General features: G+C 71.9%; 54 protein-coding genes (1 of these 54 only partly in view). 24 read left to right on the plus strand and 30 right to left on the minus strand.

Annotated elements, in window-relative coordinates:
- Positions 1 to 75 precede the first annotated feature (75 nt).
- On the minus strand, positions 76 to 636 hold the full coding sequence (locus tag ACKUB9_RS10775) for an ankyrin repeat domain-containing protein (RefSeq protein WP_407521662.1): 561 nt from the start codon (positions 634 to 636) through the stop codon (positions 76 to 78).
- Positions 637 to 774: 138 nt separating this feature from the next.
- Between ACKUB9_RS10775 and ACKUB9_RS10780 the strand changes: the two genes are divergently transcribed.
- Positions 775 to 2,406 (plus strand): alpha-D-glucose phosphate-specific phosphoglucomutase, encoded by a 1,632-nt coding sequence (locus ACKUB9_RS10780; protein ID WP_407521665.1) that lies wholly within the window; start codon positions 775 to 777, stop codon positions 2,404 to 2,406.
- Positions 2,407 to 2,580: 174 nt separating this feature from the next.
- A complete protein-coding gene (locus tag ACKUB9_RS10785; RefSeq protein ID WP_407521668.1) occupies positions 2,581 to 3,378 on the plus strand; it encodes a 2-keto-4-pentenoate hydratase in 798 nt (265 codons plus the stop codon).
- Between the two features lie 30 nt (positions 3,379 to 3,408).
- Here ACKUB9_RS10785 and ACKUB9_RS10790 read toward each other — a convergent pair whose 3' ends face one another.
- The 4 genes from ACKUB9_RS10790 to ACKUB9_RS10805 all read right to left on the minus strand — a co-directional run bounded on the left by ACKUB9_RS10790 (position 3,409) and on the right by ACKUB9_RS10805 (position 6,340).
- Positions 3,409 to 3,891, minus strand: a complete 483-nt coding sequence (locus ACKUB9_RS10790; protein WP_407521670.1) for an arsenate-mycothiol transferase ArsC — start codon at positions 3,889 to 3,891, stop codon at positions 3,409 to 3,411.
- 38 nt (positions 3,892 to 3,929) lie between these two features.
- Positions 3,930 to 4,418, minus strand: a complete 489-nt coding sequence (locus ACKUB9_RS10795) for a UPF0262 family protein (RefSeq protein WP_287740532.1) — start codon at positions 4,416 to 4,418, stop codon at positions 3,930 to 3,932.
- A gap of 122 nt (positions 4,419 to 4,540) precedes the next feature.
- Positions 4,541 to 5,827 carry a histidinol dehydrogenase gene (hisD, locus tag ACKUB9_RS10800; RefSeq protein WP_407521673.1) on the minus strand — a complete coding sequence of 429 codons (1,287 nt, stop codon included), beginning with the start codon at positions 5,825 to 5,827 and terminating at the stop codon, positions 4,541 to 4,543.
- Between the two features lie 72 nt (positions 5,828 to 5,899).
- Positions 5,900 to 6,340 carry a DUF2948 family protein gene (locus tag ACKUB9_RS10805; protein ID WP_407521676.1) on the minus strand — a complete coding sequence of 147 codons (441 nt, stop codon included), beginning with the start codon at positions 6,338 to 6,340 and terminating at the stop codon, positions 5,900 to 5,902.
- Between the two features lie 220 nt (positions 6,341 to 6,560).
- Between ACKUB9_RS10805 and ACKUB9_RS10810 the strand changes: the two genes are divergently transcribed.
- Positions 6,561 to 6,914 (plus strand): hypothetical protein, encoded by a 354-nt coding sequence (locus tag ACKUB9_RS10810; RefSeq protein WP_407521679.1) that lies wholly within the window; start codon positions 6,561 to 6,563, stop codon positions 6,912 to 6,914.
- A gap of 258 nt (positions 6,915 to 7,172) precedes the next feature.
- On the opposite strand, the gene murA is transcribed toward ACKUB9_RS10810, so the two are convergent.
- Both murA and ACKUB9_RS10820 read right to left on the minus strand, forming a co-directional pair.
- The gene (murA, locus tag ACKUB9_RS10815) at positions 7,173 to 8,462 is read right to left on the minus strand and encodes a UDP-N-acetylglucosamine 1-carboxyvinyltransferase (protein WP_407521682.1); all 1,290 of its coding nucleotides are present in this window, start codon (positions 8,460 to 8,462) and stop codon (positions 7,173 to 7,175) included.
- 129 nt (positions 8,463 to 8,591) lie between these two features.
- Positions 8,592 to 8,768 carry a hypothetical protein gene (locus ACKUB9_RS10820; protein ID WP_407521685.1) on the minus strand — a complete coding sequence of 59 codons (177 nt, stop codon included), beginning with the start codon at positions 8,766 to 8,768 and terminating at the stop codon, positions 8,592 to 8,594.
- Between the two features lie 186 nt (positions 8,769 to 8,954).
- Here ACKUB9_RS10820 and hemA point away from each other — a divergent pair, with 186 nt between their 5' ends.
- Positions 8,955 to 10,199 (plus strand): 5-aminolevulinate synthase, encoded by a 1,245-nt coding sequence (gene hemA, locus ACKUB9_RS10825; protein WP_407521687.1) that lies wholly within the window; start codon positions 8,955 to 8,957, stop codon positions 10,197 to 10,199.
- A 9-nt stretch (positions 10,200 to 10,208) separates the two neighbouring features.
- Here the strand turns inward: hemA and ACKUB9_RS10830 are convergent, their stop codons facing one another.
- Positions 10,209 to 11,060, minus strand: coding sequence for a LysR family transcriptional regulator (locus tag ACKUB9_RS10830; RefSeq protein WP_407521690.1), 852 nt, complete (start codon positions 11,058 to 11,060; stop codon positions 10,209 to 10,211).
- Positions 11,061 to 11,187: 127 nt separating this feature from the next.
- Between ACKUB9_RS10830 and ACKUB9_RS10835 the strand changes: the two genes are divergently transcribed.
- From ACKUB9_RS10835 to hisG, 7 genes are all read left to right on the plus strand, one after another.
- Positions 11,188 to 12,186, plus strand: coding sequence for a bile acid:sodium symporter family protein (locus tag ACKUB9_RS10835; RefSeq protein WP_407521693.1), 999 nt, complete (start codon positions 11,188 to 11,190; stop codon positions 12,184 to 12,186).
- Positions 12,187 to 12,477: 291 nt separating this feature from the next.
- The gene (locus ACKUB9_RS10840) at positions 12,478 to 12,705 is read left to right on the plus strand and encodes a BrnT family toxin (protein WP_407522060.1); all 228 of its coding nucleotides are present in this window, start codon (positions 12,478 to 12,480) and stop codon (positions 12,703 to 12,705) included.
- Between the two features lie 40 nt (positions 12,706 to 12,745).
- Positions 12,746 to 12,985 (plus strand): BrnA antitoxin family protein, encoded by a 240-nt coding sequence (locus tag ACKUB9_RS10845; RefSeq protein ID WP_407521696.1) that lies wholly within the window; start codon positions 12,746 to 12,748, stop codon positions 12,983 to 12,985.
- A 162-nt stretch (positions 12,986 to 13,147) separates the two neighbouring features.
- On the plus strand, positions 13,148 to 14,425 hold the full coding sequence (locus ACKUB9_RS10850; RefSeq protein ID WP_407521699.1) for an O-antigen ligase family protein: 1,278 nt from the start codon (positions 13,148 to 13,150) through the stop codon (positions 14,423 to 14,425).
- A gap of 111 nt (positions 14,426 to 14,536) precedes the next feature.
- Positions 14,537 to 16,072, plus strand: a complete 1,536-nt coding sequence (gene hisS / locus ACKUB9_RS10855) for a histidine--tRNA ligase (RefSeq protein ID WP_407521702.1) — start codon at positions 14,537 to 14,539, stop codon at positions 16,070 to 16,072.
- Between the two features lie 147 nt (positions 16,073 to 16,219).
- The gene (locus ACKUB9_RS10860; protein WP_407521704.1) at positions 16,220 to 17,368 is read left to right on the plus strand and encodes an ATP phosphoribosyltransferase regulatory subunit; all 1,149 of its coding nucleotides are present in this window, start codon (positions 16,220 to 16,222) and stop codon (positions 17,366 to 17,368) included.
- Positions 17,365 to 18,375: an ATP phosphoribosyltransferase gene (hisG, locus tag ACKUB9_RS10865; protein WP_407521706.1), complete on the plus strand. Its 1,011-nt coding sequence runs from the start codon at positions 17,365 to 17,367 to the stop codon at positions 18,373 to 18,375. Before ACKUB9_RS10860 ends, hisG begins: the two co-directional genes overlap by 4 nt.
- A gap of 44 nt (positions 18,376 to 18,419) precedes the next feature.
- On the opposite strand, the gene ACKUB9_RS10870 is transcribed toward hisG, so the two are convergent.
- Positions 18,420 to 19,688, minus strand: coding sequence for a thermonuclease family protein (locus ACKUB9_RS10870; protein WP_407521708.1), 1,269 nt, complete (start codon positions 19,686 to 19,688; stop codon positions 18,420 to 18,422).
- A 177-nt stretch (positions 19,689 to 19,865) separates the two neighbouring features.
- On the minus strand, positions 19,866 to 20,678 hold the full coding sequence (locus ACKUB9_RS10875; protein ID WP_407521711.1) for a hypothetical protein: 813 nt from the start codon (positions 20,676 to 20,678) through the stop codon (positions 19,866 to 19,868).
- Between the two features lie 300 nt (positions 20,679 to 20,978).
- Between ACKUB9_RS10875 and ACKUB9_RS10880 the strand changes: the two genes are divergently transcribed.
- Both ACKUB9_RS10880 and ACKUB9_RS10885 read left to right on the plus strand, forming a co-directional pair.
- Positions 20,979 to 21,893 carry a lipid kinase gene (locus tag ACKUB9_RS10880; RefSeq protein ID WP_407521713.1) on the plus strand — a complete coding sequence of 305 codons (915 nt, stop codon included), beginning with the start codon at positions 20,979 to 20,981 and terminating at the stop codon, positions 21,891 to 21,893.
- A 276-nt stretch (positions 21,894 to 22,169) separates the two neighbouring features.
- Positions 22,170 to 22,976 (plus strand): TerC family protein, encoded by an 807-nt coding sequence (locus ACKUB9_RS10885; RefSeq protein ID WP_407521715.1) that lies wholly within the window; start codon positions 22,170 to 22,172, stop codon positions 22,974 to 22,976.
- 20 nt (positions 22,977 to 22,996) lie between these two features.
- Here the strand turns inward: ACKUB9_RS10885 and ACKUB9_RS10890 are convergent, their stop codons facing one another.
- Positions 22,997 to 23,818 carry an acid phosphatase gene (locus ACKUB9_RS10890; protein ID WP_407521717.1) on the minus strand — a complete coding sequence of 274 codons (822 nt, stop codon included), beginning with the start codon at positions 23,816 to 23,818 and terminating at the stop codon, positions 22,997 to 22,999.
- Positions 23,819 to 24,121: 303 nt separating this feature from the next.
- Between ACKUB9_RS10890 and ACKUB9_RS10895 the strand changes: the two genes are divergently transcribed.
- Both ACKUB9_RS10895 and ACKUB9_RS10900 read left to right on the plus strand, forming a co-directional pair.
- Positions 24,122 to 25,375, plus strand: a complete 1,254-nt coding sequence (locus ACKUB9_RS10895; protein WP_407521719.1) for a glycosyltransferase family 4 protein — start codon at positions 24,122 to 24,124, stop codon at positions 25,373 to 25,375.
- Positions 25,376 to 25,449: 74 nt separating this feature from the next.
- Complete coding sequence (locus ACKUB9_RS10900) at positions 25,450 to 26,979, plus strand: undecaprenyl-phosphate glucose phosphotransferase (RefSeq protein ID WP_407521721.1); 1,530 nt, start codon at positions 25,450 to 25,452, stop codon at positions 26,977 to 26,979.
- 11 nt (positions 26,980 to 26,990) lie between these two features.
- Here the strand turns inward: ACKUB9_RS10900 and ACKUB9_RS10905 are convergent, their stop codons facing one another.
- The 6 genes from ACKUB9_RS10905 to lexA all read right to left on the minus strand — a co-directional run bounded on the left by ACKUB9_RS10905 (position 26,991) and on the right by lexA (position 35,003).
- Positions 26,991 to 27,233 (minus strand): hypothetical protein, encoded by a 243-nt coding sequence (locus ACKUB9_RS10905; RefSeq protein ID WP_407521723.1) that lies wholly within the window; start codon positions 27,231 to 27,233, stop codon positions 26,991 to 26,993.
- A 216-nt stretch (positions 27,234 to 27,449) separates the two neighbouring features.
- Entirely contained in the window at positions 27,450 to 30,239 is a 2,790-nt protein-coding gene (gene fdhF / locus ACKUB9_RS10910) for a formate dehydrogenase subunit alpha (protein ID WP_407522063.1), read from the minus strand.
- A gap of 211 nt (positions 30,240 to 30,450) precedes the next feature.
- Positions 30,451 to 32,169 carry an NAD(P)H-dependent oxidoreductase subunit E gene (locus ACKUB9_RS10915; protein WP_407521725.1) on the minus strand — a complete coding sequence of 573 codons (1,719 nt, stop codon included), beginning with the start codon at positions 32,167 to 32,169 and terminating at the stop codon, positions 30,451 to 30,453.
- A 315-nt stretch (positions 32,170 to 32,484) separates the two neighbouring features.
- Complete coding sequence (locus ACKUB9_RS10920) at positions 32,485 to 32,784, minus strand: hypothetical protein (protein WP_407521727.1); 300 nt, start codon at positions 32,782 to 32,784, stop codon at positions 32,485 to 32,487.
- 55 nt (positions 32,785 to 32,839) lie between these two features.
- Positions 32,840 to 33,922 carry an HD-GYP domain-containing protein gene (locus tag ACKUB9_RS10925; RefSeq protein ID WP_407521729.1) on the minus strand — a complete coding sequence of 361 codons (1,083 nt, stop codon included), beginning with the start codon at positions 33,920 to 33,922 and terminating at the stop codon, positions 32,840 to 32,842.
- Between the two features lie 358 nt (positions 33,923 to 34,280).
- Positions 34,281 to 35,003: a transcriptional repressor LexA gene (gene lexA / locus ACKUB9_RS10930; RefSeq protein ID WP_407521731.1), complete on the minus strand. Its 723-nt coding sequence runs from the start codon at positions 35,001 to 35,003 to the stop codon at positions 34,281 to 34,283.
- 281 nt (positions 35,004 to 35,284) lie between these two features.
- Here lexA and ACKUB9_RS10935 point away from each other — a divergent pair, with 281 nt between their 5' ends.
- From ACKUB9_RS10935 to ACKUB9_RS10950, 4 genes are all read left to right on the plus strand, one after another.
- Positions 35,285 to 35,680: a VOC family protein gene (locus ACKUB9_RS10935; RefSeq protein WP_407521733.1), complete on the plus strand. Its 396-nt coding sequence runs from the start codon at positions 35,285 to 35,287 to the stop codon at positions 35,678 to 35,680.
- A gap of 55 nt (positions 35,681 to 35,735) precedes the next feature.
- Complete coding sequence (locus tag ACKUB9_RS10940; RefSeq protein WP_407521735.1) at positions 35,736 to 36,284, plus strand: gluconate 2-dehydrogenase subunit 3 family protein; 549 nt, start codon at positions 35,736 to 35,738, stop codon at positions 36,282 to 36,284.
- Between the two features lie 81 nt (positions 36,285 to 36,365).
- Positions 36,366 to 37,934: a GMC family oxidoreductase gene (locus ACKUB9_RS10945; RefSeq protein ID WP_407521737.1), complete on the plus strand. Its 1,569-nt coding sequence runs from the start codon at positions 36,366 to 36,368 to the stop codon at positions 37,932 to 37,934.
- Positions 37,934 to 38,293, plus strand: a complete 360-nt coding sequence (locus ACKUB9_RS10950; protein ID WP_407521739.1) for a hypothetical protein — start codon at positions 37,934 to 37,936, stop codon at positions 38,291 to 38,293. Before ACKUB9_RS10945 ends, ACKUB9_RS10950 begins: the two co-directional genes overlap by 1 nt.
- A gap of 11 nt (positions 38,294 to 38,304) precedes the next feature.
- Here the strand turns inward: ACKUB9_RS10950 and ACKUB9_RS10955 are convergent, their stop codons facing one another.
- Positions 38,305 to 38,607: a ribbon-helix-helix domain-containing protein gene (locus tag ACKUB9_RS10955; RefSeq protein WP_407521741.1), complete on the minus strand. Its 303-nt coding sequence runs from the start codon at positions 38,605 to 38,607 to the stop codon at positions 38,305 to 38,307.
- Between the two features lie 172 nt (positions 38,608 to 38,779).
- On the opposite strand from ACKUB9_RS10955, the gene ACKUB9_RS10960 reads away from it, so the two are divergent.
- Positions 38,780 to 40,276: an amino acid permease gene (locus tag ACKUB9_RS10960; protein WP_407521743.1), complete on the plus strand. Its 1,497-nt coding sequence runs from the start codon at positions 38,780 to 38,782 to the stop codon at positions 40,274 to 40,276.
- Here ACKUB9_RS10960 and fliP read toward each other — a convergent pair.
- The 11 genes from fliP to ACKUB9_RS11015 form a co-directional block, all read right to left on the minus strand.
- Positions 40,267 to 41,055, minus strand: coding sequence for a flagellar type III secretion system pore protein FliP (gene fliP, locus ACKUB9_RS10965; protein ID WP_407521745.1), 789 nt, complete (start codon positions 41,053 to 41,055; stop codon positions 40,267 to 40,269). The genes ACKUB9_RS10960 and fliP overlap by 10 nt on opposite strands.
- A 20-nt stretch (positions 41,056 to 41,075) precedes the next feature.
- Positions 41,076 to 41,570: a flagellar basal body-associated FliL family protein gene (locus ACKUB9_RS10970; RefSeq protein WP_407521747.1), complete on the minus strand. Its 495-nt coding sequence runs from the start codon at positions 41,568 to 41,570 to the stop codon at positions 41,076 to 41,078.
- A 10-nt stretch (positions 41,571 to 41,580) separates the two neighbouring features.
- Complete coding sequence (flgH, locus tag ACKUB9_RS10975) at positions 41,581 to 42,279, minus strand: flagellar basal body L-ring protein FlgH (protein ID WP_407521749.1); 699 nt, start codon at positions 42,277 to 42,279, stop codon at positions 41,581 to 41,583.
- Positions 42,279 to 42,773, minus strand: a complete 495-nt coding sequence (locus ACKUB9_RS10980) for a MotE family protein (protein ID WP_407521751.1) — start codon at positions 42,771 to 42,773, stop codon at positions 42,279 to 42,281. The genes flgH and ACKUB9_RS10980 overlap by 1 nt, the downstream gene beginning before the upstream one ends.
- Complete coding sequence (flgI, locus tag ACKUB9_RS10985) at positions 42,770 to 43,879, minus strand: flagellar basal body P-ring protein FlgI (protein ID WP_407521753.1); 1,110 nt, start codon at positions 43,877 to 43,879, stop codon at positions 42,770 to 42,772. Before flgI ends, ACKUB9_RS10980 begins: the two co-directional genes overlap by 4 nt.
- Positions 43,879 to 44,352, minus strand: coding sequence for a flagellar basal body P-ring formation chaperone FlgA (gene flgA, locus ACKUB9_RS10990; protein WP_407521755.1), 474 nt, complete (start codon positions 44,350 to 44,352; stop codon positions 43,879 to 43,881). The genes flgI and flgA overlap by 1 nt, the downstream gene beginning before the upstream one ends.
- A 52-nt stretch (positions 44,353 to 44,404) precedes the next feature.
- Positions 44,405 to 45,193: a flagellar basal-body rod protein FlgG gene (gene flgG, locus ACKUB9_RS10995; RefSeq protein WP_407521757.1), complete on the minus strand. Its 789-nt coding sequence runs from the start codon at positions 45,191 to 45,193 to the stop codon at positions 44,405 to 44,407.
- Between the two features lie 9 nt (positions 45,194 to 45,202).
- A complete protein-coding gene (gene fliE / locus ACKUB9_RS11000) occupies positions 45,203 to 45,541 on the minus strand; it encodes a flagellar hook-basal body complex protein FliE (RefSeq protein ID WP_407521759.1) in 339 nt (112 codons plus the stop codon).
- 11 nt (positions 45,542 to 45,552) lie between these two features.
- Complete coding sequence (gene flgC, locus ACKUB9_RS11005; RefSeq protein WP_407522065.1) at positions 45,553 to 45,966, minus strand: flagellar basal body rod protein FlgC; 414 nt, start codon at positions 45,964 to 45,966, stop codon at positions 45,553 to 45,555.
- Complete coding sequence (flgB, locus tag ACKUB9_RS11010; protein WP_407521761.1) at positions 45,966 to 46,349, minus strand: flagellar basal body rod protein FlgB; 384 nt, start codon at positions 46,347 to 46,349, stop codon at positions 45,966 to 45,968. Before flgB ends, flgC begins: the two co-directional genes overlap by 1 nt.
- 88 nt (positions 46,350 to 46,437) lie before the next feature.
- Positions 46,438 to 46,824 (minus strand): DUF2794 domain-containing protein, encoded by a 387-nt coding sequence (locus ACKUB9_RS11015; RefSeq protein WP_407521763.1) that lies wholly within the window; start codon positions 46,822 to 46,824, stop codon positions 46,438 to 46,440.
- Positions 46,825 to 47,346: 522 nt separating this feature from the next.
- On the opposite strand from ACKUB9_RS11015, the gene ACKUB9_RS11020 reads away from it, so the two are divergent.
- Complete coding sequence (locus ACKUB9_RS11020; protein WP_407521765.1) at positions 47,347 to 47,793, plus strand: GIY-YIG nuclease family protein; 447 nt, start codon at positions 47,347 to 47,349, stop codon at positions 47,791 to 47,793.
- On the opposite strand, the gene ACKUB9_RS11025 is transcribed toward ACKUB9_RS11020, so the two are convergent.
- Positions 47,757 to 48,419 carry a peroxidase-related enzyme gene (locus ACKUB9_RS11025; RefSeq protein ID WP_407521767.1) on the minus strand — a complete coding sequence of 221 codons (663 nt, stop codon included), beginning with the start codon at positions 48,417 to 48,419 and terminating at the stop codon, positions 47,757 to 47,759. The genes ACKUB9_RS11020 and ACKUB9_RS11025 overlap by 37 nt on opposite strands.
- A gap of 140 nt (positions 48,420 to 48,559) precedes the next feature.
- On the opposite strand from ACKUB9_RS11025, the gene ACKUB9_RS11030 reads away from it, so the two are divergent.
- The 3 genes in view from ACKUB9_RS11030 to ACKUB9_RS11040 are tightly spaced (each overlapping or abutting the next) and all read left to right on the plus strand, a layout consistent with a single transcriptional unit that may run on beyond the window.
- Entirely contained in the window at positions 48,560 to 53,404 is a 4,845-nt protein-coding gene (locus ACKUB9_RS11030; RefSeq protein ID WP_407521769.1) for an NAD-glutamate dehydrogenase, read from the plus strand.
- Entirely contained in the window at positions 53,401 to 54,048 is a 648-nt protein-coding gene (gene bluB, locus ACKUB9_RS11035) for a 5,6-dimethylbenzimidazole synthase (RefSeq protein WP_407521771.1), read from the plus strand. Before ACKUB9_RS11030 ends, bluB begins: the two co-directional genes overlap by 4 nt.
- Positions 54,048 to 54,912, plus strand: the 5' portion of a protein-coding gene (locus ACKUB9_RS11040; RefSeq protein ID WP_407521773.1) for an MFS transporter. It continues 506 nt past the right edge of the window; the window shows 865 of its 1,371 coding nt (coding positions 1–865); its start codon is at positions 54,048 to 54,050; its stop codon lies off the right edge, out of view. The genes bluB and ACKUB9_RS11040 overlap by 1 nt, the downstream gene beginning before the upstream one ends.

The raw sequence follows: 54,912 nt of genomic DNA on the forward strand, positions 1-54,912 counted from the left end.
CGTATACGGCCGCCTCGCCGACCCGTCAACACCCAACACGAAACTTTTGCGACAGCCCCCTCCCCTCCCCCCCGCTCAGGCCGAGGCCGCGCGGGCGAGCTGGTCGGGCGTGTCGAGGGCGCTCATGGCCCGTGCGATCGTTTCAGCCGTGTGGCCCGCGACGTCGCGCCGGGCCGGGTCGGCGCCGCGCGACAGGAGGAGGTCGACCGCGTCGGTGCGGTTGAACATCGCCGCGGTCATCAGCGCCGTCCGCCCGTCCGGCCCGGCGCCGTCCACCTGCGCGCCGTGGTCGAGGAGCACGGTCATGGCGTCGACCGCTCCCTTGAAGGCCGCGGCGGCGAGCGGCGTCTGCCCGCGGTCGTTGGCGATCTCGGCATCGGCCCCGTGGTCGAGGAGCAGGCGCACCGCCTCGGCATGGCCGTGATAAGCCGCGAGCATCACCAGCGTGTCGCCCTTGTCGTTGCGCAGGTTGGCCGGCAGGCCCATGCGCAGCAGGTCGCCGAGTTCGGCCGCGTAGCCGCTGCGGGCGAGCTGGAAGACGCGGCCCGCGAAGGCGATGGTCTCCTCGTCGAGGGCGGGGGTCTGGGCGTTGTCGTCGGTCTGCATCGCGGCTGCCTTCAGGAAGTGCGCCGTCATATCGGGCGCCGGCCGGCTCCCGGCCAGCGGGCCGGCCGACGGGGATTGGCAGGTACGCGCGCCCAGCGGCATAAGCGGGCGGGGCCGCCACAGGGGCTGAGGGCTCCGCGCGACCACTCGCCCCCGAGACGCTCGTTCATGACCGTTCGCACCGTCCCGACCACGCCGTTCCCCGACCAGAAGCCCGGCACCTCCGGCCTGCGCAAGAAGGTGCCGGTGTTCCAGCAGCCCGCCTACGTGGAAAATTTCGTCCAGGCGATCTTCGACAGCGTCGAAGGGCGGGAGGGCGCGACCCTGGTGGTCGGCGGCGACGGGCGCTTCCTCAACCGCGAGGTGGTGCAGACGACGCTCAAGATCGCGGCGGCGAACGGTTTCGCGCGCATCCTCGTCGGCCAGGGGGGCCTGCTCTCGACCCCGGCCGCGTCCTGCGTGATCCGCAAGCACAAGGCGATCGGCGGCGTCGTCCTGTCGGCGAGCCACAATCCGGGCGGGCCGGAGGGTGATTTCGGCATCAAGTTCAACACCGCCAACGGCGGCCCGGCGCCGGAATCCGTCACCGAGGCGATCTTCGCGCGCACCAAGAGCCTCACGGAATACCGGATCGTCGAGGCGGACGACCTCGATCTCGACCGGCTCGGCGAGGTGCGGCTCGGCGACACGGCCGTGACGATCATCGATCCGGTCGCCGACTATGCGGCCCTGATGGAGACGCTGATCGATTTCCCCGGCGTCGCCGCCCTGTTCGCCTCCGGCTTCCGGATGCGCTTCGACGCGATGAGCGCCGTGACCGGCCCCTACGCCAAGGAGATCCTGGAGCGGCGCCTCGGCGCGCCGGCCGGCACGGTGGTGAATGCCGAGCCGCTGCCGGATTTCGGCGGCCACCATCCCGACCCGAACCCGGTCCATGCGCACGACCTGATGGCGCTGATGGCCGGCCCCGACGCGCCGGATTTCGGCGCCGCCTCGGACGGGGACGGCGACCGCAACATGATCGTGGCCCGGGGCCTGTTCGTCACGCCGAGCGACAGCCTCGCGATCCTGGCCGCGCACGCCCACCTGGCGCCGGGCTACGCGGGCGGCCTCGCCGGCGTCGCCCGCTCGATGCCGACGAGCCGCGCGGTCGACCGGGTCGCCGCCCGGCTCGGCGTCCCGGCCTACGAGACGCCGACGGGCTGGAAGTTCTTCGGCAACCTCCTCGATGCCGGGCGGATCACGCTCTGCGGCGAGGAGAGCGCGGGCACCGGCTCCAACCACGTGCGCGAGAAGGACGGGCTCTGGGCGGTGCTGCTCTGGCTCAACGTGCTGGCGGCGACGGGCCGGCCCGCGGCCGAGATCGTGCGCGATCATTGGGGCCGGTTCGGGCGGGACGTCTACGCCCGGCACGACTACGAGGAGGTGGACGCCGCCGCGGCCGAGGGACTGATGGAGGCGCTGCGCGGCAGCCTCGCCGCCCTGCCGGGCCGACAGTTCGGCCCGCTCACCGTCGAGAGCGCGGACGACTTCGCCTACACGGATCCGGTGGACGGCTCGGTCACCCGGCGCCAGGGCGTGCGGATCCTGTTTCGCGAGGATGCCCGCGTGGTGTTTCGCCTCTCCGGCACCGGCACGGTCGGGGCGACCCTGCGCGTCTACCTGGAGCGGTTCGAGCCGGACCCGGCGCGCCACGACGCCCCGGTGGCCGAGGTGCTGGCGCCGGTCGTCGCCGCCGCCGAGGCGATCGCCGGCATCGCCGCCCGCACCGGAAGGCAGGAGCCGTCCGTCATCACCTGATGCGGGGTCGCGGTGCCCGCCGCCGGGCCGGTGGCCGCGGCGGAGAATGATGCTTAGGCTGTCGCCCAAGGTCCGTGATGGGACCGCCGGGAGGCGAAGCATGCGTGTCTCAACCTCATCGGGCAGGAATCCTGCCCGCCTCGCCGCCGGGCAGCGCGGCGGCCGGGTGCACCCATGAGCGGGCTCTCGGAGGCTGCGGCCGAGGCCGCCGCTGACCGGATCTGGCGCCACTGGCAGGAGGGCACGCGGCTCGACGCCCTGCCTCCGGAGGAGCGCCCGACGACGCGGGCGGAGGGCTACGCCGTCCAGGCGCGGCTGGAGACCCGCAGCCGCGCCCCGCTCGTCGGCTGGAAAATCGCCGCCACCAGCGCGGCCGGCCAAGCGCATATCGGGGTCGATGAACCGCTCGCCGGGCGGCTCCTGGCCGAGCGGGTGCTGGAGCCCGGCGCCGAGATCCCCTACCGCCACAACCTGATGCGCGTGGCCGAGGCCGAGATCGCCTTCCGGATGGGCCGCGACCTGCCCCCGCGCGAGCGACCCTACGCGGCGGAGGAGCTGCGTGCGGCGGTGGCGTGCCTGCATCCCGCGATCGAGTTTCCGGATTCGCGCTTCGCCGACTTCGCCACGGCGGCCGGGCCGCAGCTCATCGCCGACAACGCCTGCACGCATTGGTTCGTGCTCGGGCCCGCGGTGGCGGCGTGGCAGGATCTCGACCTCGCGAATCTCGCCACGGTCGCGCGGGTGGAGGGGCAGCCGGAGCACCGGGGCCGCGGCGCGAACGTGCTCGGCGACCCCTGGACCGCGCTCACGTGGCTCGTCAACGAGGTGACGGGCCTCGGGCTCACGCTCCGGGCCGAAGAGATCGTGACCACCGGCACCACCACCGTGCCGGTGCCGCTGCGGCCGGATGCCGGCATGAGCGCCGATCTCGGGCCGCTCGGGACGCTCACGGCGCGGATCGGCCCGGCCTGAACGGAGCGGCCCCGCGCGGTCCGGCGCCCGCTACTTCAGCCGCTTGCGGATCCGCGCCGCGAGCCCGTCGCGCACGTCCCGGTAGGCGTCGAGCCGCTGCTCGCGCGAACCCTGCATGGCGGTCGGGTCCGGGGTCGGCCAGTACTCGACCTCCGCCGCCACCGTGCGGGTCAGTTCGAGGGCGGCGTGGTGGGCCTCGGGCGAGAGGCTGACGATGAGGTCGAAGTTCAGCCCCTCCCACTCCTCCAGCTGCTCCAGGGTGCGGGGGCGGTGCTTCTGCGCGTCGATGCCGATCTCGTCGAGGGCCGCCACCATGAACGGGTCGGTGGGCTCGCCCGAGCGCACGCCGGCCGACTGGACGTAGACCGACCGGCCGAAATAGTGGCGGGCCAGGGCCTCCGCGGCGGCCGAGCGCACGGCATTGAAGTTGCAGACGAAGAGCACGGACTGGACCCGCCGGCCGGACTTGCCGGCCGGATCGCCCGCAGCCTTCGCGCCCGCGGCCTCGGTCACGGGCCGCCTCCCCTCGCGCCCGCCTCCTCCATCGGGCCTCAGCCCTTCCAGTGCAGGGCGAAGATCAGGGTGAACAGGCGCCGGGCGGTGTCGTGGTCGACCTCGACCTTGCCCTCCAGGCGCTGCTTGAGGAGTTCGGACGCCTCGTTGTGGACGCCCCGCCGGCCCATGTCGATCGCCTCGATCTGGCTCGGCGAGGCGGTGCGGATCGCCTTGAAGTAGCTGTCGCAGATCATCTCGTAGTCGCGGATCACGCTGCGAAACGGGGTCAGCGACAGGAGGTGGGTCATCACCGGCTCACCCCCGGCGGTGGAGATCGCGAAGGCGAGCTTGTTTTCCACGAGGCCGAGCTTGAGCGCGTAGGGACCGCCGTCGTGGTTGGCGACCGCGAAATGGTTGGACTCGAGGATGTCGTAGATCGCGATCGCGCGCTCGTGCTCCTGGTCCGGGTTGCCGCGCCCGATCGAATCCTCGTCGAGCGAGACCGCGGCGAGCCTCCTGCGCGGGTCCGGAGCGTCGCTCGACATGGCTGGAATCCCCCGGGTTCGCGTGTGGGGCGGCCTCTCGGCGGCGCGCCGACGCCTACCTGAGGCAAGAGCGCCCGGCGGCGCAAGCCTGACTCGGGTCGAAGCGCGGCCGGGCGGGCGGCTCAGTTGAGGCGGATCGCCACCGAGCGGGCGTGACCGTCGAGTCCCTCGGCGCGGCCGAGCGTCACCGCGGCGGGGCCGAGCGCCCGCAGCGCCTCGGGGGTGCAGGAGAGGAGCGTGGTGCGCTTCATGAAGTCGAGCACCCCGAGCCCGGAGGAGAAGCGGGCCGAGCGGGCGGTGGGCAGCACGTGGTTGGGGCCGCCGACGTAGTCGCCGATCGCCTCCGGGGTGTGCGCCCCGAGGAAGATCGCCCCGGCGTTGCGCACCCGAGCGGCCAGGGCCTCGGCCTCCGCCGCCTCGATCTCCAAGTGCTCCGGCGCGAGTCGGTCGACGAGCGGGATCGCGTCGGCGAGGCGCGCCACGCGCACGATGGCCCCGTAGTCGCGCCAGCTCGCGCGGGCGATCTCGGCCCGCGGCAGGGTCGCGAGCTGGCCCTCGACCGCGCGCGCCACCGCGTCGGCGAGGGCGTCGTCGTCGGTGATCAGGATCGCCTGCGCGGCGGCGTCGTGCTCGGCCTGGGCCAGGAGGTCGGCCGCCACCCATTCGGGATTGGCGCTCCCGTCCGCCAGGATCAGCACTTCGGAGGGGCCGGCGATCATGTCGATGCCGACCTGCCCGAAGACCCGGCGCTTGGCCGCCGCCACGTAGGCGTTGCCGGGTCCGACGATCTTGGCCACCGGAGCGACCGTCGCGGTGCCGTAGGCGAGCGCGGCCACCGCCTGCGCGCCGCCGATGCGAAACACCTCGTCGACGCCAGCCAAGCGGGCGGCGGCGAGCACCAGCGGATTGGTGACGCCATCAGGCGTCGGCACCACCATGGCGAGGCGCGGCACGCCCGCGACCCGGGCCGGCACGGCGTTCATCAGCACCGAGGAGGGGTAGCTCGCCGTGCCGCCGGGCACGTAGAGGCCGACCGATTCGAGCGCCGTCCAGCGCCAGCCGAGGGTGACGCCGAGCGCGTCGGTCTCCCGGTGGTCGGCGGGCACCTGCGCCCGGTGGAAGGTCTCGATGCGCGCCCGCGCGAGATCGAGGGCGTCGAGCGCCTCGCGCGGGCAGGCCGCCACCGCGGCGTCGATCTCCCGCTCGCTCACCCGCAGGGTCTCAGGATCGACCTCCAGGCGGTCGAAGCGGCGAGTGTAGTCGACGAGGGCATCGTCCCCGCGCGCCGCCACGTCGGCGATGATCGCCCGCACGGTCTCGTCCACGTCCTCGGCCACCTCGCGCTTGACCGCGAGCAGCCGCGCGAAGTGGTCGCCGAAGGCGGGATCGCGGGAATCGAGGCGCTGCATCGCGGTGTCCGTCGCAAGGGGGCCGGTCTGGGGGCCGGTCTGGGGGCCGGGGCCGGCCCGATGGCAGAGAAATCAGGCCGCGTCGAGGGGCACCGCGTGGACGGGCCGGCTCTCCGCCTCCCAGACCGGGCCGAGGTCCTTCATGCCCGCCTCGATGCATTCGAGGTCGAGCCGGATCGCCGCGCCGCCCGCGAAGACCAGGGTGGCGGTGCCGGAGGGCGCCTCGCCCGGCTCGAAGGTGATGGCCAGGAGTTCGAGGGCGGTCTCAGGCTCGCCGCGCGGGATCCCGCGGGCGCGCACATTGAGCACGCGGTCGAAGTGCAGGCCGGCCAGACGCCGCCGGGGCGGCGCGCCATCCGGCGCGGTCCAGTCGAAGCGGCGCGCCACCAGGGCGAAGCGGCGCTCCCGGGGCAGGTAGGCGATGTCTCCGGCCCGCAGGATCGCGTCCTGCAGATGGGCCGAGACAACCGCGAGGTCGTCGGCGTCGAGGGCAGCGAGCTTCAGAAGCTCCATCTCCGCGTCCTTCACTGTCGGCGTCCTTGAGTTGGGCGAAACGGGCGCGGTCCCGAGGGGATCGCTACTCCGGGTAGGTAGCGATGCCTCCCCGCCCGGACAACCGTCGCAGCACCGCGCGGCTCACCGCGCGTTCATCTGCGGCAAGCTAAGGCTTGGTCCTGTCCCCAGGAGAAGGCCTCCTCAGGAGAATGCCTCCCTGGAGCACACTCGGCAGGAGATGGATGTGAAACGCGTGGTTCTGGCGGCGCTGGCCGCCCTGACGCTCGGCCTCGACGCGAGCGCGGCCCTCGCGCAGCCCTCTTACGGCGGCGAGGACTTCGACCGCCCGCGGCGCCGGTACGAGAACCGCTACGACGACGAGCGCCCGCGGTCCCGCTACGACGATCGCCGCTACGGCGAGGAGCGGAGCTACCGGCGCGAACGCGGCTACGGCGAGGGCTATGGGCGGGGCTTCGGTCGCGTCTGCGTGACCGCGCGCGGCAACTGCCCGACCCGTCCGGCCCCGCTCAACGCCTCCTGCGGCTGCGAGATCCCCGGCTTCGGCTTCAAGCGCGGCGCGATCGGGTACTGAGGCGGACAGCGCAGGGGAACCCCTCTCCCATGCGGGAGAGGGGCAGGGGTGAGGGTCCCGGGAGGGAGCCGCAGGAAGGCTGAACAGTGCCCGCTACCAGCACCGACGTGGTCGGCTGATCCGGAAGCGTCCCGCTCCCCTCACCACGCTCCGTGCTTCACCACGGCACCCTCCCGGGCCCTTCATCCCTGCCCTTCTCCCGCACGGGAGAAGGGTTCCCCCCGCCTCATCCTGAAGCCGGAGGGTTCGGCCCGCGGCTCAGGCCCGCTCGCGGCGGATCTGGGCGCCGCAGCGGCCGAGCTTGGCCTCCAGCGCCTCGAAGCCGCGGTCGAGGTGGTAGACGCGGTTGATGACGGTCTCGCCCTCGGCCGCGAGGCCCGCGATCACCAGGGAGACCGAGGCCCGCAGGTCGGTGGCCATCACGGGTGCGCCCTTGAGCCGGTCGACCCCCTCCACCACCGCGACGTCGCCCTCGAGCCGGATGCGGGCGCCGAGCCGCGCCAGCTCCTGCACGTGCATGAAACGGTTCTCGAAGATGGTCTCCCGGATGCGCGACTGGCCCTGGGCCCTCGTCATCAGCGCCATGAACTGCGCCTGGAGGTCGGTGGGGAAGCCCGGGAACGGATCGGTGGTGATGTCCACCGCCGCGACGCCCGCGCCGTTGCGGCGCACCCGGATGCCGTCCGGCAGGGCCGTCACCTCGGTGCCGGTCGTGGCCAGCACGTCCAGCGCGCTGTGCAGGAGGTCGGCGCGGGTGTCGCGCAGGATGACGTCGCCCCCGGTCATCGCCACCGCCATCGCGTAGGTGCCGGTCTCGATCCGGTCGGGCAGCACCTCGTGCCGCGCGCCGCCGAGGCGCGAGACGCCCTCGACCACGATCCGCGGCGTGCCCGCGCCCTCGATGCGCGCGCCCATCTTGGACAGGCAGGCGGCGAGGTCGACCACCTCCGGCTCGCGCGCGGCGTTGTCGATCACCGTGGTGCCGTGGGCGAGCGCGGCGGCCATCAGGGCGACGTGGGTGCCGCCCACCGTCACCTTCGGGAAGCTGATCTCGCCGCCGCGCAGGCCGTTGCGGGTGCGCGCCACCACGTAGCCGCCGTCGATCTCGATCGTGGCGCCGAGCCGCTCCAGCGCCATCAGCAGCAGGTCCACCGGCCGCGTGCCGATGGCGCAGCCCCCCGGCATCGACACCTTCGCCTCGCCGAACCGCGCCACCAGGGGCGCGATCACCCAGAAACTCGCCCGCATGGTCGAGACGAGGTCGTAGGGCGCCGTGGTGTCGATGACGTTGCTGGCGGTGAGCCGGATGGTCTGGCCGGTCTCGGTGGTCTGGCCGGGGCGCTTGCCCACCACCATGTGGTCGACGCCGTGATTGCCCAGGATGCGCAGCAGCGAGGCGATGTCGGCGAGCCGCGGCACGTTGGCGAGTTCCACCGTCTCGCCCGTGAGCAGGCTGGCGATCATCAGCGGCAGGGCCGCGTTCTTGGCCCCGGAGATCGGGATCTCGCCGTGGAGCGGCGCGCCGCCGGTGATGTGGATGCGGTCCATGTGATTCCCCGAACTCGATTCCTGCGACGGCCCGGCCCCGGCTGTCCTGCTGGCAGAGATGTGGCGTGGCGACCGTGCGGCTTTGCACGCGATGATGGCATCCGCGGGGCTATCGGCCACGCTTGGCCCTCAACGCCGCTCGCCCTCCGGCGGATCCGGCCGCGGCTGCGGTTCGGGCGACTCCCCCTCCTCCGCCGCGGCGCCGGCCGCCGCACGGCCGCGCACCTGCGCCTTGCGCCGCCGCAGGTTGTCCCGCAGCGCCGCCTTCAGGCGTTCCGCCCGCGGATCGTTCCTGGTCTCGCTCATCGCTCGCGACCCATCGTCGCCATGACTTATTTCCGGCTTCCGCCCGCCGGCCGGAGGCGGCAGATACGGCGGGCCCCGCCTTTAACCTGATCCAGTTACAAAGCCAGCCGGAGCGAGCGAGATCAAGGCGCGGGCCGGTCGAGACCGGCACAGCCCGCGCGCCCGGCGAGCCAGCGAAGGATCGTGATGCCCGAGACCGACTACCAGGCCCTTTTTCGCTCCGCCCTCGACCGGCTGCACGGGGAGCGGCGCTACCGCGTCTTCGCCGATATCGAGCGCGTCGCCGGCCGCTTCCCGGCCGCCCGCTGGCGCCGTCCGGACGGCGAGACGCGCGACATCACGGTCTGGTGCTCGAACGATTACCTCGGCATGGGCCAGCACCCGGAGGTGGTGGCGGCGCTCACCGAGACGGCGCAGCGCTGCGGCGTCGGCGCGGGCGGCACCCGCAACATCGCGGGCAACAATTCCCCGCTCGTGGACCTGGAGCACGAACTCGCCGACCTGCACCGCAAGGAGGCGGCCCTCGTCTTCACCTCGGGCTACGTCTCGAACCAGACCGGCATCGCCACGATCGCCAAGCTGATCCCGGACTGCCTGATCCTGTCCGACGCGTTCAACCACAACTCGATGATCGAGGGCGTGCGCCAGTCGGGCTGCGACAAGAAGGTGTTTCGCCACAACGACCTCGCGCATCTCGAAGAGTTGCTCCGCGAGGTGGGCGACCGGCCCAAGCTGATCGTGTTCGAGAGCGTCTACTCGATGGACGGCGACGTGGCGCCGATCGGGGCGATCTGCGACCTCGCCACGGCCTACGGCGCCATGACCTACCTCGACGAGGTCCACGCGGTCGGCCTCTACGGACCGCGCGGGGCGGGCATCGCCGAGCGCGACGGGGTGATGCACCGCGTCGACGTGATCGAGGGCACGCTCGCCAAGGGCTTCGGGGTGGTGGGCGGCTACATCACCGGCACGGCCGCCCTGTGCGACGCGGTGCGCAGCCACGCGCCGGGCTTCATCTTCACCACCGCGCTGCCGCCCGCCATCGCGGCCGCCGCCACCGCCTCGATCCGCTACCTGAAGCGCTCGGCGGCCGAGCGCGAGGCGCACCAGCGCCAGGCCGCCCGCACCAAGGTCGTCCTCGCCGAGGCCGGCCTGCCGGTGCTGGAGACCGACACCCACATCGTGCCGGTGATGGTGGGCGATGCGGAGCTGTGCAAGGCGGCGGCCGACCGGCTGCTGGAGCGCCACGGCATCTACATCCAGCCGATCAACTACCCCACGGTGCCGCGCGGCACCGAGCGCCTGCGCATCACGCCCTCCCCGTTCCACGGCGAGGCGCACATCGCGCATCTGGCGAAGGCCCTGGTGGAGGTGTGGGACATTCTCGACCTGCCGCGGGCCGGCACGGTGTTCGTCGAGGCGGCGGAGTAGCGCCGCCGCTCAATCCCACAGGCCGGCGTGCAGGATCTCGTGCGCCAGCGTGCGGCCCGGCTCCCGGTTGAGGCCGGGACCCGCGAGGATGAACTCGACGTCGGCGAGCCGCGGCAGGTCGGCGTCGGGGAGTTCCGTCAAGCCCTCGGGGATCAGGCTGCGGGCCTGCACCATCAGCCCGAGCCCGGCCAGGGCCGCGGCCCGCAGGCCGCTCAGGCTCGCGCAGGTGCAGGTGATCCGCCACGGCCGGCTCTCGCGCGCGAAGGCGTCGAGCACCAGGGTGCGGCTCACGCTCGGCGCCGGGAAGGTGATGAGGGGCACCGGTTCGTCGCGCGCCGGCACGAAGCCCGGCGGCCCGACCCAGACCAGCCGGTCGCGCCGCACCAGCAGCCCCTGCGTCTCGCCGACGAGGCGCTTGCCGAGGAAGAGGTCGAGTTCGCCCCGCTCCGCCTGGCCCGTGAGCAGGCTCGTGAGCGACACGGTGAGTTCGAGGTCGACCGACGGGTAGCTCGCCCGGAAATCGCGCAGCACCTCGGCAAGCCGCGTCTGCACGAAATCCTCCGAGGCGCCGAAGCGCAGCTTGCCCCGCACCGCCCCGCCGGCGAGCGTCCGCTCCAGGCGCTCATGCGCGTCGAGCACCGTGCGGGCGAAGCCCAGCACCGCCTCCCCTTCCGGCGTCGGGGCCACCGAATGGGTGTCGCGCGCGATGAGGCGCCGGCCGAGCTGCGCTTCGAGGCGCTGCACGTGCTGGCTCACGGTGGATTGGCGCAGGCCCAGTTGCTGCGCCGCCCGGCTGAAGCTGCGGCCGCGCGATACCGCGGCAAGCGTGCGGAGAAGGATCGGGTCGATCAGCCGGGTCATGCCTGCGCGATCCTCGATAGCCATCGGATCAGTTATCATGGTTTGCGATGACTGAAATCCCGCGGCGCGGCATACCGTTCCTCGGGCGGCCGATTTAGATCCGGGCCAGACACCCGCCGAGGCCGCCATGCCCGTCCGCTTCCGCCCCGACCCGTTCACCCTGATGCTGCTCGGCTGCCTCGCCCTCGGCACCGTGCTGCCGGCGAGCGGCCAGGCGGCCACGCTGATGAGCGGCGTGGCAGGCGCGGCGATGGCCCTGCTGTTCTTCCTGCACGGGGCCCGCATGGAGCGGCGCACGGTCGTCGCCGGCCTCGTGCACTGGCGTCTGCAGCTCGCGGTGCTCGGCGCGACCTTCGTGCTCTTCCCCCTGCTCGGCCTGACCGCCGGCCTGCTGGCTCCGACCCTGCTCACGCCGGCGCTCGCGGGCGGCGTCCTGTTCCTCTGCCTGCTGCCCTCCACGGTGCAATCCTCCATCGCCTTCACGGCGATGGCCGGCGGCAACGCGCCGGCCGCTATCTGCGCGGCCTCGGCCTCGAACATCCTCGGCATGGTGATCTCGCCGCTCCTCGTCGCCTTGCTGTTCCACGCGCAGGGCGGCGGCTTCGACTGGGGCGGCGTCGGCAGGATCCTGCTGCAGCTCCTCGGCCCCTTCCTGCTGGGACAGGCGCTGCAGCCGCGCCTCGGCTCGTGGCTCGGCCGGCACAAGGCCCTCACGGGCGTCGTGGATCGCGGCTCGATCCTCCTCATCGTCTATCTCGCCTTCGGCCAGGCCGCGGTGAGCGGTCTGTGGGCGCGCACGCCGCCGTCCGCCCTCCTGGTCATGCTCGCGGTGGACGGGATGCTGCTGGCCGCCATGCTGGCCATCACCACCTGGGGCAGCCGCCTGCTCGGCTTCGCGCGCCCGGACGAGATCACCATCATGTTCTGCGGCTCGAAGAAGAGCCTCGCGGCGGGCGTGCCGATCGCCACCGTGATGTTCGCGGGCCAGGACATCGGCAGCCTGCTCCTGCCGGTGATGCTCTTCCACCAGCTGCAGCTCATCGTCTGCGCCGCCCTCGCCCGGCGCTACGCCCAGGGTCCGGAGACCGCCGCGCCGGCAGGAGCGCGGATTCTCGCACCGCGTTGAGGAAGGATTCACCGCTCGCGGCGATCCTCAGGGCGAGCCAGGTTGCGTATCGGCTCCCTTCTCGGAATGACCGGCCCCGCCGCGCCCCCCGCGCGGCGGGGTTGTTGATGTTCGGCCTGCCCGGCTCAGACCACCGGACGGATCGGCCTCGACGAGGGCACGCCATCCTCTCACCCCCGTCCGCTTCCCGTTCTCAACATGTCCATCATGATGTACATGTTGGGCATGGGCGAGAGCGAGCGCACGACATGGGACGACGCTAAGAACGAGAGGAACGTCTGAGATCGCGAAATCGATTTTTCCGACCTCGACGAAGCTTTCGACGGGCGATTTGCCCTCGTGTCCGAAGATAAACGACGCGCTTACGGCGAGCAGCGCTTCAACATGCTGGTTGAAATCGGCGGCCTGATTTTCAGTATCACGTTCACTCCGCGACCGCCCAAGCACCGGATCATTTCGGCCCGCCTCGCGAGCCGGAAGGAAAGGAAGACGTATCCTGCCAAACAGCAAGACGGCTAAGGCTCGGACCGGCCGCACGAACTGGGACGCCCTCCGCGCCATGCCCGAGGAGGAAATCGAGCGGATCGCCGCCGCGGACGAGGACAACCCGGCCACGGATGAGAGTCATTGGGCCAATGCCATCGTCGTCCTGCCGAGCGGGAAGACCTCGATTCACGCCAGCTTCGACCGTGATGTCGTTGACTTCTTCAAGCGCGGCGGGCGGGGCTATCAGACCCGCATGAACGCCGTCCTGCGCCGCTACATGGAGGCGCAGCAAGCCAAGAAGGCTGACCGATAGACGAAGCCGCCGGTATCCCCGGTGGGGATTGCATCGCATCCGGGCCGGTCACGCCTCCACCCGGAATTGCGAGCCAGGTTGAGGCTTTCCTAACCATCTTGCTTCAGCGGGCGCACACCGCTCCCCCGTCACTCTCCGGCCGGACCCGACCGGAGCCGCCCGATGACCAGTGCCGTCCTGCCCCGCCGCGGCCTCGGCGCGATCCCGCTGATGCGGGCGCTGCACGGGCTCGGCCTGTTCCTGTTCGGCGGCTTCGTCTTCTTCGCCTGCTTCGCCTTCTCGGCCGCCTCGCCCTACGACGTGATCGCGATTCCGGCGATCCTGCTCTGGCTCGTGCTCGGCGTGCGGCTTTACCGGGGAGCGCTTCCCTTCGTGCTGCTGCTGCTGGTCTATGCCGGCGCCACCGTGGTGGCGCTGATGCCCTACCTCGACGAGGAGCTGTCCACCCTGTGGACGGTACAGCTCGTCTATCTCGCCGTCACCGGCATCTTCTTCGCCATGTTCTTCTCCGACGAGATCGAGCGGCGGATGGAGCTGGCCCTCAAGGTCTACACCGCGAGCACGCTGTTCTCGGCGATCCTCGGCATCGGCGGCTATCTCGGCATCATCGGCAACGATGAACTGTTCAGACGCTACGGGCGGGCGTCGGGCACCTTCCAGGACCCGAACGTGTTCGGCTCGTTCCTGATCCTCGGTGCCCTCTACCTGATGCACAACCTGCTCACCCTGCGCGCCCGCCGCCCGGTCCTGTCGGCGATCGGGCTGATGGTGCTGGTGGCGGGGATCTTCCTCTCCTTCTCGCGCGGCTCCTGGGGCAGCTTCGTGCTGGCCACCGCGCTGATGATCGGCACGCTCTTCGTCACCAGCCGGTCGCCGGCCCTGCGGCGGCGCATCGCGGCGATGAGTGTGGTCACCGCGCTGCTCGGCACGCTGGCACTCGGCGCCCTCCTGTCGCTGGGCACCGTGGCGGAGACCTTCGAGAAGCGGGCGGCGGTGACCCAGGACTACGACGAGGGCGAGACCGGCCGCTTCGGCGCCCAACTGCGCGGCATGGCCATGCTGGTCGAGGAGCCGATGGGCTTCGGCCCCGTGCGCTGGCGCCTGATCTTCACGCTCGATCCGCACAATTCCTATCTGGGCGCCTTCGCCAACGGCGGCTGGGTGGCGGGCGTGGCCTTCCTCCTCCTCGTCGTCACCACGACCTGGGTGGGCTTGCGGCTGATGATCGTGGAATGGCCCTGCCGGCGCCTCGCGCAGATCGTGGTGCCGGCGCTGTTGATGTACTTCCTCCAGGCGGTGCAGATCGATGTCGAGAAGTGGCGCCACGTCTACATGATGCTCGGCATGGTCTGGGGGATGGAGGCGGCGCGGCTGGTCTGGCTGGATCGCGGGGCCGCTCCGCAGCGGGGCGCGGTTTCCAGCGCGCGCCAAATGGTCTAGAGCCCGACCGGCTCGCCGCGGGCCGCCCGGCCCGCCCGCATCCCGGACCTCCCCCGTCGTCGCGACCGGTCCGGACAGGCCGCCCGACGACGCCCGGATCCGCGCACGCCCATGTCCAAGATCGCGAAAACCGCCGCGAAGGCCCAGACCCTCAAGCCGCGCCTGCCGCGCGGACTGGTCGACCGGGGCCCCGCCGAGATCGCGGCCACGCAGGCGATGCTCCAGACCATCCGCGAGAGCTTCGAACTCTACGGGTTCGAGGCGGTCGAGACCCCGTTCATCGAGTACACCGAGGCACTGGGAAAATTCCTGCCCGACCTCGACCGGCCGAACGAGGGCGTTTTCTCCTTCCAGGACGACGACGAGGCGTGGCTGTCGCTGCGCTACGACCTCACGGCGCCGCTCGCCCGCTACGTGGCCGAGCATTTCGACGCCCTGCCCAAGCCCTATCGCAGCTACCGGGCGGGCTACGTCTTCCGCAACGAAAAGCCGGGTCCGGGCCGCTTCCGCCAGTTCATGCAGTTCGACGCCGACATCGTCGGCGCGCCGAGCGTCGCGGCCGACGCCGAGATCTGCATGATGGCGGCCGACACCCTGGAGCGCGTCGGCATCGCGCGGGGCGACTATGTGGTGAAGGTCAACAACCGCAAGGTGCTCGACGGCGTCATGGAGGCGATCGGCCTCGGGGCCGACGATCAGGCGGGACGCCGCCTCACGGTGCTGCGCGCCATCGACAAGCTCGACCGGCTCGGCGTCGAGGGCGTGCGCCTGCTCCTGGGCCCCGGCCGCAAGGACGAGAGCGGCGACGTCACCAAGGGGGCGGGGCTGCCCGACGCGGCGATCGACCGGATCATCCGCTACGTCTCGTTCCAGGCCGCCCCCACCGAGGGCGGCGACCGCCTCGCCTTCTGGGAAAACTTCTTCGGCGGCTGGACGGACGTCGTCGGCTCGTCCGAGACCGGCCGGCAGGGCATCGCGGAACTCCACGCCATCCTGCGGCTGTGCGAGGCGGCGGGCTACGGCCACGACCGCGTCCGGGCCGACCCCTCAGTGGTGCGCGGCCTCGAATACTACACCGGCCCCGTCTACGAGGCCGAACTGACCTTCCCGGTCGTGGACGAGGACGGCCAGACCGTGCGCTTCGGCTCGGTGGCGGGCGGGGGGCGCTACGACGGGCTCGTTGGGCGCTTCCGCTCCGAGCCCGTGCCGGCGACCGGCTTCTCGATCGGCGTCTCACGGCTGTTCTCGGCCCTGCAGATCGTCAGGAGTCCCATCGTCACGCGTGCGGCCGGACCCGGCCCGGTCGTGGTGCTGGTCCTCGACCGCGAGGAGGTCGCCGCCTACCAGGCCCTCGTTGCGGGCCTGCGCGGCGCCGGCATCCGCGCCGAGATGTATCTCGGGGCCGCGGGCCTGAAGGCGCAGATGAAGTATGCCGACCGCCGCGGCGCCCCGGTGGCGATCATCCAGGGCAGCGACGAGCGCGCCCGCGGCGAGGTGCAGATCAAGGACCTGATCGAGGGCGCCAAGGCCGCCGAGGCCATCGCCAGCAACGCGGAGTGGAAGGCCGCCCGGCCCGCGCAGTTCTCGGTGCCGGAGGCCGAGATGGTGGCGCGGGTGCAGGAGGTGCTGGGGCGGCATTTCTCGTGAGAGCGCGGGCAGCGCGACGCGGAACTCCTCTCCCGTGCGGGAGAGGGGATCCCGCGCCTGCTGCGAACGGCGCGCGGTACGCATTCCACGGCCGTCGCCACGGCGACCGGCGGTTGATACAGGACGGCGGCAACGGAAGATGACACCATGACGGGCAACGGAGCCGCGCCACTCAGCCCGGCCGCGCAGGAGCGGCTGCTCGCCCTGTTCGAGGGGCAGGGCTACGCGCGCGTCGAGCCGCCGGTGCTGCAGCCGGTCGAACCCTTCCTCGAACTCTCGGGCGAGGACATCCGGCGGCGCATCTTCATCACGCAGGATGCGGGCGGGACCGAACTCTGCCTGCGGCCCGAATACACCATCCCGGTCGGGCGCCATCACCGCGCAGCCGCCGGGTCGCGGCCGGCCGATTACTGCTATCTCGGCCCGGTCTTCCGCCTGCGCGCGGGCGAGCCCGGGGAGTTCCACCAAGCGGGCATCGAATCAATCGGCCGCACCGACGTGCCGGCGGCCGATGCCGAGATCCTGGGCCTCGCGGTCGAGGGGCTGGCGCGGCTCGACCAGGAGGACCTGCGGGTGCGGCTCGGCGACATGGGCCTCATCACCGCGCTCCTCGACGCGCTCGGCGTGCCGCCCGCCGCCAAGCGGCGCTGCCTGCGCGCCGTGGCGGCCGGGCGCTCGCTCGACGACCTCGTGACGCCCGCCCCCGTGGGCGAGGCCCATGCGGGGCTCCTCAGCGCCATCCAGGGCCAGGACCCGCGGGGCGTGCGCGCCTTCGTGGAGGACGTGCTCGCCATCGCGGGCATCAGCCGGGTCGGCGGGCGCAGCGCGGGCGAGATCGCCGAGCGCTTCCTCGCCAAGGCCGCGGCGCATGCGGGCGGCGGCACGGGCCTGAGCGCGCGGGCGCGGGAGGTGATTGAGGCCTATCTCGCCGTGACGGGCGATCCCGACGGCGCCGCGGCGGCGGTGCGCGACCTCGTGCGCCATGCCGGCCTCGACGCCCCGGCCCTGCGCGACGCGCTGGCCCTGTTCGAGGAGCGCAACGGCTTCATCGCGGCGGGCGGCCTGCCGCTCGACCGCTTCACCTTCACGGGGCGGTTCGCCCGCAACCTCGACTATTATACCGGCTTCATCTTCGAGGTGGCGCAGGCGGACGGCGAGAAACCGCTGGTGGGCGGCGGGCGCTACGACGGCCTGCTCCAGCACCTCGGCAGCCCGGAGCCCCTGCCGGCCGTGGGCTGCGCCTTCTGGCTCGACCGCATGAGCACCGGGATTCGCGCCGGGGAGATCGCCCGATGAATGCCGACGCACCCCTCGTCCTCGCGGTGCCCTCCAAGGGCCGCCTGCAGGAGAATGCCGCCGCCTTCTTCGGCCGCGCCGGCCTGACGCTCGCCCAGACGAGCGGCGCGCGCGACTACCGCGGGCGCCTGAAGGGCGTGGCGGACGTGGAGGTCCGCTACCTCTCGGCCTCCGAGATCGCCGGCCAGCTCGCCAGCGGCGCGGCGCATCTCGGCGTCACGGGGGAGGACCTGATCCGCGAGACGCTCCCCGATTCGGGGGCGGGGGTCGAACTCCTCACGCCGCTCGGCTTCGGACAGGCCACCGTGGTGGTGGCGGTGCCCCAGGCCTGGATCGACGTGCGCACGATGAGCGACCTCGACGAGGTCGCCACCGACATGCGGCTGCGCCACGGGCGGCGCCTGCGCATCGCCACCAAGTACGTCAACCTCACCCGGCGCTTCTTCGCCGATCACGGGGTCGCCGATTACCGGATCGTCGAGAGCCTGGGCGCCACCGAGGGCGCGCCGGCCGCCGGCAGCGCCGAGATCGTCGTGGACATCACCACCACCGGCGCGACGCTCGCCGCCAACGCCCTCAAGGTGCTCGACGACGGCGTCATCCTGCGCTCGGAGGCGAACCTCGTCGCCTCGCTCAGCGCGCCCTGGGGCGCGACCGCCCGGGCCGCCGTGGAGGCGGTGCTCGGCCGCATCAGCGCGGAGGAACGGGCACGGACGAGCCGCGAGGTGCGGGCCGGGCTGCCGGCGTCCGGCGGGATCGACCTCGCGGCGATCGCCGCCGCCCACCAGGCGGACCTCCCCTACGGGGTGCCGGACGGCCAGTCCCCGGATGGCCAATCCCCACGAGGCGGCGAGATCGTGCTGCGCTGCCCTGCCGACGCGGTGTTCGACCTCGCCGATGCCCTCGCCCGGGCCGGCGCCCAGGGCGTGAGCGTGCGGCGCATCGATTACGCCTTCGCCACCGGCAATCCCCTGATCGAGCGGCTGAGCGCCCGACTGCGCGGCTGAGCCGCCGACGGTTTCGCCGCCGCGCGACCGCCTCAGGCGGCGGCCTACTTGCGCCAGATCCCGAGTTTCTCGGTGCGCGCGTGCCGCTCGGCCTCGACGAGGTCGGTCGTGGCCTCGGGCGTGGCTCGGCCGCCGCCGTTGTAGAGCACCACCTCGGAGAGGTCGTGCCCGTCGACCGTGCAGGTGTAGCCGGTGCCCTTGGCGGCGGGCTGGCAGGCGACCGGGCGGCCCGCGAGGTAGTTGGCGAGGTCGGCGCCCTGCGCGCCCTTGCTCCACTCCACGCCGAAGAGCCGCACGGTCCGGCCGCCGAGCTTCAGCGTCGCGGTGTCGATCACCTCGGCCACGCCCGCGAGCGAGGCCGCGGGCGGCTGCGGCGCGGCCGGGGTCGCGGGCACCAGGGTGCCGGTCTCGCCGACCTCACCGCGCGGCGCCGGAGCGCCGGACTTCGCCTCCTCGGAGGAGGGGCGTCCGCTCTTGGGCTCGATCACCGTCACCGCCCGGTTCGTGGCGGATTGATCGCCGCCGGCCAGGCTCCAGTAACCGGCGCCGACGACCAGCAGCCCGGCGAGCGCGGCGTAGACCGGCCGACGGCGCCCGCCCTGACGGACCGGACGGGCGACCGCCGGCCTCAACCCCTCGGCGGCCGGTGCCGCGGGGGCGGCGGGGGGCGGCACGGGACCGGAGGGCGGTGCTACGGCGGCGGGCGGTGCTGCGGCCGGCGTGGCCGGGCGAGGCCGCGCCTTGATCGGTCGCCCCAGCCGGGAGACGATCGCGACCGCGGCATCCCGCCACGCGGGCCGGCGCGAGGGCGGCACCTGCGCGCCGGCCGTGGCCGCGGCGGGGCCGAGCGTGATCCAATCCCGGTCCGAGATGGCGGGCTCCGGGACCGCCGCCGGACTCTCGGAGATCGAAGCGACCGGGGCCGGTGCCGCCTCCCGCGGCGCCTGGGACGCGGGGGCCTCATGGAGCGCCGGGGACTCTTGGAGCGCAAGGGACTCTTGGAGCGCAGGGGACTCCCGGGCCGGGAAGGGTTCCCGGGGCGGCGCCGCGGCCTCGGGCGGCAGGAAGAGGCGTGGATGCTGGTGGCGCAGCTCGCCGATCAGATCGGCGAGCGTGAACGGAACCGTCGCCCCGTCCTGCTGGCGCGTGCGGGGCGTCCCGTCGCGGCCGACCACCTGATAGCCCGGCGGCGCATCGATCGCCCGCACGGCGGATGCGGCCAGCAATTCGAGGGTGCGCCGCGCCACCTCGACCGGCCGCTGCCGGTCGATCTCGGCCCGAATGGAGGCCTGCACGGTCTCACGTGAGGTCATGTCCGCTCGTCTGTCCGTCTTCTCGTCGCGGCCCCATGGACCCTACCCCAGATGACGCTCGGATGCAGCGTCCCGCCGATCGCCGAGCGCGAACGGCCCGGGACAACGCCGCTCGATTCAACGTTCCCCCGCACCGGCCCTCCGGCTGAGGACGCCGCGGCGAGACGCGGGCCCCGGTCAATCCTGATGGGCCACACGGTCGCGGCTCAGCACCCGACTCGATTCCGACACGATCACCGGCCGCCCGCCGGCGAAGCTCAGCGCGAGGCGAACCGCCACCGTGCCCTCCGAGCGAACCCCCCGGTCGGGATTGGCGGCCATGAAGTCGACCGTGCTGTCGACCTGGCAGGTGGCGAGGCCGGCGTTGCAGGCGGTGCGGATCGAGTCGGGCCGGGCCCGGTAGCGCCGCTCGGGCCAGCGCGCCAGGAAGCGCCGCTTCTCGGAGAGGAGAGCGGCGAGGCTCATCGGCCGGCCGTGAAACACCACCCGGTCGCCGTAGAAGCGCGGGGTCGTGCCGAGCACGACGCCGTTGGGCTCCGAGAAGCTGGCGAAATAGGCGCGGGCGAGATCCTGGGACGCCACCGCCCAGTCCTGCATCCGGTCGTCCGAGGCGGGCATCGGCTCGGGGGCGCGGCGTGGCGGCCGGGCGGCGAGGCGCTCGGCCCGCCGCGCGGCCCGGCGCTCCTCGGCCTGCGCGGCCCGGCGGGCCGCCGCCGCCCGGGCGGCCGATTCCGCCTCGCGTCTGTCGGCGCTCCGCGTCGTCCGCCCCTCGGCCCGCTCGGACACGGGCGCGCGCTCGGCGCCGCGCCGGGCCGGCCTCGGCTCGGCCGAGAAGGACGGGGCCGGCTCGCGCGGCTTCGCGGCGGGCTCGGAGGCCGGCTTGGCCGGTGGATCGACCCAACTCGGCTGCGCCCGGGCCGGGCCGGCGGCGAGGAGCGCGCCGGAGACGAGGCAGATCAGGGCGGCCAACGGGCGGGGGCGAGCAGGCATGGCGGCACCGGAGCGGGAGGGGCTGTGTGAGAACGTTCATGGCTACCGCGACGGTTCCACCCCGTCGATGGGTGCGAAGCGAGGCCGCAGGACTTGTCAACGCCCGGAGCGACCCCACCTCTGGGTCAACCCGGGTCCGGGCCCCTCTCGCGGTCGAGGCGTCGATCGTGATGTCGGACCCCTTCTCTGCCGTTGTGCTGACGCGGCACGATCGCACTGGAGGGTTCGCCATGTCCGGCACATGGTCCGGCACATGGGCGTCGTCGCCGTCACGTTCGCCCGGCCACCCCGGAGGTGCCGATGGCCGACGTTGAGCGTCCGCGTCGAGGCCTCCTCGTCGTCAACCGGCGCGCGCGCAGCGGCGAGCTCGATCTCGACGAGATCAGGGCGGTGCTGCGCCGCGGCGGCATCGAGCCGGTCGACCCGGCCGCGCCGGACCGGGATTGCAAGGACCTGATCCGCGAGGCGCAAAAGACCTGCGACCTCGTCATCCTGGGCGGCGGCGACGGCACGCTGAACGCGGCCGCACAGGCGCTGGCCGAGGGCACCCTCCCGCTCGGGATCCTGCCGCTCGGCACAGCCAACGACCTCGCCCGCAGCCTCGGCCTGCCCAGCGATCCGGTCGCGGCCGCGGAGGTGATCACCCAGATGCCGGCGCGGCCCGTCGACCTCGGCTGCGTCAACGGCCACTACTTCTTCAACGTCGCCAGCGTCGGCTTCTCGGCCGATCTCGCCGGGGAGCTGACATCGGACCTCAAGCGGCGCTTCGGCACCGTCGGCTACGCGGTGGCGGCCGTGCGGCTGCTGCGCCGCTCGCGCCCCTTCACGGTCTACATCGAGCACGACGGCACCGTGGAGACGGTGCGCACCATCCAGGTCTCGGTCGGCAACGGGCGCCACTACGGCGGCGGGATGACGGTGCAGGAGGACGCGTCCGTGGACGACGGCCTGCTGCACTTCTACAGCCTGGAGGTCGCCCATTGGTGGCGCCTGCTCGCGCTGCTGCCGGCCCTGCGCCGCGGCACGCAGGGGAAGGCCGCGGACGTGCGCGCCTTCGAGACCACCGAGGTCGTGCTGCGCACCCGGAAACCGCGCCCGGTCAACACCGACGGCGAGCTCACCACCTACACGCCGGCCCATATCCGGGTCGTGCCGAGGGCGGTCCGGGTTCACGCGCCGCCGCTCGGGGCGCCGGCCTCCGGCGGAACCGCCTGAGACCGGGCGGCATTGAGGGCGGCCCTCGTCGGCTGCTCTTGGGTCACCCGTCGATTTTCATCAGGTCACAGTTCTGGCATCGACGATGATGTACCTGGTCGGCGCGCGAAGGCAGCGGCATCACGGGCCTTCCGCCTGACTGGCCGGGCAGGACACTCAGGGCAAGACACTCAGGGCAAGACACTCAGGGCAAGACACTCAGGGCAAGACACTCAGGGCAAGACACTCAGGGCAAGACACTCAGGGCAAGACACTTAGGGACAGAGCGAGGGGAGCGTGGACAGCATCATGCAGTTGGCCGCCGATCCGGCGGCGTGGGCGGCCCTGGCGACGCTGATCGTCATGGAGGTCGTGCTGGGGATCGACAACCTGATCTTCATCTCGATCCTGACGAACAAGCTGCCGGATTCCCGGCAGACCTCGGCCCGCCGCATCGGCATCGGGCTCGCGCTGATCCTGCGCCTCGCGCTGCTGGGGACGGTCGCCTACATCGTCCACCTCACCCAGCCGGTCATCGAGGTGTTCGGCCGCGGCTTCTCCTGGCGCGACATCATCCTGATCGCCGGCGGCCTGTTTCTGCTCTGGAAGGCCACCAAGGAGATCCACCACAACGTCGACCCGGATACCGACGAGGAGGGGGAGGCCAAGCCGGCGAGCATCGGCTACAGCGCGGCGATCGCGCAGATCCTGCTCCTCGACCTCGTCTTCTCCATCGACAGCATCATCACGGCGGTGGGCATGACCGACCACGTGGAGATCATGGTGGTGGCGGTGGTGGTCGCCGTGGCCGTGATGCTGCTCGCGGCCGACCCGCTCTCGCGCTTCATCGCCGCCAACCCGACCGTGGTGATGCTGGCGCTGGGCTTCCTGATCATGATCGGCATGACGCTGATCGCGGAGGGCTTCGGGGCGCACGTGCCGAAGGGCTACGTCTACACCGCGATGGCCTTCTCGGCCGGCATCGAGGTGCTGAACATCTTCGGGCGCCGGGCCCGCAAGGCCAAGAACGCGGCCCAGAGAGCGGGCACAGGCACCGGCAAGGGCGCGGCCGGGCACGGGACGGCGGGCAGGCCCGCCGCCTGACCGGGCGTTCGGGCGGCGCGTCAGGGCAGCGGGTTCGCCGCCGCCTCCGCCTCGGCGGCGCAGGTCGCCGGGTCGGGCGCCACCGCCGGCTCCGCCAGCGCCCGGGCGAGCTCCGCCCGGGCTTTCTCCAGATCGGCACGGAAGGCGTCGCTGCCGAGAAGCCCAGCGAACAGGGCCGCGCCGTTGGTGCGGCCGGCCTCCACGTCGCTGCGCCAGTGGACGCCGCAGACCATCCGGCTCTCGCCGTAGAGGCGCCCGCGCTGCAGCACCGCCGTGGCCTGCGCGGGCGCGGCGGCGGCCAGGATCAGCGCGTAGGTCCAGCCCTCGGTGGCGTGGCCGGACGGGTAGGACCAGCTGGCCGCGAGCCGCTCGCTGCGCGGCACGCAGATCGGCAGGTCGTTGCCGAGATGCGGGCGCGGGCGCCGGTAGAGGCCCTTGGGCGCGTCCACGGCCGCGATGACGTCGAGGCGGGTCCGCTCCAGAAGGGCCAGCAGGGCGGGCACGCGCGCGGGGGTCAGACGCGTGCCGAGCGCGCAGGAGAAAGCCGCCAGGAGATGCTGCGCCCCGCCCTGCACGTCCGCGGTGGCGAGCGCCCAGCGGCCCGTGTCCTTGAAGGCGCGGGTCCCCGCGTAGGTGAGCCGGTCGCCCGCCTCCGCCTCCGTGCCGGGCTTGGGCGGCGGCGGCAGGATCGCGCGGGTGTCGAGCGTCCCGGCCGCCAGGTAGGGGACGCGGGCGGGGGCCTGCGGCAGGACGGGATCGGCCGAGACCGGCGGCGCGGCCTCGCGGGCGAGAGCCGGGACGGCCAGAACCAGGGCGGCGAGGGTGGGCAGACGACGGCGCATGGCGATCCGGGTGCGGAGGGGCGGCGGCTCGCGAGACCTGTCGCGTCCTCGTCCGGCGGCAAGCCGCGACATCCTGGCCCGCCAGGCGGGCGGCGGGCCGCCGCCGGATCGCGCGCAAATCGCGCGATCGCATTGAGCACCGCTTAACCACGGCCTCATCCGGGCGGCGAAGAAGGACGCCGCTTAACCCCCCGTCGACGCCGCCGCCGTCACAAGACGAGATGCGGGGTTCGATGGACGAACCCGTCCCTTCCTCGATGGAAGCCTGGCCCCGCATCTCGGTCCTGCGTTGCGGAGAGTCCCGTGGCCCTGCCTCACCTTCGCCCTCTCGATACGGTTTCGGATCCGGGCGCGGACGAGCAGGCCCCCCGCCCGGCGCCGGCCCGGCGCCAGCGCATCCTGCACGTCTTCCGGGCGCCGGTGGGCGGGCTCTTCCGCCACGTCCTCGACGTCGCCCGGCTGCAGATCGCGGCGGGCCACGAGGTCGGCGTCTTCTGCGATGCGAGCACCGGGGGCGAGCGCGCCGCGGCGGTGCTGGCCGAGTTGGCGCCCAGGCTCGCGCTCGGCCTCACCCGGGTGCCGATGCGGCGCAACCCGCACCCGCTCGACCTCTCGGCGATCGCCGGCCTGTACCGCCTGGCGGGCCGCATCCGCCCGACCGTCCTGCACGGGCACGGCTCGAAGGGCGGCCTGTTCGCCCGGATCGCCGTCATGCCCCGCGGGCTGGCCGATCCGGTGCGCGCCTACACGCCCCACGGCGGCAGCTTCAACTACCGGCCGGGCACGCCCCTGCACCGGGTCTACATGGCGGCCGAGGCGGCGCTCACCCGGCGCACCGACATCTTCCTGTTCGAGAGCGAGTACATCGCCGGCCGCTACCGCACCTACGTGGGCGAGACCGACCGGCTGGTGCGGATCGTTCACAACGGCATCGACGCCTCCGAATTCGCGCCGATCCAGCGCGCGCCGGACCCCTTCGACCTCGTGTATATCGGCGAGCTGCGCGACGCGAAGGGCGTGCCGGTGCTGTTCGACGCGCTGGCGCGCCTGCGCAACGCCTTCGGCCGCCGCCTGACCCTGCTGGTGGTGGGATCCGGGCCGGACGAGGCCACCCTGAAGGCCCGGGCCGACAGCCTCGGCCTCGGTGCCGCGATCCGCTTCGAACCGCCCCAGCCGATCCGCGCGGCCCTCTGCCGCGGCCGGGTGATGGTGGTGCCCTCCTTCGCCGAATCCCTCCCCTACGTCGTGCTGGAGGCTGCCGCCGCGGCCCAGCCGCTCGTCGCCACCACGGTCGGCGGCATCCCGGAGATCTTCGGGCCGGCCGCGGGCGCGCTGGTGCCGCCGCGCGACGTGGAGGCCCTGGCTCTCGCGGTGCTGCGCAAGCTCGATCAGCCCGAGGAGGCGTGCCGGGACGAGGCGGCGGGTCTCAGCGCCTTCATCCGCGCCCGCTTCTCCATGCAGCGCATGGCGGACGGCGTGCTCGCCGGCTACGCCGCCGCCCACGAGCAGCGCGGCGACATACAGCCCGTTCCGGGCGCGCCCGCGCCGTCGCGCTGAGGCGCGGCCGTCCCGCCTCCGCCGCCATCCCCCGCCCGCGCGGGCCGCCCCGCCAGCCAGCCGGATCAACCGTCATGAGTGCCTTCGACGTCCGCGACATCCTGAAGACGGCCGCGGCCCAGCAGGCGGAGGCCGGGCCGGCTCCCGCGCGCGGGCGGATGCCGCCGGCCGAGAACGTCGTCGCGCCCCGCGCAGACGCGCCGCTCTCGCCGGTCGTCGTCGCGGGCTGCGTGCGCCTCGTCGAACTGGTCCTGGTGGCGGCCACCGGGCTCGCGGCCCACGCGGCCGTCCTGGGCGGCGTGGTGCCGCTCAACCTCGTCTACATCGCCGCGATCGCAGCGCTCGCGGTGCTCACCATCGCGGTGCTGCAGGCCGCCGGCACCTACGGCATCCGGGCCTTCCGGGCGTTCTTCACGGCCGGCACGCGCGTCGTGGTCGCCTGGTCGCTGGTCTTCCTGATGGCCGGCACCGTGCTGTTCTTCGCCAAGCTCGGCGACCACTACTCGCGGCTGTGGCTCGGCACCTTCTACCTCGCGGGCCTGAGCGTGCTCCTCACCGAGCGGCTCATCCTGTCCCTGGTGATCGGCGCGCAGATGCGCCGGGGCCGCTTCGACCGGCGCACCGCCATCGTGGGCGGCGGCGAGCCGGCCGAGGCGCTGATCCGCTCCCTGGAGCACCAGAGCGATTCCGGCATTCGCATCGTCGGCGTGTTCGACGACCGCAACGACGGGCGCTCCGCCGACGTGGTGGCGGGCTACCCGAAGCTCGGCACGGTGAGCGACCTCGTGACCTATGCCCGCCACACCCGGCTCGATCTCGTCGTGTTCACCCTGCCCATCTCCGCCGAGGGCCGCATCCTGGCGATGCTGTCCAAGCTGTGGGTGCTGCCGATCGACATCCGCCTCTCGGCCCACGCGAGCAAGCTGCGCCTGCGTCCGCGCTCCTACTCGTATCTCGGCTCCGTGCCGGTGCTCGACGTGTTCGACAAGCCCATCGCCGACTGGGACGTGGTGGTGAAGAGCCTATTCGACCGCGTGGTCGGCGGCCTGATGCTGATCGGCTTCGCGCCCGTCATGATCGCGGTGGCGCTCGCCGTGAAGCTGACCTCGCGCGGGCCGGTGTTCTTCCGCCAGAAGCGCTACGGCTTCAACAACGAGCTGATCGAGGTCTACAAGTTCCGCTCGATGTACGTCGACCAGAGCGATTCGGGTGCCGCGAAGCTCGTCACCCGGGGCGACCCGCGGGTGACCCCGGTCGGACGCTTCATCCGCAAGACCTCGCTCGACGAGCTGCCGCAGCTCTTCAACGTGCTGAAGGGCGACCTCTCCCTCGTCGGCCCGCGACCGCACGCGCTCCAGGCCAAGGCCGCCAACACGCTCTACGATCAGGTGGTCGACGGCTACTTCGCCCGCCACAAGGTCAAGCCGGGGCTGACCGGCTGGGCCCAGATCAACGGCTGGCGCGGCGAGACCGACACCAGCGAGAAGATCCAGCGCCGGGTCGAGCACGACCTCTACTACATCGAGAACTGGTCGGTGCTGTTCGACCTGCGCATCCTGGTGAAGACACCCTTCGCGCTGCTCAAGGCCGAGAACGCCTACTGACCGCCGCCCCCTCACCCCGCGAGCGGCGCGAAGAAGCAGAACACGTAGTCGCCGCGGTGGCACCAGTGGAAGTTGCCGTCCTTGCTCGGGCGGACCTTGGCCAGGGGCACGAAGATGCCGTGGGTGCGGTAGCCGCCCGGCACCTCCACGGCGTCCTGCACCGGCTCGCAATCGTGGTCGGAGCAGCACTCGTAGGGATACCACGAGTGTGCCGGCTGGATGAGCGCGAGCGCGACGAGCAGCGCAGCTTTCATGGGTGGCTGACCCTCCCCCTGTGCCGATCGGCCGAGCCCGATCGGTGCCGATCGGACAAGCCGGGTCGGTGCCGACCGGTCATGCCGGAGCGACCGCGGCCCGGCGCGAGGCCGAATCGTCAGCCGATACGGCATTCCTCGTGCCAGTTCGGGGGATCTGCCATTCACAAAGGTTAGAGCGGAGCGCGCCGCCGCCGGGGCGGCGCCGCGCTCGGCCTATTCGGCGGCGATCGAGGCCGCGGCCGGGGGCACGGGCACGACCCGGGCCGCGCAGAACTTGAATTCCGGGATCTTGCCCATCGGGTCCAGCGCCGGGTTGGTGAGGAGGTTGGCGGCGGCCTCGGCGTAGCAGAACGGCATGAACACCATGCCGTCCGGCACGTCGCGGTCGGAGCGCACCTTCACCTCCACGGCACCGCGCCGGGTCTCCAGCCGCACCCGGTCGCCGGGCACGAGGCCGAGGCGGCCGAGTTCCCGCGGCCCCATCAGCGCCATCGCCTCGGGCTCGATCGCATCGAGGATCCCGGCCCGCCGGGTCATGGAGCCGGTGTGCCAGTGCTCCAGCACCCGGCCCGTCGAGAGCACCATCGGGAACTCGGTGTCGGGCACCTCGTCCGGGGGCACGATCGCGGCGGGCACGATCTTCGCCCGGCCGCTCTCGGTGGGGAAGCCGGCGTAGAAGATGATCTCATGGCCGGGCTCGTCGGGCGCGTCCACCGGGTAGGTCACCGCGCCCTCGCGCTCCAGGCGATCCCAGGTGATGTTCTTGAGGGAGGGCATCACCTGCGCCATCTCGGTGAAGACGTCGGCGGGGCCGCGATAGGACCACGACAGGCCGAGGCCCCGGGCGATCTCCTGGATGATCCACCAATCCTGGCGCGCATCCCCGGGCGGGGGCACCACCGGGCGGGCCATCTGCACCCGCCGGTCGGTGTTGGTGAAGGTGCCGGCCTTCTCGGCGAAGGCCGAGGCCGGCAGCACCACGTCGGCGTGGAAGGCGGTCTCGGTGAGGAAGAGGTCCTGCACCACGAGGTGGTCGAGCATCGCCAGCGCCCCGCGGGCGTGGTTGAGGTCGGGATCCGACATCGCCGGGTTCTCGCCCTCGACGTACATGCCCCGGATCTGCCCGGCGTGGATCGCCTTCATGATCTCGACGACGGTGAGGCCCTGCTTGGGATCGAGCGACTGGCCCCAGAAGGTCTCGAACAGCTCCCGCACCGCCGGCTTCTCGACGGATTGGTAGTCGGGATAGACCATCGGGATCAGGCCGGCGTCGGAGGCGCCCTGCACGTTGTTCTGGCCGCGCAGCGGGTGGAGGCCCGTGCCCGGACGGCCGATCTGGCCGGTGGTGAGCGCGAGCGCGATGAGGCAGCGGGAATTGTCCGTGCCGTGGACGTGCTGGCTCACCCCCATGCCCCAGAAGATGATCGAGGCGCGCGAGCGGGCGTAGAGGCGGGCCACCTCCCGCAGGGTCTCGGCCGGGATGCCGCAGACCTTTTCCATCCGCTCGGGGGTGAACTCGCGGATCCGCTCCTTGAGCGCGTCGAAGTTCTCGGTGTAGCCGGCAATGTACTGCTGATCGGTGAGGCCCTCCTCCACGATCACGTTGAGCATCGCGTTCAGCATCGCCACGTCGGAGCCCGGCTTGAAGGCGAGGTGCCGGTAGGCGTGGCGCGACAGGACCTGACGCCGCGGATCCATGATGATCAGCTTGGCGCCGCGCTCCTTGACGGCGTTCTTGATGAAGGTGGCGGCGACCGGGTGGTTCACGGTCGGGTTGGCGCCGATGATCACGATCACCTCGGCGTCGAGGGCCGCCGAGAACGGCGCGCTCACCGCGCCCGAGTTCAGCCCCTCCATCAGCGCCGCCACCGACGAGGCGTGGCAGAGCCGCGTGCAATGGTCGACGTTGTTGGTGCCGAAGCCGAGCCGCACCAGCTTCTGGAACAGATAGGCCTCTTCGTTCGAGCCCTTGGCCGAGCCGAAGCCCGCCAGGGCACTGCGCCCGTGCGTGTCGCGGACCGCCTTGAGGCCGCCGGCGGCGCGCTCCAGCGCCTCCTCCCAGGTCGCCTCGCGGAAATGCGTCCAGGGATTGGCCGGATCGACCTGATCGTTGACGTGCTTGGGCACGTTGTCGAGGCGGATCAGCGGCTTCGTCAGCCGGTGGGGATGGTGGACGTAGTCGAAGCCGAAGCGGCCCTTCACGCAGAGCCGGTTGCGATTGGCCGGGCCGTCCTTGCCCTCGGCGTAGACGATGCGGTCGTCCTTGACCTTGTAGGAGACCTGGCAGCCGACGCCGCAATACGGGCAGAGCGAGTCGACCGAGCGGTCGGGATAGACGACGCGCTCCTGCTCGTCGTTGAGGTAGGCGGACGGCATCAGGGCGCCGGTCGGGCAGGCCTGGACGCACTCGCCGCAAGCGACGCAGGTCGACTGGCCCATCGGGTCGTCGAAGTCGAACACCACCTTGGCGTCGGCATTGCGGTAGGCCATGCCGATCACGTCGTTGACCTGGACCTCGCGGCAGGCCCGGACGCAGAGGTTGCACTGGATGCAGGCGTCGAGGTTGACCCGCATGGCCGGGTGGCTCGAATCCGGGTGCCAGCGCTCCTCGGTGGGGAAGCGGCTCTCGGTCACGCCCGCGAAATCGGCCTGCGCCCAGAAATGCGAGTCCGGGTCGTGGGCGGTCGCGCGTTCCGGCTGGTCGGCGACCAGAAGCTCCATGACCATGGCGCGGGACTTCACCGCCCGGTCGCTCTGGGTCTTCACCTTCATGCCGACGGCCGGCACGCGCTTGCAGGAGGCGGCGAGCACGCGCTCGCCCTCGATCTCGACCATGCAGGCGCGGCAATTGCCGTCCGGCCGGTAGCCCGGGGCGGGCTTGTGGCAGAGATGCGGGATGTGCGTGCCGAGGCGGCGGGAGATCTCCCAGAGGGTCTCGCCGGGCCGCGCCTCGACGGTCTGCCCGTCGAGTTCGAACACCACGCCCGGGATGCCGGCCGGCATCTCGCGCAGGCCCGCCGTGCCGCTCGGCGCAGGTCCCGCCTGCCCGCCCGACTTCGGACCCTGCGAGTAGGCGCCGCCTTGCGCCCCCCTGCCCTCTCCGCCCGCGTCCTGCGGGCCGGCGGGGCCGGTGACGAGGGGATCGCCGCCGGCGGGCTTGCTGGTCTGGGTGCCGCTGCTCATGGTCGTGCTTTCGCTTGTCGGGCCTGCCGCGCTACTCGGCCGCCATGGGCCGCGGCGTCGGAAACAGGTCCGGGAAATACTTGATGACGCTGGTGAGCGGGTTCGAGGCCGCCTGCCCCAGGCCGCAGATCGAGGCGTCGCGCATGCAGTCCGAGAGCTCGCCGAGGAGGTCGGTGTCCCAGACGCCGTGCTCCATCAGCATGCGGGCCTTCTGGGTGCCGACCCGGCAGGGCGTGCACTGGCCGCAGGACTCGTCCTCGAAGAAGCGCATCAGGTTGAGCGCCGCCCCGCGCACGTCGTCCTGGTCCGAGAGCACCACGACGGCGGCCGAGCCGATGAAGCAGCCGTACTTCTCGAGCGTGCCGAAATCGAGCGGGATGTCGTCCATCGAGGCCGGCAGGATGCCGCCCGAGGCGCCGCCCGGCAGGTAGGCCGCGAAGCCGTGCCCCTCGGCCATGCCGCCGCAGAACTCCTCGATGAGTTCGCGGATGGTGACGCCGGCCGGGGCGAGCTTGACGCCGGGCTCCTTCACCCGGCCCGAGACCGAGTAGGAGCGCAGGCCCGTGCGGCCGTTGCGACCGAAGCTCTTCCACCAGCCCGCACCCTTCTCGATCAGGTCGCGCACCCAGTAGAGCGTCTCGACGTTGTTGATCAGCGTCGGGCGGCCGAACAGGCCGACTTGGAACGGGAAGGGCGGCTTGTGGCGCGGCAGGCCGCGCTTGCCCTCCAGGCTCTCGATCAGCGAGGATTCCTCGCCGCAGATATAGGCCCCGGCCCCGCGCCGCAGGTGGAGGCGCGGCCCGCCCGGAGGCAGCTTGGCGATCTCGCGCGCCAGGATCTCGCGGGCGATCGGATACTCGTCGCGGATGTAGAGGTAGACGTCCTCCGCCTCGACCACGTGGGCGCCGATCAGCGTCCCTTCGAGGAAGCGGTGGGGGTCCGTGTTGAGGTAGAGCTGGTCCTTGAAGGTGCCGGGCTCGCCCTCGTCGCCGTTGACCGCCATCAGGCGCGGCCCGGGCTCGCCGCGCACCGAGCGCCACTTGCGCCCCGTGGGGAAGCCCGCCCCGCCGAGGCCCCGCAGCGAGCCGTCGTCGAGGATCGCCAGCACCTGATCGACCGTGAGATCGCCGGAGCGCAGACGCTCCAGGCTCGCGTAGCCGCCGCCCGCCCGGTAGGCGTCGTAATCGACGTAGTCCGGGAGATGCGCGTGGGTGTCGCCCGCGGCGACCGCCGCCTTGACGCTCTCGGGCGTGGCCCGGTGCAGGAAGTTGTGGCCGACCTCCGCGGCGGGCGCGTGGTCGCACAGGCCCACGCAGGGCGCGCGCACCACCCGCACCTGACCGCCGATCTCGGCCTGGAGCGCCGCCAGCAGGTCCTCGGCGCCGTGCATCGCGCAGGTGATGCTGTCGCAGACCCGCACGGTGAGCGCCGGCACCGGGTTCTCGCCCTCCTTCACCACGTCGAAATGGGCGTAGAAGGTCGCGGTCTCGAACACCTCCGCGAAGGCGAGATCCATCTCGTCGGCCAGCGCCGCGAGGTGTGGAGCGCTGATCTGGCCGTAGGTGTCCTGGATCAGGTGCAGGTGCTCGATCAGGAGATCTCGCTGCCGGGACGCGTCGCCGAGCAGGCCGGCGATCTCGGTCTTGGCGCGGGGATCCACCTGGCGGCCCTTCGGAACGGGCCTCGCCCGCTCGCGTCCGCGTCCCGGATGATCGAAGCGCTGAACGCGCGTAACGTCGTGCTGGCTCATGGCCTCACCGTACCATCTGGCATACAAAATACAAGCAGCGGTGCGAGCCTACGCTCGGGGAGTGATCGACCCGGGCTTGAGGGGCGGCGGTGGAGGCGGGGAACCCGGGGCCAGCGCCCGATTCCGATCGCCGCGCCCGACGCGACGAACCGTCCCTCTCACGGGGCCGGAGAATAAGGGTCCGGCCCGCCGCAGTCAGGGTAGGCCGTCTTCGACCTAGGTCCAAGCCTTCTGCAGAGGACAGGCATTCAGGACGGCTGGAGGCTTCCCCGGGTGCTCCTCTCCAGGGGATTCGTCCGCCGCGGCCGGCCCGGCTCACTGGCCACCGAACGTCCGCAGCGGACGGCCGGCCTCCGAGCGGTGACCCATCGTGACGCCGGCGGCATCGAGTTCCACGACCCGCGGCCCGGCCACCGCGTTGAGGTCGGCCTCGAAGGCATCGAGGGCGGCGTTGGCGGCCTCCCGGGGCGCCTCGCCGCCATGCTGGGCCGCCGAGAGGCGTTCGAGCAGATCCTCGGCCATGCGCGGCGTCAGCGGCGGGCGCGCCTCGGCCAGATAGGCTTGCGCCACGCGGCGCGGCCAGTCGGGATGCGGGGTTTGGTGTTCGATCGGCATCAGCGTTCCTCCGTGCGGGGAAACGCGTCGCGGCGGCTTTCGTCCCCTGGGCCGCTCAGGCGGCGGAAGCGGTCTGGAGTCCGCCCACGGTGGACCGGAAGGCGTTGAGAAGCGCGGTGTCGAGCTTGCCGCCCATCCCTTCCATCACCACCCAGGCGTCGGCCGCGTTCAGCGGGGCGCGGTAAGGGCGGCGCTCGGTCAGGGCCGAGTAGATGTCGCAGATGGTGACGAGGCGGACGAGGTCGGGGATCTCTCCGCCCCGAAGCCCGTCCGGATAGCCGGAGCCGTCGAGCAGTTCGTGGTGATGGCGCACGACGCCGAGGGTCTCGGCGTCGAAGCCCGGCTGGGCCGCGAGGAGGTCCGCGCCGATCGCGGGGTGCGTGCGCATGATCGCGAGTTCGTCCGGCGTCAGGCTGCTCGGCTTGGCCAGGATGGCGCGCGGGATCTTCGCCTTGCCGACGTCGTGCAGCAGGGCCGCCCGGGCGAGGCGGTGCTGGTCGCTGCGGCGGAAGCCGAGGACGCTCGCGAAGACCGCCGCATGACCGGCCACGCTGAGGGAGTGCTGGTAGACCTCGCTCTGGTGCGACCAGATCGTCTCCAGCCACGCCTGGATCCCAGCCTCGGAGATCGCGTCGAGGACGATCTCGGTGCCGGCCTCGACATCCTCGTGGGACAGCGCCCGGCCGGATTCCGCGGCATCGAACAGGCCGGTCACGAGCGCGCAGGCCTCGACGGCTTGAGCGCGGATCTGCACCCGCGGCTCGCGCGCGCGCTCGGCCGCGGACACCTGCACGAGATCGAGAAGGGCGGCGGACAGGGCGGCGCGGGAGGTGAAGGGCGGCAGGATCCGGGAGGCCCCGAGCGCCCGCGCCTTGGCGAGCGTGGCCGGCGTCAGGTCCCGCGCCAGGCACAGGCAGGGTCTCATGCGGGCGCGCAGATGGCTCATCAGGCCGCGCAGGCTCGCCAGGAGGGATGGATCGTCGAGGGCGACGTCGAGCAACACGGCGAGCACGGTGCCGGGCGGTTGGCGCTGCCCGGGTTCGATCACCCGGCAGGGCAGGTGGCAGGTGACGCTGTGGGCGAGCGAGTGGGCTTTCTTGGGATCGTCCGAGACCAGGAGAATGAAGCCGTCGGTCATCGTCGCGTTCCGCAGGCCTTCATCGGCACAGGAGGAGATCTGCCGGCGGGCCCACGGCCCACCGCGATCATCCCGGCACTTTGCCGGATTGATGGTTAAGCTTTCCTCTAGCTTCGGCGATCCCGCGAAGGGCCGTGCTCGCAGGCCGTTGGGACGGACGCAAGGTCAGATACTACGACGCCGTTGTGCCGCTTCTTTGGATTCCTTCGAGCGAGCGCCTGCCCTCGAGGCAGGATGGGTTACGACCCGACGATGTCCCGGAACGCCGAAGGCCCGCGCGGGGAGTCGCGCGGGCCTTCGATGATCGCCACGATGCCTCCGGGCACGATGTCCCGGAGGATGATCCGGAACCAGGCCGTCAGTACTTGCGGATCAGGCTGACGAGCCGGCCCTGGATGCGCACGCGGTCCGGGCCGAGCACGCGGGTCTCGTAGGCCGGGTTGGCGGCCTCGAGGGCGATCGACGAGCCGCGGCGGCGCAGGCGCTTGAGCGTGGCCTCCTCGTCGTCGATCAGCGCCACCACGATGTCGCCGGTATTGGCCGTCTCCTGCCGGCGGATCACCACGAGGTCGCCGTCGAGGATGCCCGCCTCGATCATCGAGTCGCCGCGCACTTCGAGCGCGTAATGCTCGCCGCCGGCCAGGAAGTCGGGCGACATCGCCACGCTGCGGCTCTGGGACTGGATCGCCGAGATCGGCGTACCGGCGGCGATGCGGCCCATCACCGGGATGGCCACCGAGCCCGACCGGTGATCGTCCACCGCCACCCCGGCGGGCATGGCGGGCTTGGCGACCGGCTCCTTGGCGCGCCCGCCCTCGACCACGCTCGGGTTGAAGCGCACCACCTCGGCGGAGGGCGCGCTCACCGTCTCGGGCAGGCGGATCACCTCGATCGCCCGGGCGCGATTCGGCAGCCGGCGCAGGAAGCCCCGCTCCTCCAGCGCCGTGATCAGTCGGTGGATGCCCGACTTGGACTTGAGGTCGAGGGCGTCCTTCATCTCGTCGAAGGACGGGGGGACGCCCGTCTCGCGCATCCGCTGCTGGATGAAGCGGAGCAGGTCCAACTGCTTACGGGTGAGCATGGGTCACTCTCATCGCCTGCGCGGGCACGCTGATCGAAACAAATCGCGAACATGGTAAGCGTTCCTCAAGTGTTCCGCAAGCGGCTTGGCGTCGTGCCGCGGATGAAGCGGCCTCGTCCACACGTCTGCACCGATTCTCGACCTGCGCCGACTCCGCCCTGACGGCCGGCGGGATCGGCCCCGCAACAGCCCGCTACCACCTGCGGCCCCGGCCGCCGGCTACGATCGGGGCGTGCAGACACACCGGCACCGGCCGCAAGTCCAGGAGAAGTCGTTTCCCGATGGCCAAGCCCGTTCATTCCATGATCCGCGTCCGCGACGAGGCCCGCTCGTGCGAGTACTATGCCCGCGCCTTCGGCCTGGAGGTCGCCGACCGCTTCGCGTTCGACACCTTCGCGCTCGTCTACCTGCGCGACCCCGCCTCGCCCTTCGAGCTCGAACTCACGGTCAACTTCGACCGGCAGGAGCCCTACGAGATCGGCAACGGCTACGGCCACCTCGCGGTGGTGGTGGACGATGTCGAGGCCGAGCACGCGCGCTTCGAGCGCGAGGGCCTGCCCGCGACGCCCGTGAAGGACTTCCAGCACCAGGGCCGCACGCTCGCCCGGTTCTTCTTCGCCACCGATCCCGACGGCTACAAGATCGAGGTCATCCAGAAGGGCGGCCGCTTCGGCTGAGCCGTCCCCAGGCAACAGCATGACGACAAGCAAGAACGTCACGAGGAGACGCCCGATGAGAGAAGTCGATCCGCGCCGGCGGGTGAGCCGGCGCAGCTTCCTGCAGAGCGCCGCCGCGGCGGCCCCGGCGGCGGCCATCGCCACGGGCGCCGGCCTGGCGGTGGAGGAGGCCTGGGCGGAGGGCGGCGCCGCCCTGTCGCCCTCCGACCTGAAGACCCTGGTGAAGGTGGCGCGGGACATCTACCCGCACGACTTCCTGGCCGACACCTACTACATCGCCGCCGTGAAGCCGTGGGACGGCAAGGCGGCGGGCGATCCGGCCACGAAGCAGCTCCTCTCCGAGGGCATCCGCCGCCTCGACGAGGATGCGCGCACCCGGCACAAGGTCGCCTATGCGCAGGTCGGCTGGGAGGCCGACCGCGTCGTCCTGCTCCAGGCGATCGAGCACACGCCCTTCTTCAAGGCGCTGCGGGCCGACCTCGTGGTCTCGCTCTACAACCAGCCCGAGCTGTGGCCGAAGTTCGGCTACGAGGGTCCCTCCGCCGACAAGGGCGGCTACATCCAGCGCGGCTTCAACGACATCGACTGGCTGCCGAAGGTCTGAACCAGCCGCCAGACCTGAGTGATCTCACGCGCGGCAGGAGGGCGCGCACGGCGCGGACCCCCGGCGCGACCGGAGGACAGCATGGCCACTTTCGACCTCAACGACGACGGGCTCGTCGTCATCGTGGGCTCGGGCGCGGGCGGGGGCACGCTCGGCACCGAACTGGCGCTCAAGGGGATCAAGACCGTGATCCTGGAGGCGGGCGCCCGTCACAACACGGAGGATTTCGTCAACGACGAGTGGGCGAGCTTCGCGCAGCTCGCTTGGACCGACATGCGCACCACCTCGGGCTCCTGGCGGGTGGCGCGGGACTTCCCCAACCTGCCGGCCTGGATCGTGAAGGCGGTGGGCGGCTCCACCGTGCACTGGGCCGGCGCCTCCTTGCGCTTCGAGGAGCACGAATTCCGCATCCGCGACCATTACGGCGTGATGCCGGGCGCCAACCTCCTCGACTGGCCGATCACCCTGGCCGACCTCGACCCCTGGTACGCGAAGGCCGAGGACCGGATGGGCGTGACGCGCACCAACGGCATCAAGGGCCTGCCCGGCAACAACAACTTCAAGGTGCTGGAGGCCGGGGCGCGCCGCGTCGGCTACAAGGAGGTCCATACCGGCCGGATGGCGATCAACAGCGAGGAGCGCCACGACCGCGGCGCCTGCCAGCAGATCGGCTTCTGCTTCCAGGGCTGCAAGTCGGGAGCGAAGTGGTCGACGCTGATCGCCGAGATCCCCCGCGGCGAAGAGACCGGCAACCTCGAAGTGCGGCCGAACTGCATGGTGATCCGCATCGAGCACGACGCGGCCGGCAAGGTCACGGGCGTCGTCTACGCGGATGAGAAGGGCCAGCTCCAGCGCCAGAAGGCCCGCATCGTGGCGGTGGCGGGCAACTCCATCGAGAGCCCGCGCCTGCTCCTCAACAGTGCCTCGACCCTCTTCCCGGACGGGCTCGCGAACTCGTCGGGGCAGGTCGGCCGCAACTACATGCGGCACATGACCGGCAGCATCTACGGCGTGTTCGAGAAGTCGGTGCACATGTACCGCGGCACGACCATGGCCGGCATCATCCGGGACGAGGCGCACCACGACCCCAAGCGCGGCTTCGCGGGCGGCTACGAGATGGAGACGCTCTCGCTCGGCGTGCCCTTCATGGCCGCCTTCCTCAACCCGGGCGGCTGGGGGCGCACCTTCACGAGCGCGATGGAGCAGTACCCGCGCATGGCCGGGATGTGGCTCGTCGGCGAGGACATGCCGCAGGAGACGAACCGCATCACGCTCGATCCCGCCGTCAAGGACAAGCACGGGATGCCGGTCGCGCACGTGCACTTCGACGACCACCCCAACGACGTCGCCATGCGCAACCACGCCTACCGGCAGGGCGCGGCGGTCTACGAGGCGGTGGGCGCCACCGTCACCTACCCGACCCCGCCCTACCCGAGCACCCACAACATGGGCACGAACCGCATGAGTGCGAAGCCGCGGGACGGCGTGGTGAACGGGTTCGGCCAGACCCACGACGTGAAGAACCTGTTCGTCTCGGACGGCAGCCAGTTCACGAGCGGCGCCGCCTGCAACCCGACGCTCACCATCGTGGCGCTGGCGCTGCGGCAGGCCGACCACATCGCGGGCGCGATGCAGCGGCGGGAGATCTGATGACCCGTCCCCTCCTCACCGCTCTCGTCCTGGCGGGCCTCTCCGCGGCGCCGGCCGCGGCCGGCCCCCGCCTCGCCCAGGGCTCCCCCGCCCCGGCACCGGGCGGGGGCGCGGCGGCCTACCCGAACAACCCGGCCGGAACCCCGGCCGCGGAGCGGGAGGCCCGCCCGGTCACAGCCCCCTGCCCGCCGGGCAGCCCCTGTCCGGGCCGGCCCGAGCCCTCCGGCGCCGCCGATACGAGCCGCACCGGGACGCCCAGCACCTCGGCCGGGCGCACCGACCGCGTGCCGAGCACCGCCTATCCGGACGCGCCGGGCGGGATGCCCTCCAGCCGGCCGGACGGCACCGCGCCGCGCTGAGCCGCGCGGGCCTACTCCGCCGCCATCAGGGCGGGCCGAAATAGCCGGCCCGTCTCGCCCTTGGCGAGGTAGATCAGGCAGCAGCAGCGCAGGAGCGAGGCGAAGTTGCGCACCTCGCCCTGCCGCTCCAGCACCTCGTCGTGCAGCTTGGTGGCGAACTTGGCGACGCTCAGGTTCTCCTGACGGGCGATGTCTTCCAGGATGGTCCAGAAGGCGGATTCCAGCCGCAGCGACGTGCAGTGGCCGCCGATGCGCAAGGACCGGGTCTCGCAGGCGTAGTTCTCCGGCGGCTGCTCCGCGAAGATGCGGCACATGGGGCGTCCTCCATACTTTGGAACGAGCCTAGACAAAGCCGCACGGCTCCCGCAACCGGACGTTGGGCGATCGGCCTTTCTGCCGCAGCGGAAGATTTTTGCCGTTCCCCTTGCGACCGTGGCCGTGCTGGCGCGTTGAGCCGACCAAGGATGCCAGTGGGAGGCGCGGCCGATGGCGGCGGGAGCGGAGGCGGGCGGCCTGTGGCGCAGGAAGCCGATCGAGCGGTTGACCCGGGATGCGGAGGCGGGCGAGCACGCGCTCCACCGCACGCTCGGGCCCCTGAGTCTCATCGGGCTCGGCATCGGGGCGATCATCGGGGCGGGCCTCTTCTCGCTCACCGGCATCGCGGCGGCCGAGCATGCCGGTCCGGCGGTGGTGATCTCCTTCGCCATCGCGGCGCTCGGGTGCGCCTTCGCGGGCATGTGCTACAGCGAACTCGCCAGCATGATCCCGGTCTCGGGCAGCGCCTACACCTACGCGTACGCCACGATGGGCGAGTTCATCGCCTGGATCATCGGCTGGGACCTCGTGCTCGAATACGCGGTCGGCGCGGCCACGGTCTCGGTGAGCTGGTCGAAATACGTCGTCACCCTGCTGCAGGACTGGGGCATCACGCTGCCGGCCCGGCTCGTCCACTCGCCCTTCGAGACCGTGCAGCTCGCCGACGGCACCACCGTGCACGGGCTCGTCAACCTCCCGGCCGCTCTGATCCTCGTGCTGATCTCGCTGCTGCTCGTGCGCGGCGTGCGCGAATCCGCCCGCGTCAACGCGGTGATCGTCGTCGTCAAGGTCGCGGTGGTGCTCACGGTGATCGGCGTCGGCGCCTTCTACGTGAAGGGGCAGAACTACGTGCCGTTCATCCCTGCGAACACCGGCACCTTCGGCGAGTACGGCTGGAGCGGGATCATGCGCGCGGCCGGCGTGGTGTTCTTCGCCTATATCGGCTTCGACGCGGTCTCGACGGCGGCCCAGGAGGTGAAGAATCCCCAGCGCAACATGATGATCGGCATCCTCGGCTCACTGGCGATCTGCACCGTGCTCTACATCGCCTTCGCGGCGGTGCTCACCGGGCTGGTGCCCTACGCCACCATGAAGGGCGACGCCGCGCCGGTCGCCACCGCGATCCAGCAGACACCCTTCCCCTGGCTGCAGACGCTGGTGACGCTCGGCGTCATCGGGGGATTCACCACCGTGATGCTGGTGCTGCTCTACGGCCAGTCGCGGGTCTTCTACGCCATGGCGCAGGACCGGCTGCTGCCGCGATTCTTCGCGACCCTGCACCCGACGTGGCGCACCCCCTACCGCTCGCACCTGTTCTTCATGGTGCTGGCCGCCCTGCTCGGCGGATTCCTGCCCATCAGCGAGCTCGGCCACATGACCAGCATCGGCACGCTGCTCGCCTTCGTGATCGTCTGCGCGGGCGTCATCATCATGCGGCGCACCCACCCCGAGGTGGAGCGGGGCTACCGCACGCCCCTGGTGCCCTTCGTGCCCATCGCCGGCATCGTGGTCTGCCTCGCCATGATGGTCTCCCTCGACGGCGAGACGTGGCTGCGGCTGGTGATCTGGCTCGCCATCGGGCTCGCCATCTACTTCGGCTACAGCCGCAGCCACAGCCGCGTCGGCCGCGACGAGGCGCTCGGCGCGGCGACCGCGCGTCAGAAGTAGGAGCGCACCAGCCCGCTCACCAGCATGTTCCAGCCGTCGATCAGGACGAAGAACAGCACCTTGAAGGGCAGCGAGATCACGGTGGGCGGCAGCATCATCATGCCCATCGACATCACCACCGTGGCGACGATCATGTCGATGACGAGGAAGGGCAGCGCGATCAGGAAGCCGATCTCGAAGCCGCGGCGCAGCTCGGAGATCATGAAGGCCGGGATCAGGATGCGCAGGTCCACCTTCTGCCCGGCCTCGGCCCGGGGGAAGTTGCGGCTGGCGAGGTCCGTGAAGGTCTGGAGGTCCTTCTCGCGCACATGCGCCTGCATGAACTCGCGGAACGGATCGGTGATCTTGCCGAACGCCTCCTCCTCGCTGATCCGGTTCTCGGTGAGGGGCTTCACCCCGTCCTGCCACGCCCGGTCGAAGGTCGGGGCCATGACGTAGAAGGTCATGAACAGCGACAGGCTGACGAGGAAGAGGTTGGCGGGCGTGCTCTGGAGGCCGAGGCCGGAGCGCAGGAAGGACAGGGCCACCACGAAGCGGGTGAAGCTCGTCACCATCACGAGCAGGCCCGGCGCCACCGACAGCACGGTGAGGAGGGCGACGATCTGGAGGATGCGCCCGCTCGCCGCGCCGTTGCCGGGCGGCAGGAGCTGGTCGAGGCCCGGCAGGCCGGCCGCCGGGGCCTGCTGCGCGGCGGCGTCCCCCGCCAGGAGGAGCGGCAGGCCGGCGAGGAGGAGCGGCGCCCCCGCGAGGAGGAGCCGCGTCGCTGAACTGTGTCGCATGGGGATCCGGTCCGACGCCGCTACTGGACGATCAGCGTCTCGATGATGAACTCGCGCACCTGCCCCTTCGTGCGCAGGCCGACGCGCTCGGTCAGGTCTTCGCGCAGGTGCTGGAGGCCGCTCGCGCCCTCGATCTGGGCGAGCGACATGGTGCGCAGGTAGGCCAGCACGTCCTGGCGGATCTCCGCCACCGTCACGTCGGGGTTCGCCAGGACGCCGGTCTTGAAGATGATCGCCCCCTCCAGCCGCACCCAGGCGTCGCCGGAATCGACGAGGTTGGTGACGAGCGGGCCGACGCTGCGCAGGCTGAGGTCGCCCGTGTAGGTCAGTACCTTCCGGGCCTTGCCCTCCTCGTCTTTCTTCTTGAGGTCGACCGCCTTCTCGACCTTGGAGACGAGGTAGGTCCCGAGTCCGCCGCCGGTGCCGATCGCCACCAGCGTCATCAGGGCGAGCGCGCCGATCCAGCCCTTCGCCTTGCCGGAGCCCGCCTTGTCGTCGGTCTTGGTCGCCGCCATCGCCCGGTCCTCAGAACGGTGCCACGGTCTCGAAGACGCGCTGGCCGAAGGTCGGGTCCTGCACGTCGGTGATGCGCCCGCGCCCGCCATAGGACACGCGGGCCTCGGCGATCTTGTCGTAGTCGATGGTGTTGCGCCGCGAGATGTCGCGCGGGCGCACGATGCCGGCGACGGTCAGCACGCGCACCTCGCTGTTGACGCGGACCTCCTGCGAGCCGCTGATCACCACGTTGCCGTTGGGCAGCACCTCGGTGACGACCGCCGCGACGGAGAGCCGAAGATTTTCCGACCGGTCGATGGTGCCCTCGCCCTTAGTCTCGGTGCCCGAGCGGATGCCGACATCGGCGGTAGCGGAATCCTTGAGGCCCGAGACGCCGTAGCCGAAATCGAAGCCGAGGCTCGACTTCTGGCTGCGCGAGCGCTCGGTGGCGTTGTCGAACTGCGCCTTGTCGTTGATCAGGATGCTCACCGTGACCACGTCGCCGATGGTCCGGGCGCGGGGGTCCTGAAACAGGTCGGCGCTGCCGGGCGACCACGTGGAATGGTAGGTGTGGCGCGCCCGGGTCCCGAAGCCCGAGGGCAGCGCCTCGCGCGGCACCGACAGCCCCGTGCCGATCGGGGTGAGGAGCGGCGGCTTGCCGATCGGGTCGAGGGAGTTGCAGGCGCCGAGCGCGGCCAGCAGCGGCAGGGCGAGGAGACGGGGGCTCATCAGGACTTCTCGTCTCCCTTCGGCCTGCGGCCGGCATCGGTCATCATGCGGGCGAGCTGGGCGGCGCGGGACGCCTCCATCTCGCTCAGGATCGCGCTCGCGGTGCGGGCGTTGAGCTTGGTGAGCAGGGCCGCGGCGGATTCCTCGGGCATGTTGGCGAGCTGCAGCGCCGCCGCGTCGGGCCGCATCTTGGTGTAGATCGCCACCACCGACTCGTCGGCCTTGGCCAGGAAGGCGTTGCGGCGCGCGAGCCATTCCTCGTACTCGGCGCGCTTGGCCTCGAGGCGGCGGATGCGCTCCTCCACCTGCTTCTCCAAGTCGGCGAGGGTCTCCTTCTGCCACGCGAAGCGGGCGTCGGCCGCCGCGTCGGCGATGCCCGCGCAGTAGGCCGGAGCCTTGGCCGATTCGGCCGAAGGCTTGGTCGCCTCCTGCGCGGCGGCGGGGCCGGCGAGCCCGAGGAGCAGGGCGGGCAGGAAGAGACGGGCGTACCTCACTGCACCACGAGCTCCGCCTGGAGGGCGCCGGCGGTCTTCACCGCCTGTAGGATCGAGATGATGTCGCTCGGCTTGAGGCCGACTTGGTTGAGGCCCCGGACCAGGGTCTGGAGATCGGAGCCGCCCAGGATCGCGAGCTGGCCCTTCTGCTCGGTCGCCGTCACCTCGGTGCGGGGCACCACCACGGTCTTTCCGCGGGAGAACGGCTCGGGCTGCGACACCTCCGGCGTCTCGGTCACCCGCACGGTCAGGTTGCCGTGCGTCACCGCCACCGTGGAGATCTGGACGTTGCGCCCGATCACCACCGTGCCGGTGCGCTGATCGACCACCACCCGGGCCGGCGTGTCCGGCGAGATGGTGAGGTCGCCGATCTCGGCGATGAAGCGGGTCTGGGCGATGTCGCGGGGGCGGAGCAGCACCACCGAGCGCTGGTCGCGCGGCACCGCCACCCGGCGGCCGAAGCGCTGCAGCCCATAGGCGTTGATCGCGTCGGTGACGAGGGTCGCGGTCTTGAAGTCGGGGTTCTTCAGTTCGAGCACGAGCTGCGGCAGGTCCCGGAAGGCGCCCGGCACCTCGCGCTCGATCAGGGCGCCGTTGGGGATGCGCCCGGCGGTGGGCACGCCCTGCGTCACCGTCTCGGCCTGCCCGCCCACCGCGAAGCCCGACACCGCCATCGGCCCCTGCGCGGCCGCGTAGACCATGCCGTCGCCGCCCGAGAGCGCCGTCATCAGCAGCGTGCCGCCCTTGAGCGAGGTGGCGTCGCCGAGCGAGGTCACGGTGACGTCGATGCGCGAGCCCACGGTGGCGTAGGGCGGCAGGTCCGCCGTCACCATCACGGCGGCGACGTTGCGGGTGCGCAGGCGCGCGTCGCGGACGTTCACGCCCATGCGGTCGAGCATGGATTGCAGCGACTGCTCGGTGAACTGCGCGTTGCGCAGGGTGTCGCCGGTGCCCTGCAGGCCGGTGACGAGGCCGTAGCCGACGAGCTGGTTGTCGCGCACGCCCTGGAGGGCCGCGATGTCCTTGATGCGCGTGCCCGCGTCGGCGGGCGCCGCCAGGATGAGGCCGAGCGCCAGCGCGTGCAGGCAGGCGAGGAGGCGGCGCATCAGTGGACCGCTCCGATGCGGATGCGCCCGTCCGCCTGCACGGTGCCGGTGACGATGCGGCCGGTATCGGCGTTGCGCACCCGGATCACCTCGCCGAGGCCGCCGTTCTGGAGTGGCGCGCCCAGCGTGGTGATGACGAGGCCATTCTCCTCGAAGATCATCGTGGTGAGCGCCCCGCGGCTGACGAGGCGGGGATCGTCGACGGCGTTCACCGGCACCGGCTCGCCCGGCAGCAGCGTGCGCCGGGCGACGCGCCCGACGATGGCGAGCGGCGCGTCGATCACCGCCGCGCGCGCCCGGTAGGTCGGCGGAAAGACCTGCTGGCGCAGCATCGTCTCCTTGACGAGGTCGCCCGGATAGATCGTGACGGTGGGCACCGGCAGCACCAGCTCCTCGGCCCGCGCCGGCCCGGCAAGGCCGCCCGCGACGAGGAGGAGGGCGCAGGCGCGCCGGACACCGCTGCTCTGGACCATGGTGTTCGCAACCCTCAAGACGCATCAGGACCGGGACGGCGCGGAAGCGCGCTCAGCGGATGCCCTTCGAGACCGTGGAGGCCATCTCGTCGGCCGCCTGGATCACCTTCGAGTTCATCTCGAAGGCGCGCTGGGCGGTGATGAGGTTCGTGATCTCCTTGACGGGATCGACGTTCGAGCTCTCGAGGTAGCCCTGGTGGATCCGGCCGAAGCCGGGATCGCCCGCGACGCCGACCACCGGCGCGCCCGAGGCGGCGGTCTCGCGGTAGAGGCCGTTGCCGAGTGGCTCCAGGCCGGATTCGTTGGCGAAGTTCGAGATCGTGAGCTGGCCGAGGTTCTGCGGCTGGGCCTGGCCGTCGACCTTGGCGAACACTTGGCCCGACTGGTTGATCACCACCTCGACCGTGTTCGGCGGGATCAGGATCGCCGGCTCGACGTTGTAGCCTTCCAGGGTGACGAGCTGCCCGTTGTTGCCCTTGTTGAAGGAGCCGGCGCGCGTGTAGTTCGTCTCGCCGTTCGGGTTCGTGATCTGGAAGTAGCCGCGCCCGTTGATGGCGAGGTCGAACTGGTTCGAGGTCTGGGCGAGCGGCCCCTGGCGGTGCAGGTTGCGGATCGCGGCGGCGCGCACGCCGAGGCCGAGCATCGCGCCCTCGGGCACCGGCTCCTGGCCGGACTGGTTGGGCACGCCCTGCTGCCGCTCGGCCTGGTAGAGCAGGTCGGTGAACTCGGCCCGTGCGCCCTTGAACCCCGTGGTGTTCAGGTTCGCGACGTTGTTGGCGATGACTTCGAGGTTGAGCTGCTGGGCGTTCATGCCCGTGGCGGCGATCCCGAGCGCTCTCATGATGACACCTCAGATCGCCATGCGGCTGATTTCGAGATAGGCGGCCACGACCTTGTCGCGGATGGCGATGGCGGTCTGCAGGCTCTGCTCGGCGCTCATCACCGCCTCGACCACCTGCTGGGCCGAGGCCTTGCCCTGGATGCCCGAGATGGCCGCGGCCTCGCCCGCCCGCAGGGAGTCGCGCATGCCGGCGGCCACCTGGGCCATGACGTCGCCGAAGGCGGGACCGGCGGGGGCGGCCGCGGCGGCGGGGGCGAACGCACCCGCCAGGGGACCGGCCGCAAGCGCGCCGGAGACCGGGCCGGTCCGGTCGATCAGCGCGTTCAGGGAGGCGACGGCCTCGATCATCGCTCAGTGCCTCACGTCTTCAGAAGGTCGATGACACTCGCCACGAGGGCACGGGCCTGCTTGATCACCTGCAGGTTGGCCTCGTAGGAGCGGTTGGCCTCGCGCATGTCGGCCATCTCGACGAGCACGTTGACGTTCGGGTACTTCACCTCGCCGTTCTCGTCGGCGGCGGGGTTGCCCGGGTCCTGCTCGACGCGGAACGGCGCGGCGTCGGTGCCTACCTCGCGCACCCGGATCCCGGCCACGCCTGCGGCCCGGTCGAGTTCGGTGCGGAAGGTGACGGTCTTGCGCTGGTAGGGATCGGCGCCCGGCGTCGCGCCGGTGGATTGCGCGTTGGCGATGTTCTCGGCGACGACGCGCAGGCGCACCGACTGCGCCGCCATGCCGGCGCTGGCGATCCGCGTCGAGAGCTGCAGCGGGTCGATCACGCGCCGCTCCTCAGGCTCGCGATCAGCATGCGGTGGAAGCTCTTCACCACCGCCGTGTTGAGGCTGTGCTCGCGCGCGACCTCGTTCGACTTCAGCAGTTCCTGCTCGAGGCTGACCGTGCGGCCGGTGTCGAGCGCGTCCCAGGTCTCGGAGGGACGCACCTTGACGGTCGCCGCCGGCGGACCGCCCGCCATGTGCCGGCCGCTGGTCGCGGCCATATCGAGGCCGGTGCGCGCCAGCACCTCCGCGAAGGGCGCCACGTCCCGCGCCTTGTAGTCCGGCGTGTCGGCGTTCGCGACGTTGCCGGCGATCGTCGCCTGCCGCACCGCCAGATACTGGGCGTGGCGCGAAGCGAGGCCGAAGAGATAGACGCCGCTCACTGAAGGAGACCTCCGGAACCTGACGGCCCGAGGTCTAGGGAGGCTACCTTGCCTGAGGCTGGCGCTCAGGCTTGCGCTGCAGCATGCCTCACGACACCACGCGCAGCGGCGTCTCCAGCACCTTCAGCACCTGTGCGAGGTCGTGGCCGCGCTTGAGGATGCGGCCGGTCTCGGCCACCACCGCGTAGGCGCCCTGCCGCCGGGCGAGCCGGGGGTCCTTCTCGATGCGGAAGAGCGGGCGCTCGGAGGTGCGCCGGTGGATGGCGAAGACCGCCTTCTCGCGCGTGAAGTCGATGGTGTAGTCGCGCCACTCGCCGGCCGCGACCATGCGGCCGTAGAGGTTCAGGATGACCCGCAACTCGTCGCGGTGGAACGACACCTGCGGTGGCGGCGCGGGCTTGTGGGCGGCCGGGAAGGGGACGACGCGGGCGCCCACGCCCGAGAACGGACTATCCGCGCTCTCTCCCTCGCTCATCGCTCCTCCTGCGTCGGCCGGGTGCGGGCGCCCTGACCGGGCCGACCGCCTGACCGGCATGATGGGATCGACCCTGCGGCCCCGCAAGGGTGGTGGCCGGGTAACACGTTGCCGGCTTCGCAGCGCGGCCCGCCGGATACCGCATTCGCGCCACGCTATCGCCAACATTTCGCCATTTTGGCGCCTTCCGCCAGCCGCGAAGCAGGACTATCCCTGAGGTGACCTCTAGGCTCGGCCGCCCGTCCCAGTCGGTCCGTCCAAGTCGGATCCAGTCCCCCTTGGCCGCCGGCCGCGTCGGCCGGCCCAGCTCCTCCAGAGGTTTCGAGACCCTACCTTCGAGGCCGCCTCTCCGGAGCGCGGTCTCCTTTTTTGGCAGGGTCCGGTGACCCCTTCCTTGCCAACGGGCGCCCCCTTTCCCGGACGACTGCAGCGTCACCGGAAGGAGATCCGTGAACCAGCGCAAAGAGTTGCGAAGCTCATGAGCCTTGCTACGGTTGGGTCATCGAAGGGACCATCGCGATCATGGCCGCCTTCGTCTACATGCTGGCGAGCGGACGCAACGGCACGCTCTACCTGGGATCGACGATCGATCTGTCCCGCCGCGTGCGCGAACACCAACTCGCGCTCACTCCGGGTTTCACGAGCCGCTACGGCGTGACCGTGCTGGTCTGGTACGAGGCGTACGACCGCGTCGTCGAGGCGCGGCAGCGGGAATATGCGTTGAAGAAGTGGCGACGGGCATGGAAGATCGCACTCATCGAGATTGACAATCCGAATTGGTGCGATCTGTCCATCGACCTGATCTGGGCAATCGGCGCGAATGCGTGCGGAGCCGCTTCGCGGCGAGTCGTCGTGCTGGTTCCCGGATCTCCTTCCGCTTCGCTTCAGTCGTCCGGGAAAGGGGATTGGAGGCCTAAGCGTGAGAACCCCGCCTACACCTCCGGCAGCGCCCGCGCATCGCCGTGGTAGGAGCGGTTCGGCCGCATGTCGACGGCCGAGGCCATGCGGTTCGACATGTTGAAGAAGCTCGCCACCGCGGCGATGTCCCAGATGTCGCGGTCGGAGAACCCCGCGTCGCGCAGCGCCTCGCGGTCCTCCTCCTCGATCGTCCAGGGCGCCTCGCTGAGCGCCACCGCGAAGTCGAGCATGGCCCGGTGCCGGGGCGAGAGGTCGGCGGCCCGGTAGTTCATCGCCATCATCTCGCCGAGCACCGGGTCGCCCGATAACCCGCGCACCGCCGCCCCGTGCGCGGTGAGGCAGTAGTAGCAGCGGTTCACGCTCGACACCGCCACGGCGATCATCTCGCGCTCCAGCTTCGACAGGCCCGAGGGCGCCAGCATCAGGTCGTTGTAGAGGCCCGCGAAGGCCGAGAGCTTGGCCGCGTCGTGCGCGTAGGCCAGGAGCACGTTGGGCACGAAGCCGATCTTCTCGCGGCACTTGTCGAAATACGCCGCGAGCTCGGGCGGCAGCTCCGCCAGCGGCGGCAGGTCGAGGGCCATCACGGCCCCGTCCGCCTCCTGGGGCCGCGGGGTCTCCCCGCTCTCGGGCTTGCCCGCCCGCTGTCCCGACTTCCCTGCGGGCTTCGTTCCGGCCATGCTTCGTCTCCCTGTCGCAGGATCCGAGCTATAGGGCGTGGAGCGGAGCCAGACGAGTGGGCCGGGCGATGAGCCGGGGTTGCGACCGGCCGAGGTCTGTGCCACCGCTCCGCCACCTCAACCTCGGCGGAGGACGAGCCGTGGATACGTCGACCGCGACACCGGAAGCGCAGGCGAGCCGGACCGATCTGATCGCCGCGGCCGTCTCGGCGGCGGAGGGGCGCCAAGCGCCGGGCGGCTTCGTCCGCGACCTGTTCGGGCGCGTGCCGCCCGAGGACCTCACCGCCTACGCGCCCGAGACCCTGGCCGACCTCGCGCTCGCCGCCCGCCAGCACCTCGCCGCCCTTCGTGCGCCCGGCACCATCTCGGACATCCGCCTCAACGACGTGGAGGTGGAGCGCGACGGGCGCCGCCGCGACGTCACCGTGCTGGAGGCGGTGAACGCCAACCGGCCCTTCCTGCTCGACTCGACCCTCGCCGAACTGGTCGGGCGGGGCTACGAGCCGCGCCTCGTCGCCCACCCGATCCTGGCGGTGGAGCGCGACGCCGAGGGCGCCCTCGTGCGGCTCGCCGGCGAGACCACGGCGGCGGGCGCGGGCGAGCGCAGCCGCGAGAGCTTCATCCACATCCATCTCGACCGCATCGACGACGAGGAGGAGCGCAGCAATCTCGTCGCGGCTCTGACGCAGGTCTACGCCGACGTCGCGGTGGCGACCGAGGATCACGCCGCCATGCTGGCGCGCCTCGACGCCGCCACGGCCGCCTATCGCGACGCGCCCCCTCCCCTGCCCGAGGCTGAGGTCGCGGAAGCGCGCGCCTTCCTCGACTGGCTGGCGGATGACCAGTTCACCCTGCTCGGTCTGCGCGAGTACCGGCTGGGGCCGGATGGCGGGCACGAGGCGGTGTCCGGGAGCGGCCTCGGCCTGCTGCGCGACCCCGCGGTCGAGGTGCTGCGCCGCGGCCGGAGCATGGTGGCGGTGACGCCCGAGATCCGCGCCTTCCTCGAGCGGCCCGAGGCGCTGATCATCACCAAGGCGAGCCTGATCTCGCGGGTCCACCGGCGCACCCACCTCGACATGGTGGGCATCAAGCTTTTCTCGCCCGCCGGCAAGGTCGCCGGGGAACTGCGCCTCGTCGGCCTCTTCGCGGGCAGCGCCTATACGAGCCGGGCCGAGGAGGTGCCGGTCCTGCGCCGCAAGGTGGCCGAGGTGGTCTCGGCGGCCGGTCTCGACCCGACGAGCCATGCCGGCCGCTCGCTGCTGCACGTGCTGGAGACCTATCCGCGCGACGACCTCTTTCAGATCGACGCCGACCAGCTGCGCACCTTCGCGCTCGCCATCGTGTCGCTCGCCGAGCGGCCCCGGGTGCGGGTGCTGGCACGGCCCGACAAGTTCGGCCGCTTCGTCTCGCTCCTCGTCTACGTGCCGAAGGACCGCACGGACGCCGCCCTGCAGAAACGGGTGAGCGCCCATCTGGCGGCGGCACTCGGCGGGCACGTCTCGGCGGTCTATCCCGATTACCCGGAGGGGCCGCTCGCGCGCCTCCACATCGTCATCGGACGGCGCGAGGAGACGCTGCCGGAGATCGATCCGGCCGCCCTGGAGGCCGCCGTGACGGCGCTGAGCCGGAACTGGGCCGATGGGTTGCGCGAGGCGCTGGCCGACACGATGGACGGCACCCGCGCCCGGGCGCTCGGCAGCTACTACGCCGAGGCGTTCCCGGCGGGCTACCGGGAGGTCTACGCCAGCGCGCAGGCCCTGTCCGACATCGCCATCTTGGAGCGGATCAGTGACGAGCGGCCCCGCGCCGTGGACCTGCACCGCCGGCCGGGCGACCCCGAGACGCGCATCGGCCTCAAGCTGTTCTCGAAGGGGACGTCGCTGCCTCTCTCGGAACGCGTGCCCGTGCTGGAGAATCTCGGCTTCCACGTCATCGACGAGCGCACCTTCGAGATCGGCCGCCCCGGCTCCGCGCAGGCGGACGGGATCTGGCTGCACGACATGCTGCTGGAGCGGGCGGGCGGCGGGGCGGTCGCGCTCGACGCCGTCGAGGGGCCGGTCGAGGCGGCCCTGCTGGCGATCGCGCGCGGCCTCGCGGAATCCGACGCCTACAACCGGCTTGTGCTGGAGGCTCCGCTCGGCTGGCGCGACGTGGCGCTGCTGCGCGCGCTCGGCCGCTATCTGCGCCAGCTGCGCGTGCGCTACGGGCAGGACTACCTCGCGGCCACGCTGAGCCGCCACGCCGGCCTCGCGCGTCAGATCGTGGCCCTGTTCTACGCCCGCTTCGACCCGCGGGCCGAGGGCGACCGGACGGCGCGCCAGGAGGCGATCCGGGCCGAGATCGAGGCCGGCCTCTCGGCCGTGACCAGCCTCGACGAGGACCGCATCCTGCGCCGCTTCGTCAACCTCGTGGAGGCGGCCCAGCGCACCAACTTCTTCCAGGTCGCGGAGCACGGCCTGCCGCCCGAGACCATCGCCTTCAAGTTCCGCTGCGCGAAGGTCGACGGGATGCCGCTGCCGCGGCCGCTGTTCGAGATCTTCGTCTACTCGCCGCGGGTCGAGGGCGTGCACCTGCGCTTCGGCTACATCGCCCGCGGCGGCCTGCGCTGGTCGGACCGGCCGGAGGATTTCCGCACCGAGATCCTCGGCCTCGTGAAGGCGCAGCAGGTCAAGAACGCCGTGATCGTGCCGGTGGGCGCCAAGGGCGGCTTCTTTCCCAAGCGCCTGCCCTCCGCCTCCGACCGGCAGGCGTGGCTCGCCGAGGGCACCGAGAGCTACCGGATCTTCATCCGCACCCTGCTCTCCGTCACCGACAACATCCTCGACGGCGCCATCGTGCCGCCCGCCGACACGGTGCGCCACGACGGCGACGATGCCTACCTCGTGGTCGCCGCCGACAAGGGCACCGCCACCTTCTCGGACATCGCCAACGCGATCTCGCTCGACACCAGGCACTGGCTCGGCGACGCCTTCGCGTCCGGCGGCAGCCAGGGCTACGACCACAAGCAGATGGGCATCACCGCCCGCGGCGCCTGGGAGGCGGTCAAGCGCCACTTCCGCGAGATCGACATCGATATCCAGAGCGAGCCCGTCACGGTGGTGGGCGTCGGCGACATGTCGGGCGACGTCTTCGGCAACGGCATGCTGCTGTCGCGCTGCCTCAAGCTCGTGGCGGCCTTCGACCACCGCGACATCTTCCTCGATCCCGACCCCGACCCGGCCACCGCCTACGCGGAGCGCCGCCGCCTGTACGACCTGCCCCGCTCCTCCTGGGCCGATTACGACCGCGCCAAGATCTCGGCGGGCGGCGGCATCCATTCGCGCTCCGCCAAGACGGTGCCGCTCTCTCCCCAGATCCGGGCGCGCCTCGGCTTCGACCGGGCCGAGGCCACCCCCGCCGAGGTAATGCAGGCGATCCTCAAGGCGCCCGCCGACCTCCTCTGGTTCGGCGGCATCGGCACCTACGTGCGCGCGGCCGGCGAGAGCGACGACGAGGCGGGCGACCGCGCCAACGACGCCATCCGCATCACCGGCGCCGACCTGCGGGCGCGGGTCGTCGGCGAGGGGGCGAATCTCGGCCTCACGCAGCGCGGGCGGATCGAGGCGGCACGCCGGGGCGTCCGGCTCAACACCGACGCCATCGACAACTCGGCCGGCGTGAACACCTCCGACGTCGAGGTGAACATCAAGATCGCCCTGACCACGCCCGAGCGCGACGGGCGGCTCGGCGCGGAAGCCCGCAACGCGCTGCTCGCCGGCATGACCGGTCAGGTCGCCGACCTCGTCCTGCGCAACAACCAGCTCCAGACGCTGGCCCTCTCGCTCGCCCAGCGCGGCGGGGCGGGCGAGAGCGGCTTCGCGACCCGCCTGATGCAGATGCTGGAGGCCGAGAACCGCCTCGACCGCGGCGTCGAGTTCCTGCCCTCGGACGCCGCCCTCGCCGAGCGGGCGCAGGACGACGAGGGGCTGACGCGGCCCGAACTCGCGGTGCTGCTCGCCTACGCCAAGCTCTCGCTCAAGGACGCGCTCCTCGACAGCCCGGTCCCGGACGATCCCTACCTGTCGCGCGAGCTGGACCGCTACTTCCCGCCCGTGCTGCTGGCGCGCTACCCGGATGCGGTGGCGAGCCACCGCCTGCGCCGGGAGATCATCGCCACGGGGCTCGCCAACGCCATCGTCAACCGCGGCGGGCCGACCATCGTCAGCCGCCTCTCCGACGAGACCGGCGCCGAGGCCCCGACCGTCGCGGCGGCCTACGCGGTGACGCGCGACGCCTTCGGGCTGCTCGACCTCAACCGCGCGGTGGAGGGGCTCGACGGGGTGGTGGCGGGCGGGCCGCAGCTCGCGCTCTACGCCGAGCTGCAGGACCTGCTGCGCCAGCAGATGGTCTGGTTCATCCGCAACACCGATCTCGGCGGCGGCGCGGGCGGGATCGACGCGGTGGTGGCGCGATACCGCGACGGCATCGCCGCGGTGGCCGCCTCCCTGGCCGAGGTGCTGCCGCCCGCCGCCCGCGAGGCGCTGGCCAAGCGCACCCGCGCGCTCCAGGACCAGGGCGTGCCCGAGGAACTGGCCGGCCGCCTCGCGGCGCTCGGCGAACTCGGCTCCGCCCCCGACATCGTGCGCGTGGCCGAAACCGCCGGGCGCTCGCCCGCGGCCATCGCCGCCACCCATTTCGCGCTCGAAGACCTCTTCCGCCTCGGGCCTCTCACCCGCGCGGCGCGCGGCGTTCCGGTCGCCGACACCTTCGACCGCATCGCCCTGGAGCGGGCCGTGGCGGGGATCGCCGCCGCCCACCGGGCGCTCACCGCCGAGGCCGCCGCCACCGGCGCCCAGGGCCAGGCCGCGGTCGAGACCTGGAGCGCGGCCCGCGGCGCCTCGCTCGCGCGCATCCGCACCGCGGTGGCGGCGATCGCCGCCTCGGGCCTCACCGTCTCGAAGGTCTCGGTGGCGGCGAGCCTGCTCGCGGACCTGACGCGGCCGTGACGGCAGCGGGCGCGCCGGTCTTCGACGCGGGCTTCCGCGACACCCTCGCGGCGCTGGTCGCGTGGCGGCGCGACGTGCGCCGCTTCCGCCCCGATCCGGTGCCGGAGGAGATCCTGCGCGCCTGCCTCGACCTCGCCTGCCTCAGCCCCTCGGTCGGCAACAGCCAGCCCTGGCGCTTCGTGCGCGTGGGCGACCCTGCCCGCCGCGCCGCCGTGATCGCCAACTTTTCCGCCTGCAACCGGCAGGCGGCCGCGGCCTACCCGGACGAGCGCGCCGCCGCCTACCGCCGCCTGAAGCTGGAGGGCCTGCGCGAGGCGCCGGTCCACCTCGCGGTCCTGTGCGACGAGGCCACGGGGGCCGGGCACGGGCTCGGGCGGGCCACCATGCCGGAGATGCTGCGCTACTCCGTCGTCACGGCGATCCACACCTTCTGGCTCGCGGCCCGCGCCCACGGGCTCGGGGTCGGCTGGGTCTCGATCCTCGATCCGGCCGCCCTCGTCGCCTCCCTGTCGGTGCCGCCGGCGTGGCGGCTGGTCGCCTATCTGTGCGTCGGGCTCCCGCAGGAGGAGCATGCCGACCCGGAGCTGGTGCGCCACGACTGGCAGCCGCGCCTCGCCGCCGACGGCCTGCTCGTGGAGCGCTGATGCAGGCCGCTCCGCGCCGCGCCCTCTTCGGCTGGGTGATGTTCGACTGGGCCTGCCAGCCCTTCTTCACCCTCGTCACCACCTTCGTGTTCGCGCCCTACTTCGCCACCGTGCTGGCCCCGAACCCGGCCGAAGGGCAGGCCCTGTGGGGCTACGCCACGGCGGCGGCGGGCCTCGTGCTGGCGCTGCTCTCGCCGGTGCTGGGCTCGATCGCCGACGCGGTCGGCCCGAAGAAGCCCTGGATCGCGGCGGCCTCCGGCCTCCTGCTCGTCGCCTGCTTCGCCCTGTGGTGGGCCGCGCCCGGATGGGCCGGTGCGATCCCGCTGGCGCTTGCCGCCTTCGCGGTCGCCACCGTGGCGGCGGAGGTCGCGGCGGCCTTCTACAACGCGCTGATGCCGATCCTCGTCCCGCCCGAGCGGCTGGGGCGTCTGTCGGGCACCGGCTGGGCCACCGGCTACGCGGGCGGGCTCGTGTCGATCGTCGTGGTGCTGGGCTTCCTCGCCGCCGATCCGGACACCGGGCGGACCTATTTCGGCCTCGACCCGCTGTTCGGCCTCGACCCGGCCGCGCGGGAGGGCGACCGCATCACCGGGCCGTTTTCGGCCCTCTGGCTGGTGGTCTTCGCGCTGCCGCTCTTCGCCTTCACGCCGGACGCCCCCCGCACCGGCCGTCCGCTGCGGGGCGCCGCGTGCGAGGGTCTGACGCGGCTCGCCGGCACGGTCCGGGAGGCGCGGCGCGACGGGCGGACGCTCCGCTTCCTCGTCGCCAACATGATCTACCAGGACGGCCTCGTGGCGGTCTTCGCCTTCGGGGGCATCTTCGGGGCCGGGACCTTTGGCTGGGGACCGGCGCAGCTCGGCCTGT

Source organism: Methylobacterium oryzisoli (assembly GCF_046557895.1).
Lineage (GTDB): Bacteria > Pseudomonadota > Alphaproteobacteria > Rhizobiales > Beijerinckiaceae > Methylobacterium > Methylobacterium oryzisoli.

Bases quoted from the DNA above. Each gene is read 5' to 3' on its own strand.
- ACKUB9_RS10775 (WP_407521662.1), bottom strand. From the start codon at position 636: ATGACGGCGCACTTCCTGAAGGCAGCCGCGATGCAGACCGACGACAAC.
- ACKUB9_RS10780 (WP_407521665.1), top strand. From the start codon at position 775: ATGACCGTTCGCACCGTCCCGACCACGCCGTTCCCCGACCAGAAGCCC.
- ACKUB9_RS10785 (WP_407521668.1), top strand. From the start codon at position 2,581: ATGAGCGGGCTCTCGGAGGCTGCGGCCGAGGCCGCCGCTGACCGGATC.
- ACKUB9_RS10795 (WP_287740532.1), bottom strand. From the start codon at position 4,418: ATGTCGAGCGACGCTCCGGACCCGCGCAGGAGGCTCGCCGCGGTCTCG.
- hisD (WP_407521673.1), bottom strand. From the start codon at position 5,827: ATGCAGCGCCTCGATTCCCGCGATCCCGCCTTCGGCGACCACTTCGCG.
- ACKUB9_RS10805 (WP_407521676.1), bottom strand. From the start codon at position 6,340: ATGGAGCTTCTGAAGCTCGCTGCCCTCGACGCCGACGACCTCGCGGTT.
- ACKUB9_RS10810 (WP_407521679.1), top strand. From the start codon at position 6,561: ATGGATGTGAAACGCGTGGTTCTGGCGGCGCTGGCCGCCCTGACGCTC.
- murA (WP_407521682.1), bottom strand. From the start codon at position 8,462: ATGGACCGCATCCACATCACCGGCGGCGCGCCGCTCCACGGCGAGATC.
- ACKUB9_RS10820 (WP_407521685.1), bottom strand. From the start codon at position 8,768: ATGAGCGAGACCAGGAACGATCCGCGGGCGGAACGCCTGAAGGCGGCG.
- hemA (WP_407521687.1), top strand. From the start codon at position 8,955: ATGCCCGAGACCGACTACCAGGCCCTTTTTCGCTCCGCCCTCGACCGG.
- ACKUB9_RS10830 (WP_407521690.1), bottom strand. From the start codon at position 11,060: ATGACCCGGCTGATCGACCCGATCCTTCTCCGCACGCTTGCCGCGGTA.
- ACKUB9_RS10835 (WP_407521693.1), top strand. From the start codon at position 11,188: ATGCCCGTCCGCTTCCGCCCCGACCCGTTCACCCTGATGCTGCTCGGC.
- ACKUB9_RS10845 (WP_407521696.1), top strand. From the start codon at position 12,746: ATGCCCGAGGAGGAAATCGAGCGGATCGCCGCCGCGGACGAGGACAAC.
- ACKUB9_RS10850 (WP_407521699.1), top strand. From the start codon at position 13,148: ATGACCAGTGCCGTCCTGCCCCGCCGCGGCCTCGGCGCGATCCCGCTG.
- hisS (WP_407521702.1), top strand. From the start codon at position 14,537: ATGTCCAAGATCGCGAAAACCGCCGCGAAGGCCCAGACCCTCAAGCCG.
- ACKUB9_RS10860 (WP_407521704.1), top strand. From the start codon at position 16,220: ATGACGGGCAACGGAGCCGCGCCACTCAGCCCGGCCGCGCAGGAGCGG.
- hisG (WP_407521706.1), top strand. From the start codon at position 17,365: ATGAATGCCGACGCACCCCTCGTCCTCGCGGTGCCCTCCAAGGGCCGC.
- ACKUB9_RS10870 (WP_407521708.1), bottom strand. From the start codon at position 19,688: ATGACCTCACGTGAGACCGTGCAGGCCTCCATTCGGGCCGAGATCGAC.
- ACKUB9_RS10875 (WP_407521711.1), bottom strand. From the start codon at position 20,678: ATGCCTGCTCGCCCCCGCCCGTTGGCCGCCCTGATCTGCCTCGTCTCC.
- ACKUB9_RS10880 (WP_407521713.1), top strand. From the start codon at position 20,979: ATGGCCGACGTTGAGCGTCCGCGTCGAGGCCTCCTCGTCGTCAACCGG.
- ACKUB9_RS10890 (WP_407521717.1), bottom strand. From the start codon at position 23,818: ATGCGCCGTCGTCTGCCCACCCTCGCCGCCCTGGTTCTGGCCGTCCCG.
- ACKUB9_RS10900 (WP_407521721.1), top strand. From the start codon at position 25,450: ATGAGTGCCTTCGACGTCCGCGACATCCTGAAGACGGCCGCGGCCCAG.
- ACKUB9_RS10905 (WP_407521723.1), bottom strand. From the start codon at position 27,233: ATGAAAGCTGCGCTGCTCGTCGCGCTCGCGCTCATCCAGCCGGCACAC.
- fdhF (WP_407522063.1), bottom strand. From the start codon at position 30,239: ATGCCGGCCGGCATCCCGGGCGTGGTGTTCGAACTCGACGGGCAGACC.
- ACKUB9_RS10915 (WP_407521725.1), bottom strand. From the start codon at position 32,169: ATGAGCCAGCACGACGTTACGCGCGTTCAGCGCTTCGATCATCCGGGA.
- ACKUB9_RS10920 (WP_407521727.1), bottom strand. From the start codon at position 32,784: ATGCCGATCGAACACCAAACCCCGCATCCCGACTGGCCGCGCCGCGTG.
- ACKUB9_RS10925 (WP_407521729.1), bottom strand. From the start codon at position 33,922: ATGACCGACGGCTTCATTCTCCTGGTCTCGGACGATCCCAAGAAAGCC.
- lexA (WP_407521731.1), bottom strand. From the start codon at position 35,003: ATGCTCACCCGTAAGCAGTTGGACCTGCTCCGCTTCATCCAGCAGCGG.
- ACKUB9_RS10935 (WP_407521733.1), top strand. From the start codon at position 35,285: ATGGCCAAGCCCGTTCATTCCATGATCCGCGTCCGCGACGAGGCCCGC.
- ACKUB9_RS10940 (WP_407521735.1), top strand. From the start codon at position 35,736: ATGAGAGAAGTCGATCCGCGCCGGCGGGTGAGCCGGCGCAGCTTCCTG.
- ACKUB9_RS10945 (WP_407521737.1), top strand. From the start codon at position 36,366: ATGGCCACTTTCGACCTCAACGACGACGGGCTCGTCGTCATCGTGGGC.
- ACKUB9_RS10950 (WP_407521739.1), top strand. From the start codon at position 37,934: ATGACCCGTCCCCTCCTCACCGCTCTCGTCCTGGCGGGCCTCTCCGCG.
- ACKUB9_RS10955 (WP_407521741.1), bottom strand. From the start codon at position 38,607: ATGTGCCGCATCTTCGCGGAGCAGCCGCCGGAGAACTACGCCTGCGAG.
- ACKUB9_RS10960 (WP_407521743.1), top strand. From the start codon at position 38,780: ATGGCGGCGGGAGCGGAGGCGGGCGGCCTGTGGCGCAGGAAGCCGATC.
- fliP (WP_407521745.1), bottom strand. From the start codon at position 41,055: ATGCGACACAGTTCAGCGACGCGGCTCCTCCTCGCGGGGGCGCCGCTC.
- ACKUB9_RS10970 (WP_407521747.1), bottom strand. From the start codon at position 41,570: ATGGCGGCGACCAAGACCGACGACAAGGCGGGCTCCGGCAAGGCGAAG.
- flgH (WP_407521749.1), bottom strand. From the start codon at position 42,279: ATGAGCCCCCGTCTCCTCGCCCTGCCGCTGCTGGCCGCGCTCGGCGCC.
- flgI (WP_407521753.1), bottom strand. From the start codon at position 43,879: ATGCGCCGCCTCCTCGCCTGCCTGCACGCGCTGGCGCTCGGCCTCATC.
- flgA (WP_407521755.1), bottom strand. From the start codon at position 44,352: ATGGTCCAGAGCAGCGGTGTCCGGCGCGCCTGCGCCCTCCTCCTCGTC.
- flgG (WP_407521757.1), bottom strand. From the start codon at position 45,193: ATGAGAGCGCTCGGGATCGCCGCCACGGGCATGAACGCCCAGCAGCTC.
- fliE (WP_407521759.1), bottom strand. From the start codon at position 45,541: ATGATCGAGGCCGTCGCCTCCCTGAACGCGCTGATCGACCGGACCGGC.
- ACKUB9_RS11015 (WP_407521763.1), bottom strand. From the start codon at position 46,824: ATGAGCGAGGGAGAGAGCGCGGATAGTCCGTTCTCGGGCGTGGGCGCC.
- ACKUB9_RS11020 (WP_407521765.1), top strand. From the start codon at position 47,347: ATGGCCGCCTTCGTCTACATGCTGGCGAGCGGACGCAACGGCACGCTC.
- ACKUB9_RS11025 (WP_407521767.1), bottom strand. From the start codon at position 48,419: ATGGCCGGAACGAAGCCCGCAGGGAAGTCGGGACAGCGGGCGGGCAAG.